51 protein-coding genes and 1 riboswitch (2 of these 52 only partly in view) are annotated in these 57,458 nt (G+C 68.9%); of the genes, 29 read left to right on the top strand and 22 right to left on the bottom strand.

All coding sequences use genetic code 11. From position 1 onward, the window contains the following. Positions 1–65, top strand: partial view of a ribonuclease E inhibitor RraB gene (locus E6C70_RS01495; protein WP_136421552.1) — the 3' portion only. 331 nt of this gene lie to the left of the window's left edge; 65 of the gene's 396 nt are visible here — the last part of the coding sequence; its start codon lies beyond the left edge, outside the window; its stop codon occupies positions 63–65. Between the two features lie 7 nt (positions 66–72). Here E6C70_RS01495 and E6C70_RS01500 read toward each other — a convergent pair whose 3' ends face one another. The 6 genes from E6C70_RS01500 to E6C70_RS01525 form a co-directional block, all read right to left on the bottom strand. Further along, entirely contained in the window at positions 73–1,644 is a 1,572-nt protein-coding gene (locus tag E6C70_RS01500; RefSeq protein ID WP_136421554.1) for a DHA2 family efflux MFS transporter permease subunit, read from the bottom strand. Between the two features lie 265 nt (positions 1,645–1,909). Further along, a complete protein-coding gene (locus tag E6C70_RS01505) occupies positions 1,910–3,052 on the bottom strand; it encodes a cysteine desulfurase family protein (protein WP_136421556.1) in 1,143 nt (380 codons plus the stop codon). Beyond that, positions 3,049–3,906, bottom strand: coding sequence for a carboxylating nicotinate-nucleotide diphosphorylase (gene nadC / locus E6C70_RS01510; RefSeq protein ID WP_136421558.1), 858 nt, complete (start codon positions 3,904–3,906; stop codon positions 3,049–3,051). Before nadC ends, E6C70_RS01505 begins: the two co-directional genes overlap by 4 nt. Beyond that, entirely contained in the window at positions 3,900–5,636 is a 1,737-nt protein-coding gene (locus E6C70_RS01515; RefSeq protein ID WP_136421559.1) for an L-aspartate oxidase, read from the bottom strand. Before E6C70_RS01515 ends, nadC begins: the two co-directional genes overlap by 7 nt. A gap of 2 nt (positions 5,637–5,638) precedes the next feature. Next, a complete protein-coding gene (nadA, locus tag E6C70_RS01520; protein WP_136421562.1) occupies positions 5,639–6,973 on the bottom strand; it encodes a quinolinate synthase NadA in 1,335 nt (444 codons plus the stop codon). Next, positions 6,970–7,716 carry an NUDIX hydrolase gene (locus tag E6C70_RS01525; RefSeq protein ID WP_136421563.1) on the bottom strand — a complete coding sequence of 249 codons (747 nt, stop codon included), beginning with the start codon at positions 7,714–7,716 and terminating at the stop codon, positions 6,970–6,972. The genes nadA and E6C70_RS01525 overlap by 4 nt, the downstream gene beginning before the upstream one ends. A 229-nt stretch (positions 7,717–7,945) precedes the next feature. Beyond that, positions 7,946–8,032: riboswitch (glycine riboswitch) on the top strand. 136 nt (positions 8,033–8,168) lie between these two features. Between E6C70_RS01525 and gcvT the strand changes: the two genes are divergently transcribed. From gcvT to E6C70_RS01545, 4 genes are all read left to right on the top strand, one after another. Beyond that, entirely contained in the window at positions 8,169–9,311 is a 1,143-nt protein-coding gene (gene gcvT, locus E6C70_RS01530) for a glycine cleavage system aminomethyltransferase GcvT (protein WP_235833222.1), read from the top strand. A gap of 18 nt (positions 9,312–9,329) precedes the next feature. Further along, on the top strand, positions 9,330–9,707 hold the full coding sequence (gene gcvH / locus E6C70_RS01535) for a glycine cleavage system protein GcvH (RefSeq protein WP_136421567.1): 378 nt from the start codon (positions 9,330–9,332) through the stop codon (positions 9,705–9,707). Positions 9,708–9,722: 15 nt separating this feature from the next. Beyond that, a complete protein-coding gene (gene gcvP / locus E6C70_RS01540) occupies positions 9,723–12,632 on the top strand; it encodes an aminomethyl-transferring glycine dehydrogenase (RefSeq protein ID WP_136421569.1) in 2,910 nt (969 codons plus the stop codon). A gap of 82 nt (positions 12,633–12,714) precedes the next feature. After that, entirely contained in the window at positions 12,715–13,179 is a 465-nt protein-coding gene (locus E6C70_RS01545; protein WP_136421570.1) for a hypothetical protein, read from the top strand. Here E6C70_RS01545 and E6C70_RS01550 read toward each other — a convergent pair. Continuing rightward, on the bottom strand, positions 13,097–13,882 hold the full coding sequence (locus E6C70_RS01550; RefSeq protein ID WP_136421572.1) for a CPBP family intramembrane glutamic endopeptidase: 786 nt from the start codon (positions 13,880–13,882) through the stop codon (positions 13,097–13,099). The two genes, E6C70_RS01545 and E6C70_RS01550, sit on opposite strands and share 83 nt — an antisense overlap. 237 nt (positions 13,883–14,119) lie before the next feature. Between E6C70_RS01550 and E6C70_RS01555 the strand changes: the two genes are divergently transcribed. The 6 genes from E6C70_RS01555 (at position 14,120) to E6C70_RS01580 (ending at position 22,080) form a co-directional block, all read left to right on the top strand. Continuing rightward, entirely contained in the window at positions 14,120–15,742 is a 1,623-nt protein-coding gene (locus tag E6C70_RS01555; protein ID WP_136421574.1) for a peptide ABC transporter substrate-binding protein, read from the top strand. Between the two features lie 187 nt (positions 15,743–15,929). Then, complete coding sequence (locus E6C70_RS01560) at positions 15,930–16,859, top strand: ABC transporter permease (protein WP_136421575.1); 930 nt, start codon at positions 15,930–15,932, stop codon at positions 16,857–16,859. Continuing rightward, positions 16,849–17,799, top strand: a complete 951-nt coding sequence (locus tag E6C70_RS01565; RefSeq protein ID WP_136421577.1) for an ABC transporter permease — start codon at positions 16,849–16,851, stop codon at positions 17,797–17,799. The genes E6C70_RS01560 and E6C70_RS01565 overlap by 11 nt, the downstream gene beginning before the upstream one ends. After that, the gene (locus tag E6C70_RS01570; RefSeq protein ID WP_136421579.1) at positions 17,796–19,550 is read left to right on the top strand and encodes a dipeptide ABC transporter ATP-binding protein; all 1,755 of its coding nucleotides are present in this window, start codon (positions 17,796–17,798) and stop codon (positions 19,548–19,550) included. Before E6C70_RS01565 ends, E6C70_RS01570 begins: the two co-directional genes overlap by 4 nt. Positions 19,551–19,676: 126 nt before the next feature. Next, entirely contained in the window at positions 19,677–21,587 is a 1,911-nt protein-coding gene (gene typA / locus E6C70_RS01575) for a translational GTPase TypA (RefSeq protein WP_136421581.1), read from the top strand. 64 nt (positions 21,588–21,651) lie between these two features. Beyond that, positions 21,652–22,080: a hypothetical protein gene (locus tag E6C70_RS01580; RefSeq protein ID WP_136421583.1), complete on the top strand. Its 429-nt coding sequence runs from the start codon at positions 21,652–21,654 to the stop codon at positions 22,078–22,080. A gap of 21 nt (positions 22,081–22,101) precedes the next feature. On the opposite strand, the gene efeB is transcribed toward E6C70_RS01580, so the two are convergent. The 3 genes from efeB to efeU are packed head-to-tail and all read right to left on the bottom strand — an operon-like array spanning position 22,102 to position 25,604. Continuing rightward, entirely contained in the window at positions 22,102–23,445 is a 1,344-nt protein-coding gene (gene efeB / locus E6C70_RS01585; protein WP_268895941.1) for an iron uptake transporter deferrochelatase/peroxidase subunit, read from the bottom strand. Positions 23,446–23,452: 7 nt separating this feature from the next. Next, positions 23,453–24,664 (bottom strand): iron uptake system protein EfeO, encoded by a 1,212-nt coding sequence (efeO, locus tag E6C70_RS01590; RefSeq protein ID WP_136421585.1) that lies wholly within the window; start codon positions 24,662–24,664, stop codon positions 23,453–23,455. Between the two features lie 46 nt (positions 24,665–24,710). Then, positions 24,711–25,604: an iron uptake transporter permease EfeU gene (gene efeU, locus E6C70_RS01595; RefSeq protein WP_136421586.1), complete on the bottom strand. Its 894-nt coding sequence runs from the start codon at positions 25,602–25,604 to the stop codon at positions 24,711–24,713. 161 nt (positions 25,605–25,765) lie between these two features. Between efeU and E6C70_RS01600 the strand changes: the two genes are divergently transcribed. From E6C70_RS01600 to E6C70_RS01625, 6 genes are all read left to right on the top strand, one after another. After that, a complete protein-coding gene (locus E6C70_RS01600; RefSeq protein WP_136421589.1) occupies positions 25,766–26,164 on the top strand; it encodes a DUF6113 family protein in 399 nt (132 codons plus the stop codon). Between the two features lie 36 nt (positions 26,165–26,200). Beyond that, positions 26,201–26,521, top strand: a complete 321-nt coding sequence (fdxA, locus tag E6C70_RS01605) for a ferredoxin (protein WP_047406336.1) — start codon at positions 26,201–26,203, stop codon at positions 26,519–26,521. A 6-nt stretch (positions 26,522–26,527) separates the two neighbouring features. Continuing rightward, positions 26,528–27,628 (top strand): succinyldiaminopimelate transaminase, encoded by a 1,101-nt coding sequence (dapC, locus tag E6C70_RS01610; protein ID WP_328590794.1) that lies wholly within the window; start codon positions 26,528–26,530, stop codon positions 27,626–27,628. Between the two features lie 175 nt (positions 27,629–27,803). Further along, positions 27,804–29,105 carry a citrate synthase gene (locus E6C70_RS01615; RefSeq protein ID WP_136421590.1) on the top strand — a complete coding sequence of 434 codons (1,302 nt, stop codon included), beginning with the start codon at positions 27,804–27,806 and terminating at the stop codon, positions 29,103–29,105. Positions 29,106–29,113: 8 nt separating this feature from the next. Then, positions 29,114–29,620, top strand: a complete 507-nt coding sequence (locus E6C70_RS01620; RefSeq protein ID WP_168770835.1) for a GNAT family N-acetyltransferase — start codon at positions 29,114–29,116, stop codon at positions 29,618–29,620. Between the two features lie 26 nt (positions 29,621–29,646). Further along, positions 29,647–30,174: a hypothetical protein gene (locus E6C70_RS01625; RefSeq protein WP_136421594.1), complete on the top strand. Its 528-nt coding sequence runs from the start codon at positions 29,647–29,649 to the stop codon at positions 30,172–30,174. 10 nt (positions 30,175–30,184) lie between these two features. Here E6C70_RS01625 and E6C70_RS01630 read toward each other — a convergent pair whose 3' ends face one another. Continuing rightward, positions 30,185–32,740 (bottom strand): penicillin acylase family protein, encoded by a 2,556-nt coding sequence (locus E6C70_RS01630; RefSeq protein ID WP_136421596.1) that lies wholly within the window; start codon positions 32,738–32,740, stop codon positions 30,185–30,187. 89 nt (positions 32,741–32,829) lie between these two features. Further along, complete coding sequence (gene dapD / locus E6C70_RS01635; protein WP_136421598.1) at positions 32,830–33,798, bottom strand: 2,3,4,5-tetrahydropyridine-2,6-dicarboxylate N-succinyltransferase; 969 nt, start codon at positions 33,796–33,798, stop codon at positions 32,830–32,832. A gap of 66 nt (positions 33,799–33,864) precedes the next feature. On the opposite strand from dapD, the gene dapE reads away from it, so the two are divergent. The 3 genes from dapE to E6C70_RS01650 all read left to right on the top strand — a co-directional run bounded on the left by dapE (position 33,865) and on the right by E6C70_RS01650 (position 36,480). Next, positions 33,865–34,950: a succinyl-diaminopimelate desuccinylase gene (gene dapE / locus E6C70_RS01640; protein WP_136421600.1), complete on the top strand. Its 1,086-nt coding sequence runs from the start codon at positions 33,865–33,867 to the stop codon at positions 34,948–34,950. Continuing rightward, positions 34,932–36,212: a hypothetical protein gene (locus E6C70_RS01645; protein WP_136421602.1), complete on the top strand. Its 1,281-nt coding sequence runs from the start codon at positions 34,932–34,934 to the stop codon at positions 36,210–36,212. The genes dapE and E6C70_RS01645 overlap by 19 nt, the downstream gene beginning before the upstream one ends. 94 nt (positions 36,213–36,306) lie before the next feature. Next, complete coding sequence (locus E6C70_RS01650; protein WP_136421604.1) at positions 36,307–36,480, top strand: DUF3117 domain-containing protein; 174 nt, start codon at positions 36,307–36,309, stop codon at positions 36,478–36,480. Between the two features lie 73 nt (positions 36,481–36,553). Here the strand turns inward: E6C70_RS01650 and E6C70_RS01655 are convergent, their stop codons facing one another. After that, a complete protein-coding gene (locus E6C70_RS01655; RefSeq protein WP_136421606.1) occupies positions 36,554–37,186 on the bottom strand; it encodes an O-methyltransferase in 633 nt (210 codons plus the stop codon). A gap of 86 nt (positions 37,187–37,272) precedes the next feature. Here E6C70_RS01655 and E6C70_RS01660 point away from each other — a divergent pair, with 86 nt between their 5' ends. The 3 genes from E6C70_RS01660 (at position 37,273) to E6C70_RS01670 (ending at position 40,649) form a co-directional block, all read left to right on the top strand. Then, the gene (locus E6C70_RS01660) at positions 37,273–37,728 is read left to right on the top strand and encodes a twin-arginine translocase TatA/TatE family subunit (RefSeq protein ID WP_136421608.1); all 456 of its coding nucleotides are present in this window, start codon (positions 37,273–37,275) and stop codon (positions 37,726–37,728) included. Between the two features lie 69 nt (positions 37,729–37,797). Next, positions 37,798–39,174, top strand: coding sequence for an MFS transporter (locus E6C70_RS01665; protein WP_136421610.1), 1,377 nt, complete (start codon positions 37,798–37,800; stop codon positions 39,172–39,174). Next, positions 39,171–40,649, top strand: a complete 1,479-nt coding sequence (locus tag E6C70_RS01670; RefSeq protein ID WP_136421612.1) for a pyridoxal phosphate-dependent decarboxylase family protein — start codon at positions 39,171–39,173, stop codon at positions 40,647–40,649. The genes E6C70_RS01665 and E6C70_RS01670 overlap by 4 nt, the downstream gene beginning before the upstream one ends. Positions 40,650–40,857: 208 nt before the next feature. Here the strand turns inward: E6C70_RS01670 and E6C70_RS01675 are convergent, their stop codons facing one another. Genes E6C70_RS01675 through E6C70_RS01690 form a run of 4 tightly spaced genes read right to left on the bottom strand, consistent with a single transcriptional unit; the run spans position 40,858 to position 44,736 of the window. Further along, positions 40,858–41,715: a hypothetical protein gene (locus tag E6C70_RS01675; protein WP_136421614.1), complete on the bottom strand. Its 858-nt coding sequence runs from the start codon at positions 41,713–41,715 to the stop codon at positions 40,858–40,860. Positions 41,716–41,719: 4 nt separating this feature from the next. Next, positions 41,720–42,892, bottom strand: coding sequence for a P-loop NTPase (locus E6C70_RS01680; RefSeq protein WP_136421616.1), 1,173 nt, complete (start codon positions 42,890–42,892; stop codon positions 41,720–41,722). After that, positions 42,879–43,409: a DUF1003 domain-containing protein gene (locus E6C70_RS01685; protein WP_136421618.1), complete on the bottom strand. Its 531-nt coding sequence runs from the start codon at positions 43,407–43,409 to the stop codon at positions 42,879–42,881. The genes E6C70_RS01680 and E6C70_RS01685 overlap by 14 nt, the downstream gene beginning before the upstream one ends. Further along, entirely contained in the window at positions 43,387–44,736 is a 1,350-nt protein-coding gene (locus E6C70_RS01690; RefSeq protein WP_136421620.1) for a magnesium transporter MgtE N-terminal domain-containing protein, read from the bottom strand. The genes E6C70_RS01685 and E6C70_RS01690 overlap by 23 nt, the downstream gene beginning before the upstream one ends. Positions 44,737–44,921: 185 nt before the next feature. Here E6C70_RS01690 and E6C70_RS01695 point away from each other — a divergent pair, with 185 nt between their 5' ends. Continuing rightward, positions 44,922–46,757, top strand: a complete 1,836-nt coding sequence (locus E6C70_RS01695) for a thiamine pyrophosphate-requiring protein (protein ID WP_136421622.1) — start codon at positions 44,922–44,924, stop codon at positions 46,755–46,757. A 59-nt stretch (positions 46,758–46,816) separates the two neighbouring features. Beyond that, positions 46,817–47,407 (top strand): general stress protein, encoded by a 591-nt coding sequence (locus E6C70_RS01700; protein ID WP_235833223.1) that lies wholly within the window; start codon positions 46,817–46,819, stop codon positions 47,405–47,407. Positions 47,408–47,413: 6 nt separating this feature from the next. Here the strand turns inward: E6C70_RS01700 and E6C70_RS01705 are convergent, their stop codons facing one another. Together E6C70_RS01705 and E6C70_RS01710 are read right to left on the bottom strand one after the other, a co-directional pair. Continuing rightward, complete coding sequence (locus tag E6C70_RS01705) at positions 47,414–49,006, bottom strand: aminopeptidase P family protein (RefSeq protein WP_136421624.1); 1,593 nt, start codon at positions 49,004–49,006, stop codon at positions 47,414–47,416. Positions 49,007–49,037: 31 nt separating this feature from the next. Next, on the bottom strand, positions 49,038–50,081 hold the full coding sequence (locus E6C70_RS01710; RefSeq protein ID WP_136421626.1) for an endonuclease/exonuclease/phosphatase family protein: 1,044 nt from the start codon (positions 50,079–50,081) through the stop codon (positions 49,038–49,040). A gap of 76 nt (positions 50,082–50,157) precedes the next feature. Here E6C70_RS01710 and E6C70_RS01715 point away from each other — a divergent pair, with 76 nt between their 5' ends. Next, positions 50,158–51,018, top strand: a complete 861-nt coding sequence (locus E6C70_RS01715) for a PHP domain-containing protein (protein ID WP_136421628.1) — start codon at positions 50,158–50,160, stop codon at positions 51,016–51,018. Positions 51,019–51,028: 10 nt separating this feature from the next. On the opposite strand, the gene E6C70_RS01720 is transcribed toward E6C70_RS01715, so the two are convergent. Then, positions 51,029–52,507, bottom strand: a complete 1,479-nt coding sequence (locus tag E6C70_RS01720; RefSeq protein ID WP_235833234.1) for a DEAD/DEAH box helicase — start codon at positions 52,505–52,507, stop codon at positions 51,029–51,031. A 205-nt stretch (positions 52,508–52,712) separates the two neighbouring features. Here E6C70_RS01720 and E6C70_RS01725 point away from each other — a divergent pair, with 205 nt between their 5' ends. Continuing rightward, a complete protein-coding gene (locus tag E6C70_RS01725; RefSeq protein ID WP_235833224.1) occupies positions 52,713–53,426 on the top strand; it encodes a ferritin-like fold-containing protein in 714 nt (237 codons plus the stop codon). A 2-nt stretch (positions 53,427–53,428) separates the two neighbouring features. On the opposite strand, the gene E6C70_RS01730 is transcribed toward E6C70_RS01725, so the two are convergent. Beyond that, positions 53,429–53,731, bottom strand: coding sequence for a hypothetical protein (locus E6C70_RS01730; RefSeq protein ID WP_136421632.1), 303 nt, complete (start codon positions 53,729–53,731; stop codon positions 53,429–53,431). A gap of 1 nt (position 53,732) precedes the next feature. Further along, positions 53,733–53,954 carry a DUF3107 domain-containing protein gene (locus E6C70_RS01735; RefSeq protein ID WP_136421634.1) on the bottom strand — a complete coding sequence of 74 codons (222 nt, stop codon included), beginning with the start codon at positions 53,952–53,954 and terminating at the stop codon, positions 53,733–53,735. Between the two features lie 101 nt (positions 53,955–54,055). On the opposite strand from E6C70_RS01735, the gene E6C70_RS01740 reads away from it, so the two are divergent. Then, on the top strand, positions 54,056–57,175 hold the full coding sequence (locus E6C70_RS01740; protein WP_136421636.1) for an ATP-dependent helicase: 3,120 nt from the start codon (positions 54,056–54,058) through the stop codon (positions 57,173–57,175). After that, positions 57,172–57,458, top strand: the start of a protein-coding gene (locus tag E6C70_RS01745) for an ATP-dependent DNA helicase (protein WP_136421638.1). Its footprint extends 3,010 nt past the window's final position; the window shows 287 of its 3,297 coding nt (coding positions 1–287); it begins with the start codon at positions 57,172–57,174; its stop codon lies beyond the right edge, outside the window. Before E6C70_RS01740 ends, E6C70_RS01745 begins: the two co-directional genes overlap by 4 nt.

Raw genomic sequence — 57,458 nt, forward strand, 5'->3', positions numbered from 1 at the left:
TGGTCGTCGCCCGGCGGCCGATGGTGCACATCCCCGACACGCCGGCTGAGATCAACTGGGGCTGACCCTGCGTTAGTGGGCGGCCGCACCCTCGGGCGCATCGGCTCCTTCCGGCGCGTCCGCCGGTCGCTGCACGAAGAACGCTGCGGCGACACCAAGCACCGAGATGCACGCCCCCACGAGGAAGGCCATGCGGACCCCTCCGGCAGCCGCGACGTCGGCCGCCGCACCACCGGCCGCGAGCTGAGCGGTCTGGGACGCCATCAACGTGATGAACAGCGCGGTGCCCGCGGCTCCTGCCACCTGCTGTACCGTGCCGATCACGGCGCTGCCGTGGGAGTAGAGGTTGGGCTTCACGGAGCCGAGCCCGGCCGTGAACAACGGGGTGAACAGGAATGCCAGTCCGATGCTCAAAGTCACGTGCATCGCCAGGACGAACCACGGCGACGTCGTCTCGGTGACCGTGGTGAGCGCCCACAGCACGCCGCTGACGATCGCGGAGCCGGGCACGAGGAGAACTCGTGGGCCGACCCGGTCGTAGAGTCGCCCGACGAGAGGCGCCAGCAGCCCCATGATCAGGCCGCCGGGCAGCAGGATCAGGCCGATCTGCCAGGTAGGCAGGCCGAGCACCTGCTGCATGTAGATGGGCAGCACGATGATCGTGCCGAAGAGGGCCATCATGCTGACCGCCATCAAGCCGATCGTCACCGAGAAGTTGCCCGAGAGGAAGACGCGCAGGTCGAGCAGGGCGCGGTCCTTGCGCTGAAGCAGCAACTGCCGGGTGATGAAGGCGATGAGCCCCAGTGCGCCGACTCCCAGCGCGATCCACATCGGCATGGCCGCGACCGCAGCGTCCTCACCGCGTCCCGGTGTCTCGCCGATCCGGCTGAGTCCGTATACCAGCCCGCCGAAGCCGAATGCCGACAGGATGACTGAGAAGACGTCGATGGGAGCCCGCCGGGTCTCGCCCACGTTCTGAAGGCGCCGAGCGCCGACGATGAGCATGGTGAGGGCGATCGGAAGGACGATCCAGAACATCCAGCGCCACGAGAGTGCCGAGAGCACGATGCCGGAGATGATCGGGCCGATCGCCGGAGCCACCGAGATGACGATGGAGACGTTGCCCATCGTCCGCCCGCGCTGATTGGGCGGCACCACGGTCATCAGCGTCGTGATGAGCAGCGGGAACATGATGGCGGTACCCGACGCCTGGATGATGCGGGCGGCGAGCAGCACCTCGAACCCCGGAGCCAATGCCGCGGTGAGCGTGCCCAGCGAGAACAGCGACATCGCCGTGATGAACATGGCACGGGTGGTGAAGCGCTGAAGCAGGAACCCGGTGATGGGGATGATGACGGCCATCGTCAGCATGAAGCCGGTCGAGAGCCATTGTGCGGCACGGGCGTCGATGCCGAGATCGACCTGCAACGTCTTGATGGCGACGCTCATGATGGTCTCGTTGAGGATGACGACGAAGGTTGCGACCAAGAGGACCCAGAGCACTCCGCGGTCGCGGGCGTACGCGGCGGCCTGGTCGTCTACCGCCCTGTCGTCTACCGCCCGTTCGTCTGCCGCTGCGCCGTCGGTGGCGCCGACGGAACCCGTCTGGGGTACGCCGAGGTCGTCAGTGGTCTTCTCCGTCACAGGATGTCCTAGCTTCGGGCGCGGAACGAGGGGACTCGTCGTCGAGGGCTGTTGGTGGGGCGGTGGTGGTCGGCCCCTGTCGAAAGGAACCGCCGTGCGCGGAGGGGTATTCCGCGTTGTGCTGCTCGTTCGAAGTTAGCGCGATCCACCGACACGGTCGAGCGGCGAGCGCGGTCAGGCCTGCAGGTTCGCCGTCGGCAGAATCGCGCGCACGGATGGGTGTTCGTCGACGCTGTGGCGACAGCCTCCGGCTTGGCTCGCTCGGTCAGCCGGAGATCCCTGCGACGGCGAGCACCGCCGCCCCGACAGCGACGGCAGCCGCCTTCAGGTCGTCCTCGGTAGCCGCGCCGCCGAAGCTGAAGCGCACCGCCGTCTGCGCCACCTCCGCCGAGAGGCCGAGCGCCAACAGGACGGGCGATGCTTCGTCGCTCCCCGCAGCACAGGCCGATCCGCTCGAGCAGATCAGCCCGCGCCGCTCCAACTCGAGGAGGACCGCCTCTCCACTCGTCCCTGGGAAGACGAACGATGCGGTGCCCGGCAGACGATGATCGGCATCACCGGTGAGGCGGGCGGTCGGCGCCGTGTCGAGCACCGCCGCCACGAAGCGATCGCGAAGGACGCGGACCCGGGCGGCGGTCGCCATCCGTTCGCTCTCCGCCAGGGTGAGCGCGGTGGCGAACGCGACCGCGCCGGCGACGTTCTCGGTTCCACTACGCCGAGCGCGCTCCTGGCCACCGCCGTTGAGCAGCGGCTCCAGAGGAACGCGGCCTCGAACGACGAGCGCGCCGATGCCCTTCGGTGCGCCGACCTTGTGGCCCGCGAGCGAGAGTGCGTCCACGCCGAGCATGTCGATGTGCAACGGCAACCAGCCGGCAGCCTGCACAGCGTCGGTGTGGAAAGGCGCGCCGGCGGCGCGAGCGATCGCCGCGAGTTCGGCGATCGGTTGCACCGTTCCCACCTCGTTGTTGGCGTACTGGATGCTGACGAGCGACGTATCGGGACGGATGACGGTTGCGAGGTCGGCCGGGCTGACGCGCCCCCCGACGTCGACGGGTAGTTCGTCGACGGTGAATCCGTGCAGGCGAAGGAGGTGGTCGATCGACTCGCGCACGGCCTCGTGCTCGATGGGGCTCGTCACGATGTGGCGTCCCCGCGGAGTCGCGAGGCTGATGCCCTTGACGGCGAGGTTGTCGGCCTCGGTTCCTCCCGAGGTGAACACGATGTCGCCCGGGCGGGCTCCGACGACGGCGGCGACGGATGCGCGAGCCGCGGCGAGACCGCGTGCTGCCGCCTCCCCGACGGTGTGGTGGCTCGAGGGGTTGCCGAACTCGCCGGTCAGGTACGGCCACATCGCCTCGATGGCCTCCCGGCGGACGGGGGTGGTCGCAGCGTTGTCGAGGTAGATCACGGCGCCTCGATCACCACGTCGAGACCGAGGTCGAGCGACGGTGCCGAGTGGGTCAGCGCCCCGACCGAGATGACGTCGACGCCCGATTCGGCGATCCGCCGAACGGTGTCGAGGTTGACCCCGCCGCTCGCCTCGACGATCGCGCGGCCCGCGATGAGCGCGACACCGGCCCGGAGGTCATCTGCCGAGAAATTGTCGAGCATGACGGTGTCGACCCCGGCGGCGAGCACGGGCTCGATTTGGTCGATCCGGTCGACCTCCACCTCGAGGTGGGTCGTGTGCGAGAGTCGCGCACGCACGGCGAGCAGGGCATCCGTCACCGAGAGGCCGCCCGCGGTCAGCACCGCGAGGTGGTTGTCCTTGGCCATCACGGTGTCGGAGAGGGAATGCCGGTGGTTGTGCCCGCCTCCGTCGCGCACGGCCTGGCGCTCGAGCGCGCGCAGGCCCGGGGTGGTCTTGCGGGTGTCGACGATGCGGGCGCGGGTGCCCGTGGTCTCGGTGACGTATCGAGCCGTGAGGGTGGCGATGCCCGAGAGCCGCTGTACGAAGTTGAGGCCGATCCGCTCGGCCTGCAGGATGCCGCGTGCCAACCCTGCGACCGTCGCGAGTTCGGCACCGGCGTCGAATCGATCACCGTCCGCAACCAGCAGCCGCACCTCGATGTCGGGGTCGGTCAGCCGGAAGGCTGCGGCGAACGCCCTCGCTCCGCTGAACACGCCGGGCTCCCGGGCACGGAGCACGGCGAGTGCGCGGGCATCCGCCGGGATGAGGGTCGACGAGGTGATGTCACCCCACGGGGCGTCTTCCTCGAGGGCGGCCGCGACGACACGATCGAGGGCGGGGGTGGTCAGCATGCGAGGGCATCCTCTCGGAACGGCGTGCGGGTGGCGAGGGCGTCATCCGTCGTCGGGAAGTCGGACCGGTAGTGCGCGCCGCGAGACTCCTCGCGGGCGAGCGCCGCATCCACGACGAGACGGGCGAGGTCGAGGAGGTTGGCATCCTCGATGTCGAGCCGTGTGGCGGACGGGCTGGAGGTGTCGGGCCGCGAAAGAGTGGCTAGTTCGTGGCGGGCCGCGCGGAGTCCGTCGCCCGATCGCAGCACTCCCGCGTCCCGCCACATGATGCGCTGGATCCGCTGTCGGAGCTGCGCCGACGTGAGCGCAGTCGGCTGTGCTGACGAGAGCGCCGTCGATGGTGCGGGCGAGATCGCTGTCGACGGTGGGATCGAGGCCGCTGTCACCCATACGGACGAGTCGGCGGACGCGGTGGACGACACGCCGACAGGATGGGCGGCTGTTTCGGCGCGGCGTGTCGTCGATCCGCCGAAGGGGCGCGCGCCGGCGGGGCGGCCGCCAACCGGTCGCGCGCCGACGGCGAGGTCCTGCACGACGCGATCGGCGAACACGGCCGCCTCGAGCAGCGAGTTGGATGCCAGTCGATTGGCACCGTGCACGCCCGTGCAGGCGCACTCGCCCGCGGCGTACAGCCCCGGCAGGGAGGTGCGGCCCCAGGCGTCGGTGGCGATGCCGCCCATCCAGTAGTGCGCGGCGGGGGAGACGGGCACGGCGGCGGTCGCCCAGTCGTAGCCGGCCGCCGCGCATGCCGCCGTGATGGTGGGGAAGCGGCGATGAAGCTCTGCGCGTCCGATCGACGTCGCATCGAGCAACACCGGGGCGCCGCCTTGCACCGCCATCTCGACGGCGATCGCGCGCGCGACGACATCGCGGGGAGCGAGCTCCGCGAGCGGATGCACGTCGAGCATGAAGCGCTCGCCGCGGGCGTTGCGCAGCACGGCCCCCTCACCGCGAACGGCCTCGGACACCAGCGGGGTTCCGGCGATCGCGAGCGCCGTCGGATGGAACTGGACGAACTCGAGATCCGCGAGCTCGGCGTCGGCCCGCCACGCCGCAGCGACCCCATCGCCCGTGGCGACATCGGGATTGGTGGTGTGCGCGTACAGCTGCCCCGCCCCTCCCGTCGCGAGCACTACAACATCCCCCAGCACTCTCAGCCTCGAGAACGCAACTTCTGCGGGTGCGGGCCCGGTTGCACCCGCACGAACTGCGTTCTCGACGGATGGCGGCGGCAGGAGGTCGACGCCTACGACCGTGCCGGCATCCAGCACCAGGTCGACGAGCGTGGTGTGCTCCAGGATGCGGACGGCTCGGTGACGCAACGTTGCGATCATCGCGCGCTCGATCGCTGCGCCCGTCGCATCCCCGCCAGCGTGCACGACCCGCGAACGCGAGTGGGCGGCCTCGAGCCCGCGTGCGAGCCCCGAACGGTCGCGATCGAACGCGACGCCGTAGCGGATGAGGTCGCGCACCCGCGCGGGACCTTCCTCCACCAGCACGCGCACGGCATCCGGGTCGCAGAGTCCGGCACCGGCTGCGAGAGTGTCGGCCTCGTGCCTCTCCGCTGAGTCGTCGGGGAACAGGGCCGCCGCGATGCCGCCCTGGGCGTGTTCGGTGTTGCTCTCGGCGAGCGCGCCCTTCGTCACGAGCGTCACCTCGTGGCCGGCATCCACCGCGCGTACGGCGGCGAACAGGCCCGCGAGGCCGCTCCCGACGACGATGACGTGCACGTTCAGGCTTCCGGATGCGCGCCGCGCGGGGCGACGGGAGGCACGGCGGCGAGCATGCGCTCGAGCGCGACACGGGCGGGGTCTGCGACATCCGCGCCCACCGAGATCTGGTTGACGACCTCGCCGGCTACGAGTCGCTCGAGCACCCAGGCGAGGTAGCCCGGGTGGATGCGGTACATCGTCGAGCACGGGCAGATCACCGGGTCGAGGCAGAAGACGGTGTGCTGGGGGTACTGGGCGGCGAGGCGCTGCACGAGGTTGACCTCGGTGCCGATTGCGAAGGTCGTCCCGGCCGGCGCGGCGGCGATCGCCTTGGTGATGTAGTCGGTCGAGCCGTATTCGTCCGCCGCGTCGACGACCTCCATCGGGCACTCGGGATGCACGATCACGCGGACACCGGGGTGCTCCGCGCGGGCTCGATCGATCTGCTCCACCGTGAAGCGCCGGTGCACGCTGCAGAACCCGTGCCAGAGGATCACCTGCGCGTCCGTGAGATCGTCCGAGCTGCTGCCGCCGAGAGGCCGTCGCGGGTTCCACATCGGCATGCGATCCAGCGGCACGCCCATCGCCTTGGCGGTGTTGCGGCCGAGGTGCTGGTCGGGGAAGAACAGCACGCGCTGACCGCGTTCGAACGCCCACTCCAGCACCGTCTCGGCATTCGAGGAGGTGCACACGATGCCGCCGTGCTCGCCGCAGAAGCCCTTGAGCGCGGCCGAGGAGTTCATGTAGGTGACGGGGATCACGGGAACGCGACCGTCGGCATCCGGCGCCGTGCCGTAGAGCTCCTCGAGTTGCTCCCAGCACTCCTGCACGGAGTCGATGTCGGCCATGTCGGCCATCGAGCATCCGGCAGCGAGGTTGGGCAGGATGACGGCCTGCTCGTTCGTGGAGAGCAGGTCGGCCGTCTCGGCCATGAAGTGCACGCCGCAGAAGACGATGGCCTCCGCGTCGGGGCGAGACGTGGCGGCGCCCGCGAGCTGGAACGAGTCGCCGACGAAATCCGCGTGCCGCACGACCTCTTCGCGCTGGTAGAAGTGACCGAGGATGACGACGCGATCGCCGAGGGTCGCCTTCGCGGTACGGATGCGCTCGTCCAGTTCCTCGGCGGTGGCATCGCGGTATGCGCGCGGCAACTCGCCCTGGCGCGGCGATCCGACGGGAATCACGTCGCCCATCGATGATCCGGGGCCGTAGCCGGGGGCGCCATCGAAGTTCCACGGACCGGCGGCGAGCTCGGGGGTGCACGTGCTGCCCGCGCCGGCGCCGGCCGTCACGAGCTGGATGGTGCGGTCGACCGAGGGGTCGATCGCCGGAATCCTCACGTCGGTGATGCTCATGGTCGTGCTCCTGTTCGGGTGGGGACGGATGCCGCCGCGACCGATTCCGGGCCGAGCGGCCCGCGGTCGGCGAGATCGATGGATGAGTCGTAGCGATAGAGGCGCGGGGGACGGTGCGGGCTGCCCGAGAGCACCTCTCCGGTGGCGACCACGTTGCCGGACGACTCGATGGTGCGCCGGAAGTTGGCCGGGTCGAGGGACCGCTGCAGCACGGCCTCGTGCACCTCGCGCAGCTCCGCGAGAGTGAAGGTATCGCCCAGGAAGGCGTGGGCGATACGGGAGTACTCGACCTTGGTGCGCAGCCGCCAGAGCGCGTAGTCGACGATGCGGTTGTGGTCGAAGGCCAGCGCGGGCAGGGCATCGGCGGCGAACCAGCGCACGTTCTCACCCACGGCTGCTCGCTCCGCCTCGGCCGACTGCACGAGCGCCCAGTACACCACCGACACCACGCGACGTCCGGGGGAGCGGCCGAGTTCGCCGAAGGTGTAGAGCTGCTCGAGGTAGGTCGGCGCGAGCCCGGTGGTCTCGCCCAGGGTGCGCGCGGCTGCCGAGACGAGTTCCTCGTCGAGCGGCAGCCATCCGCCCGGCAACGCCCAGAGGTCCTGCTGCGGCTCGCGGATGCGCCGGACGAGCGGCGTCCACAGTGTCGCGCGACCGTCCTCGTCGGGCCGCAGGGCGAAGATCACCGTCGACACGGCGAGCGCGGCGCCGGCTCCCGGCATCCGTTCTCCCGTCGCAACCATGGGCATCCGATCACTAAGAGTCACACTGACTGTAACTATCTGCTGGCAGCTTACAGTCATTGTGACCAGAACCCAACTGCCGCCATCTGAAGGCAATCGAACGTCGATCTAAGGCATCGGGCTGAGGCAGCCCGGAATGGCGCGATCGGCCAGATGGCGAGCCTTCAGACGGTGGGAATTGAGGGCCGATCACCCGGTAGACTGGCCGCACAATCGCACATCGGGCCATCGACGCCTTGCGGGAGAGCCGGTTCACCGGCACCGACGGAGCAAGCCTCCCCGCCAATCTCTCAGGTCACTACACCGCAAGAACGAGGCCACTCTGAAAAGTGGGTGCTCGCACCCCGCCGACGGTGAAAGCGCTTCTGGCGAAGCGTGAAACTCTCAGGCCTATGACAGAGGGGGAGTTCCCACACGGCTTGCCGTGCCCGCTCGCGCACCCCGGAGAACTCGTGACTGAACGCTTCAGCCCCCTGCACCAGACGCACGTCGATTCCGGCGCGAGCTTCACCGACTTCGCCGGATGGCAGATGCCCGTCCGCTACTCGAGCGACCTCGCCGAGCACCACGCGGTGCGCTCGCACGCCGGCATCTTCGACCTCTCGCACATGGGCGAGATCCTGGTCATCGGCCCCGAAGCGGCGGAGGCTCTCGACTACGCGCTCGCCGGCCGGCTGTCGGCCATCGAGCACGGCCAGGCCAAGTACACCCTGCTGCTCGGCCGTGACGGCGGCGTCATCGACGACCTGGTGGTCTACCGGACGGGTGACGACCGCTTCATGGTGGTCGCCAACGCCTCCAACCGCGAGGTCGTGGTCGAGGAACTCCTCCAGCGCACCTCGCCGTTCGACGCCGAGGTCGAGGACGAGAGCGACGACATCGCGCTCGTCGCCGTGCAGGGGCCGGACGCGCTCGAGATCCTCCAGCAGACCCCCGGGTTCGGCGTGCAGGGCCCCGGGCTGGACGGCGACGACTTCGTCTCGGCGGTCGCCGGGCTCAAGTACTACCGCTCCCTGCCGGCCGAGTTCGAGGGCGGCCCCGTGCTCATCGCGCGCACCGGCTACACCGGCGAGGACGGCTTCGAGCTCTACCTCGCACCCGAGCGGGCCGAGGCCCTGTGGTCGGCCCTGCGGGAGACCGGCGGATCGCGCCTCGTCCCGGCGGGCCTCGCCAGCCGCGACACGCTCCGCCTCGAGGCGGGCATGCCGTTGTACGGCCACGAGCTCGGCACCGACACGTTCCCGGCGCAGGCCGGACTCGGACGCGTCGTCGCCCTCGGAAAGGAGGGCGACTTCGTCGGACGCGAGGCGAGCGAGCGCGGCCCCGAGGAGGGCGCGCGCGTTCTCGTGGGCCTCATCGCCGAGGGTCGTCGGGCCGGTCGCGCCGGTTACGCCGTGTTCGCGACGACGGATGCCGGGGAGCCCGTCGGCGAGATCACCAGCGGCGCCCTCTCGCCCACACTCGGCCACCCCATCGCGATGGCCTACGTCGCGCCGGACTCCGCCGAGCCGGGCACCGAGCTCTACATCGACGTGCGCGGAACCCGCGTCGCGGCATCCGTCACCGCCCTTCCCTTCTACAAGCGCCGGAAATGACCGAGAGAGGACGCCATCATGGCTGACAAGACCACCCTGCAGTACACCGCGGAGCACGAGTGGGTGCTCGTCGACGGCGACGTCGCGACCGTCGGCATCACCGCGTACGCGGCCGACAAGCTCGGCGACGTGGTCTTCGTCGACCTGCCCGCCGTCGATGCCGAGGTCGACGGGGGCACCGTCGTGGGCGAGATCGAGTCCACCAAGTCGGTCGGCGAGCTGTTCGCGCCCATCGACGGCACCATCACCGAGGTCAACGAGGCCGTCGTCTCGAGCCCCGAGCTGGTCAACAGCGACCCGTTCGGCGACGGCTGGCTCGTGAAGGTGCGCTTCACTGCCCTGCCAGACGACCTCATGAGCTTCGACGAGTACTCCGCCCTGGTCGGCGGAGAGTAAGGCAGAATCCGCCCGATGGCACGCGATGAATCGACCTCTTCCACCTTCGAGACCGGCGCGTTCGGCCGTCGCCACATCGGCGTCGGACCCGACGCGCAGTCCGCCATGCTCACCGCAGTCGGCTACGACAGCCTCGAGGCGCTGATGCCGGCCGCCATCCCGGCCTCCATCGCTGTCGACGAGCGCCTCGACTCCGTCATTCCCCCGGCGGCGACCGAGCGCGAGGCGATCGCCGAACTGCGCGCGCTCGCCGACGCCAACACGGTGCGCACGCCGCTCATCGGCCTCGGCTACTACGGCACCGAGACCCCGGCGGTCATCAAGCGCAACGTGCTCGAGAATCCGAGTTGGTACACGGCGTACACGCCCTACCAGCCCGAGATCTCGCAGGGTCGCCTCGAGGCGCTCATCAACTTCCAGACCATGGTCACCGACCTCACCGGCCTGGACACCGCCAACGCCTCGATGCTCGACGAGTCGACCGCCGTGGTCGAGGGGATGCTGCTGGCCCGGCGCGCGTCGAAGTCCCGCTCGGCACGGTTCGTCGTCGACACGGATGCCTTTCCCCAGACGCTCGCCCTGCTCACCTCGCGTGCGGAGGCCGTCGGCATCGAGATCGTGCAGGCGCCGCTCGCCACGTTGAGCGAGAACGCCTTCGCCGATCTCGGCGACCACTTCGGAGTGTTCATCCAGTACCCGTCCGCCTCCGGCCGGGTCTGGGATCCCTCCGCCGTCATCGCCGCATCGAAGGCGCAGGGTGGGCTCGCGGTCGTCGCGGCCGACCTGCTGGCCCTCGCCCTCATCACCTCGCCCGGTGAACTCGGGGCGGATGTCGCGGTCGGCACGAGCCAGCGCTTCGGTGTCCCCATGGGCTTCGGCGGACCGCACGCCGGCTACATGGCCGTGCGATCCGGCCTCGAACGGCAGCTGCCCGGCCGACTGGTCGGCGTCTCGCAGGATGCCGACGGCCACCCCGCCTACCGGCTCAGCCTTCAGGCGCGCGAGCAGCACATCCGTCGTGAGAAGGCCACCTCCAACATCTGCACCGCTCAGGTGCTGCTCGCGGTGATGGCCTCGATGTACGCGGTCTACCACGGTCCGCACGGCATCCGCTTCATCGCCACCGAGACCGCCGCCAAGGCGCAGGCGCTCGCCGAGACGCTGTCGGGCTACGGCTTCGTCCTCGCCTCCGACGCCTTCTTCGACACCCTGCGCGTGAGCGTTCCCGGTTCGGCCGCCCTCATCGTCGACCGGGCCCGGGAGGCCGGGTATCACCTGCACCTCGTCGATGACGCGACCATCGGCATCTCGGTCGACGAGACCACGACGGCGACCGACCTCGTCGCCGTCGCGGGCGCGTTCGACATCCCCTCCTCATCCGTCGTCGCCGTCGATCTCACGGTGACGCCGCCGGCCCTGCCCGATGGCCTTCGTCGCACCAGCTCCTACCTCGGCCACCCGGTGTTCAACGCGCACACCTCCGAGACCGCGATGATGCGCTACCTCAAGCAGCTCGCCGACCGCGACTACGCGCTCGACCGCGGCATGATCCCGCTGGGCTCCTGCACGATGAAGCTCAACGCGGCCACCGAGATGGAGGCCGTCACCTGGCCCGCCTTCGCCGGCCTGCACCCGTTCACCCCCGAGGCGGATGTCGTGGGCTCGCTCGCGCTCATCGAGCAGCTCGAGAGCTGGCTGGCCGAGGTGACCGGCTACGACTCGGTCTCACTGCAGCCCAACGCCGGCAGCCAGGGCGAGCTAGCGGGGTTGCTCGCCATCCGCGGCTATCACCGGGCGAACGGCGATGATGCGCGCACGGTGTGCCTCATCCCGTCGAGCGCCCACGGCACCAACGCGGCATCCGCTGTCCTCGCCGGCATGAAGGTCGTCGTCGTCGCGTGCGACGAGCTCGGCAACGTCGACCTCGACGACCTGCGCGCCAAGATCGCGGCGAACGCTGAGACGCTCGCCGCGCTCATGATCACCTACCCGTCCACGCACGGTGTCTACGAGCACGACGTGACCCTCATCACGCAGGCCGTGCACGATGCCGGCGGACAGGTCTACGTCGACGGAGCCAACCTCAACGCGCTGCTCGGGTTCGCCCGGTTCGGAGACTTCGGCGGCGACGTATCGCACCTCAACCTGCACAAGACCTTCTGCATCCCGCACGGTGGCGGCGGACCCGGCGTCGGCCCGGTCGCGGCCAAGGCGCACCTCGCTCCCTACCTGCCGGGGCATCCGATGGCGCAGCGCCGCGACCACGGCGCGTACACGCACGACGGCGGCCCGATCTCGGCCGCTCCGTACGGCAGCCCGTCGATCCTGCCCATCTCGTGGGCTTACGTGCGCATGATGGGCGCCGAGGGTCTCAAGCAGGCCACGGCGGCAGCGGTGCTGAGCGCGAACTACGTCGCCACCCGGCTGCGCGAGCACTATCCCGTGCTCTACACGGGCGAGAACGGCCTCGTCGCGCACGAGTGCATCCTCGACCTGCGCCCGCTCGCCGTCGAGACCGGGGTGAGCGTCGACGACGTCGCCAAGCGCCTCATCGACTACGGCTTCCACGCGCCGACCATGTCGTTCCCCGTCGCGGGAACGCTCATGGTCGAGCCGACCGAGAGCGAGGACCTTCCCGAGATCGAGCGGTTCATCGAGGCGATGATCCAGATCAGGGGTGAGGCGGATGCCGTTGGTCGCGGCGAATGGCCGGCGGATGACAACCCCCTGCGGAACGCCCCGCACACGGCCCGGTCGGTCATCGAGGGGGAGTGGGTGCATCCGTACTCGCGTGAACTCGCTGTCTACCCCGTGCACACGCTCATCCGCAACAAGTACTGGGCACCGGTGCGACGGATCGACCAGGCCTACGGCGACCGCAACCTCGTGTGCGCCTGCCCACCCCCGGAGGCGTTCGAGGCCTGAGCGACGCCGGCTCCGCACCTACTCGACCAGCGGCGGGGACAGGCGTACGGTTGCTCCTGCACGACCACCGCCGGAGGGTGCCATGAATCTCGCAGACCTGTTCTGGAACAGCATCGAATTCCTCTTCCTCGCTGGCGTCGTCGTGCTCGCCGCTGTGGGCAACCGCCTCAGCCTCGATGCTCGCGCATCGGCGATCCAGCGGCGCGACCCCGGCACCGCATCCGCCCTGCGTCAGGCTCAGGCGATGAGCGACTACGCCTACGGCATCGCCGCGTGGATGCCCGAGGTCATCATCGTGTGTACGCCGTCGCGGCGTGCGGCGCTCGCCTCCGACGACGACCTCGCCTTCGCGACCCGCACCCCGGCACCCCCGCAGCGGCCGGCCGGACGACACGAGCCCGCGCCGCGACGCGTGTATGTCATCAGCAATCGCGTCATCAGCAATCGCGTCATCAGCAGCCGTGTCAGCCGAACAGCCCCGGCCACCAGGCTGCGGCGAGCGGATACCCGACGAAGGAGACAACGTCGAGAATCGCGTGCGCGATGACGAGCGGCATCGTCCGACCCCACCGCGTGTAGCACCAGCCGAAGACGACCCCCATCACGGCGTTGCCGACGAACGGCCCCCAGCCCTGGTAGAGGTGGTAGCTTCCGCGCAGCAGCGCGCTGGCGATGATGATGGTCCACGGCCGCCAGCCGAGCTCGCGCAGCCGCGTGAACAGGTAGCCCACGACGATGATCTCCTCGGTCAGCGCCGCGCGCAGGGCCGAGAGAACCAGGATGGCGACGCTCCACCAGTAGGGGAAGCCCGATGACGCCTGCACGTTGAGCGTGATGCCGAGCAAACGGGTCGCCGCGAAGAACGCGAGCCCCGGAACCCCGATCACGGCCGCCAGCGCCACACCGGCGAGGACGTCGCGTCCGGGCCGGCTCAGGTCGAAGCCGATGCGGCGGAAGGGGTTCAGGGGAGGCTGCGCGAGCAGGTAGAGCACGAGGGCGACCGCGAACAACGCGAAAACCACGCCGAGGAACTGGTAGGTGAAATCCAGCCATTCGCGCTCGGCCTGCGGGGGATTCAGCTGCGTCGACTGGTCGGCGAGCGGTGTGCCCTTGGTCGCGTCCGCGATGAGGGACACGATCGAGTAGACGGCGGATGCTCCGAGCGAGAGGCCGAGCACGATGACCACCTCGGTGATGATGCGCGCTCGGGACAGTCGGGGTACGTACGCGCTGTCACCCGGAACCGACATCCGAGTCCTCCTCATCTCTCGCGCTCTTACGGGCGATTTCCATCCAGATGGTCATTTTGGCGCAAGGATCTTGCGATCGGGGGACAAGGGCCGCAGTTTCAGGGAGCCATTGGTTTCTGATGTGTAACGTTTGCGAACTCCGTTTGGATTATCGCCGTCCCCTACCTAGTTTGGATTCATTCGGCGCTCGTGCGCGCTCAAACCCGAGCCGACGGTGCCCATCTCACAGGAGGAAAATTGAGAACCAGGAGAATTGGCGTTGCCGCCATTGCTCTGGCGGCCGCAGGAGCGCTTGCGCTCTCCGGTTGCAGCACCGGAGGCGGAAGCGGCGAAGCCACGTCCAGCGCTTCGTCGGCGATCATCACCACGAACGGCTCTGAGCCCCAGAACCCGTTGATCCCCACCAACACCAATGAGACTGGTGGCGGCAAGGTCACGGACAGCATCTTCGCCGGCCTCGTGTACTACGACGCCAAGGGCAAGCCGGTCAATGACATGGCCGAGTCCATCAAGACGGATGACGCCCAGAACTACACCATCAAGATCAAGAGCGGCGAGAAGTTCACCAACGGTGAGCCCGTCACGGCCGACTCGTTCGTGAAGGCGTGGAACTACGGCGCAGCGCTCGACAACGCTCAGCTCAACAGCTACTTCTTCGAGGGCATCAAGGGCTTCAGCTACGACGAGAACGTTGCAGAGCTGCCCGGCCTGAAGGTCGTCGACAAGACCACCTTCACCGTCGAGCTGTCGCAGCCCGAGTCCGACTTCCCGCTGCGTCTGGGCTACACGGCCTTCATGCCGCTGCCCGAGGCCGCGTTCAAGGACCTCAAGGCCTTCGGCGAGAACCCCATCGGCAACGGCCCCTACAAGCTGGCCTCGAAGGGCGCCTGGGAGCACAACGTCAAGATCTCCCTGGTCAAGAACAAGGACTACAAGGGTGGACGTACGCCGAAGAACGGCGGACTGGACATCATCTTCTACGCCTCGCAGGATGCGTCGTACGCCGACCTCCAGGGCGGCAACCTCGACGTGGTCGACCAGATCCCTGAGAGCGCGCTCGGCACGTACCAGAAGGACTTCCCCGACCACTCGGTGAACCAGGCCTCGGCCATCTTCCAGTCCTTCACCATCCCGGCTCGCCTCCCGCACTTCGGCGGCGAAGAGGGCAACCTGCGTCGTCAGGCGATCTCCGAGGCGATCAACCGCTCCGAGATCACCGACAAGATCTTCTCGGGAACCCGCACCCCGGCCCACGACTTCACGTCGCCGGTCATCGACGGGTACTCGGAGGACCTCAAGGGTTCCGACGTGCTGAAGTACAACGAGTCCAACGCCAAGAAGCTGTGGGCTCAGGCAGACGCCATCTCCCCGTGGAGCGGCACCTTCCAGATCGCCTACAACGCTGACGGCGGCCACCAGGGCTGGGTCGACGCGGTGACCAACAACATCAAGAACGTGCTCGGCATCGACGCGTCGGGCGCTCCGTTCCCGACCTTCAAGCAGGTTCGCGACCAGATCACCAACCGCACCATCCAGACCGCGTTCCGTACCGGTTGGCAGGCCGACTACCCGGCCCTGTACAACTTCCTCGGACCGATCTACGGCACCGGTGCAGGCTCCAACGACGGCGACTACTCGAACCCCGACGTCGACAAGCTGCTGAAGGAAGGCCTCGCAGAGACCGACACCGCAGCAGCCAACAAGAAGTTCCAGGACGCTCAGGTGATCCTCTTCAAGGATCTCCCCGCCATCCCGCTGTGGTACTCCACGGTCAACGGCGCATGGGGCGACCAGGTTCAGAACGTGCAGTTCGGCTGGAACTCCGTGCCGCTGTACTACAACATCACCAAGGCCGAGTAATTCACTCGAGCTGAGCCGACGGGGTTAGACTCCTGAGGCGCTCCAGTGGGGCGGCGGCTATCAGCCGCCGCCCCACTCCCACGCTCGACCGCCACCGGGCCGCTACAGCGGTACTCTGGTTCGGTCGAGCTTGATAGACAGTTAGGTTCCATTCATGTCACCTACCCCCTTAAGCGGGGCCTGATCCATGGCCGGCTACATCGTCCGCCGCATTCTTCAGGCGGTCCCCGTCTTCCTGGGAACAACGTTCCTCATCTATTTCATGGTCTTCGCCATGCCGGGCGATCCGATCATCGCCCTGTTCGGAGACAAGACCCCCAACCCGGCCGTCGTCGCCCAGCTGCGTGAGCGGTATCACCTCGACCAGCCGTTCATCGTCCAGTACTTCATCTTCCTCGGCGGCATCTTCCGCGGCGATCTCGGCGTCTCGTTCTCGGGCCAGCCGGTAGCGGAAATCCTCGCCAAGACCTTCCCGGTCACCCTGCGCCTGGCCGCACTGGCGATCTTCTTCGAGATGGTCGCCGGCATCACCGTCGGCCTCATCAGCGGTCTCCGCAAGGGCAAGCTGTTCGACTCGAGCGCGCTCCTGGTCAGCCTGGTGCTCATCTCGCTGCCGATCTTCGTGATCGCCTTCGTCTTCCAACTCGTCTTCGGCGTTCAGCTGGGGTGGTTCCGAACGACGGTCGGCTTCGGAGCGCCCATCCAGGACCTGATCATGCCAGCGCTGGTGCTGGCGACCATCTCGTTCGCCCAGATCTCGAGACTGACACGGTCGTCCGTCATCGACACGAGCGGACAGGACTTCGTGCGCACCGCTGCCTCGAAGGGTCTCAGCCGTCGCCGAATCGTTCCGGTGCACATCCTGCGCAACTCGCTGATCCCCGTGGTCACCTACCTCGCCGTCGACTTCGGGACCCTGATGGTCGGTGCCACGATCACCGAGGGAATCTTCAACGTGCCGGGCGTCGGTCGCACCCTCTACCAGGCCATCATCCGCGGTGAGGGACCGACCGTCGTGTCGTTCGTCACCGTCATGGTCCTGATCTACCTCGTGGTGAACATTCTGGTGGATCTGTTCTACGCCGTTCTCGACCCGAGGATCCGCTATGCCAAGTAAGACAACGAACCTGCCCCACTTCGTCGCGCCTGTCGAGGAGACCCCTCTCGTCGCGATCGACTCGGTCAAGGTCGACGAGAAGCCGTCGAATCTCTGGATCGACGCGTGGCGCGACATGCGCAAGCGTCCGATGTTCTGGATCTCGGCCGTCCTGATCGTGCTCGTGGTCCTGGTCGCGATCTTCCCGTCCCTGTTCACCGCGGCAGCCCCCAACAACAACTGCTACCTGCAGAACAGCAACGGCGGCCCGACGGCCGGCCATCCTCTGGGATTCACCAAGCAGGGTTGCGACGTTTTCGCTCGCATCGTCTACGGCACGTCGACGTCGCTGTCGGTGGGCATCCTCGTGACGATCCTCGTGGCCGTGCTCGGAATCGTCTTCGGTGCATTCGCGGGGTTCTACGGCGGATGGATCGACAGCGTGCTCTCGCGCCTCGGCGACATCTTCTTCTCGATCCCCTACATCCTCGCCGCCGTCGTCATCATGAGCGTCCTGTCCCAGTACCGGAACGTGATCGTCCTCGCCCTGGCGATCGGCATCTTCGCATGGCCATCCACGGCGCGCGTGCTTCGAGCCGAGATACTCCGGGTGAAGAACTCCGACTTCGTGATGGCGTCCACGGCTCTCGGTGTCTCACGGTTCCGCATCCTGGTGCGTCACGTGCTGCCCAACTCGATCGCGCCGGTCATCGTCGTCACGACGATCTCGCTCGCCGCCGCGATCGTCGCCGAGGCCTCGCTCTCGTTCCTCGGGGTGGGTCTGCCGTCTTCCGTCATGTCGTGGGGTAACGACATCAGCCAGGCGCAGACCGATCTCCGTACCAACCCGATGACGCTCATCTACCCGTCGATCGCCCTGTCGATCACGGTTCTGAGCTTCATCATGATGGGCGAGGTCATCCGCGACGCCCTCGACCCGAAGGCGAGGGCACAGCGTTGAGCACCCCCACCGTGACCATCGGACGCACCGCAGACGATGAGCGTCCCATCCTCGAGGTCAAAGACCTGCAGGTCGGCTTCACCACCCAGAACGGCGTGGTCAAGGCCGTCGACGGCGTCAACATCACCCTCTACCGCGGGCAGTCGCTCGCGATCGTGGGCGAGTCGGGCTCCGGCAAGTCGACAACGGCCCACGCCATCATCAAGCTGCTTCCCGGCAGCGGAAAGATCACCGGTGGGCAGATCCTGCTCGACGGCGTCGACCTGACCGCCAAGTCCGAGAGGGAGATGGAGGAGGTTCGCGGCACCGGAATCGGTTTCGTGCCCCAGGACCCGATGTCCAACCTCAACCCGGTCTGGTCGATCGGGTTCCAGGTCGAGGAGGCCATCAAGGCCAACGGGATCGCGTCGGGTCGCAAGGCCGTGAAGGCTCGCGCCATCGAGGTGCTCAAGGAGGCGGGCCTCGGCGACGCCGACCGCCGCATGAAGCAGTTCCCGCACCAGTTCTCGGGCGGTATGCGCCAGCGCGTGCTCATCGGCATGGGTCTCGCGGCCAACCCGAAGCTGCTCATCGCCGACGAGCCCACCTCGGCGCTCGACGTGACCGTGCAGCGGGTGATCCTCGACCACCTCGAGTCGCTCACGCGGGACCTCGGCACCACGCTGCTGTTCATCACGCACGACCTCGGCCTCGCGGCGGAGCGCGCCGAGCAGCTCGTGGTGATGTACAAGGGCCGGGTCGTCGAATCCGGCTCGTCGGTGGAGATCCTGCAGAACCCGCAGCATCCCTACACGCAGCGACTCGTGGCGGCCGCGCCGAGCCTGGCCTCGCGCCGCATCCAGGCATCCGTCCACAACGAGCAGCAGGAGATCGAGGTCGATCACGCCGACGACTCCGCCGCCGAGGTCATCGACCTGCTGTCCACGGCGGAGGCTCGCGCTGAGGCGGTCGAGGCCGCGTCGCACAAGGAGCCCGCCATCGTGGTGGAGGACCTCACCAAGGTCTTCAAGATCCGCGGATCAGGCAACTTCACCGCCGTCGACAGCATCAGCTTCCAGATCGCCCGGGGCACGACGACCGCGCTGGTCGGCGAGTCCGGATCCGGCAAGTCGACCGTGGCCAAGATGCTGCTGAAGCTCGAGGACGTCACGAGCGGCAAGATCCTCGTCGGAGGCAAGGATCTCGCCTCCACGACCGGTAAGGAGCTGTTCAACCTGCGCAGCAGGATGCAGCCCGTCTTCCAGGACCCGTACGGTTCGCTCAACCCGTTGCGCAACATCGGCAACACCATCGGGGAGCCGCTGCAGGTCCACGGAGTGGGAACCCGGGCGACCCGTCGTGCCCGTGTACTCGAGCTGCTCGACCAGGTCTCGCTCCCCAGCACCCTTGTCACGCGGTACCCCAACGAGTTGTCGGGTGGCCAGCGTCAGCGCATCGCCATTGCGCGGGCGCTCGCGCTCAAGCCGGAGATCGTCATCCTCGACGAGGCCGTGTCGGCTCTCGACGTGCTCGTGCAGGCCCAGATCCTGCGCCTGCTCGCCGACCTGCAGGCCGAGCTCGATCTCACCTACCTGTTCATCACGCACGACCTCGCGGTCGTCCGGGTGATCGCGGACAACGTCTGCGTCATGCAGAAGGGCAAGATCGTCGAGGCGGCGCCGACCGACGAGGTGTTCGACAACCCCAAGGAGCAGTACACGCGCGACCTGCTCGACGCCATCCCCGGGGCGAGCATCGAGCTCGCCAGCTGACGGACGCGGTACACTGGGTGGTCGGGTGCGTTCTGCACCCGGCCACCCTTCTTTCGCGCCGCCCATGATGCCTGCGCGTTCGGGCATCACACGGATGCCGTAGCCACAGCAAAGGAACTCAGATCCATGGCCATCGCCACGCGCGCAGACCTCCGCAACGTCGCCATCGTGGCGCACGTCGACCACGGCAAGACCACCCTCGTCGACGCCATGCTCACCCAGACCCACTCGTTCGGCGAGCACGCACACGTCGACGAGCGCGCCATGGACTCCAACGAGCTCGAGCGCGAGAAGGGCATCACGATCCTCGCCAAGAACACGGCGATCACGTACGCCGGCGAGCACGCCACGAGCGGCCCCATCACGATCAACGTCATCGACACCCCCGGCCACGCCGACTTCGGTGGAGAGGTCGAGCGCGGCCTGTCCATGGTCGACGGCGTCGTGCTTCTCGTGGACGCATCCGAGGGCCCGCTGCCGCAGACGCGCTTCGTGCTCCGTAAGGCACTCGAGGCCAAGCTGCCCGTCATCCTGCTGGTCAACAAAACAGACCGCCCGGACGCCCGCATCGACGAGGTCGTCGGCGAGAGCCAGGACCTCCTGCTCGGCCTCGCATCCGACCTCCACGACGACGTCCCCGACCTCGACATCGACGCCCTGCTCGACGTGCCCGTCGTGTACGCCTCCGGTCGCAATGGAGCCGCGAGCCTCAACAAGCCCGCCAACGGAACCCTGCCGGACAACGCCGACCTCGAGCCGCTCTTCGGTGCCATCCTCGAGCACATCCCCGCACCGCAGTACGACGACGACGCGCCCCTCCAGGCCTGGGTCACGAACCTCGACGCGTCGCCGTTCCTCGGCCGTCTCGCCCTGCTGCGCGTCTTCAACGGCACGCTCAAGAAGGGCGAGACCGTCGCTTGGGTCCGGCACGACGGCCAGGTCAAGAACGTCCGCATCACCGAGCTGCTGAAGACCCGCGCACTCGAGCGTTACCCCGCCGAGAGCGCCGGCCCCGGTGACATCGTCGCCGTCGCCGGATTCGAGGACATCACCATCGGCGAGACCCTCGCCGACCCCGAGGACGTGCGGCCGCTGCCGCAGATCCATGTCGACGACCCCGCGATCTCGATGACCATCGGCACCAACACCTCGCCGCTGGTCGGCAAGGTCAAGGGCCACAAGCTGACCGCCCGCATGGTCAAGGACCGTCTGGACCGCGAGCTGGTCGGAAACGTCTCTCTCAAGATCGTCGACATCGGACGCCCCGACGCCTGGGAGGTGCAGGGCCGCGGCGAGTTGGCCCTCGCCATCCTGGTCGAGCAGATGCGTCGCGAGGGCTACGAGCTCACCGTCGGCAAGCCGCAGGTGGTCACCAAGCGCATCGACGGCAAGCTGCAGGAGCCTTTCGAGCACCTCACCATCGACGCTCCCGAGGAGTACCTCGGTGCCATCACGCAGCTGATGGCCTCGCGCAAGGGCCGCATGGAGAACATGGCCAACCACGGCACCGGATGGGTCCGCATGGAGTTCATCGTCCCGTCGCGCGGCCTCATCGGCTTCCGAACCGACTTCCTCACCATCACGCGCGGCACTGGCATCGCCAACGCCATCTCGCACGGCTACGACGACTGGGCGGGCGAGATCGTCACCCGCACCAACGGCTCGATCGTCGCCGACCGCTCCGGCGTGGTGACGCCGTTCGCCATCATCGCGCTCCAGGAGCGCATGACCTTCTTCGTGCAGCCGACCGAGGAGGTGTACGAGGGCATGGTCATCGGCGAGAATTCCCGCGCCGACGACATGGACGTCAACATCACCAAGGAGAAGAAGCTGACCAACATGCGTCAGTCGACCGCAGACAACTTCGAGTCGATGACGCCCTCTCGTCAGCTGACCCTCGAGGAGTGCCTCGAGTTCGCCCGCGAGGACGAGTGCGTCGAGGTGACGCCGACCGCCGTGCGCATCCGCAAGGTCGACCTCGACCAGCAGTCGCGCGCGCGTTCCACCTCGCGTCTGAAGAAGCAGAACCAGTCCTGACGTCTCCGCGCTCCGGCGAGAGCACGGCAGCGTACGCTGGACCCATTCGATCGGGGAGGCGAGCATGAACACGATCCGGCGACGGATGGCGGTGCCCGCACTGGTGGTCGCGCTCGCGCTGACGCCGGTGCTGGCCGGGTGCTCCGTGCAGGACCTCGTCGACAAGGCATCGGGCGGCCATGTCAGCGTCGGCGGATCACTGCCGAAGGGCTGGCCGAGCGACGTGCCGGTGATCGATGGCAAGATCCTCTTCGGCGCCGGCGGTCAGGGCGATGAGGGCAAGGCCTGGGTCGTGACGATCGACGCGACGGCGGACGATCCGCTCGCCGCCGCCAAGGACTCCCTCGAGAAGGCGGGCTTCGTCACAGCAGACGCCGCGTCGGGGCAGGCGGGTGACGTGGGCGCGCTCGCGATGAAGAACGCGAATTACGCGGTCGTCGTGGCCGGCACCAAGGACGGAGTGATCTACACGGTCACCCCCGTCACGCGCTAGGACCTCAGGCGAACCTAGGGCTCAGGCGAACAGCTGCTGCCCGATGAAACCGCCCGCCTTCGCTCCCGGCGGCACGGCGAACACGGCTGACCCGACGTGACGGATGTACTCCTTCAGGGCATCCGTCGCCAGCGAGCGCTGGATGTCGATGAACTGTTGCGGATCGCGCTGGTAGGAGATGAAGAACAGGCCCGCGTCCAGGCGGCCGAGCTGGTCGTTTCCGTCGACGTAGTTGTAGCCGCGTCGCAGCAGTTGCGTTCCCTTGTTCTGGTCGGGATGCGCGAGGCGCACGTGCGCGGCCTTGTCGATCAGCGGCTTGCCGGTCGCGCCGGTGGCCGAGAAGTCGGGGGCGGTGAACTCCGCGCCGCCGGACAGCGGTGCCCCGGCGCCCTTGTTTCGTCCGATCACCCGCTCCTGCTCCTGAAGCTGGGCGCGGTCCCACGTCTCGATGATCATGCGAATCTTGCGGGTCACGAGATAGCTGCCACCGGCCATCCACGACGGATCACCGTCGGCCCAGACCTGCGCGTCGACGACCTTCGGATCCTCCGCCTTGATGTTGGCCGTGCCGTCCTTGAACCCCATCAGGTTGCGGGCGGTCAACTGCGACGTCGACGTGGACGAGGTGCGCCCGAAGCCCAGTTGCGACCAGCGGATGGACGCGCGCCCGAAGGCGATGCGGCTCAGGTTGCGGATGGCGTGCACCGCGACCTGCGGGTCGTCGGCGCAGGCCTGGATGGCGATGTCGCCTCCACTGATCTCGGGGCTCAGGTTGTCGCCCGAGAAGCGGGGGAGCACCGCCAGGGCCGCAGGGCGTCGAGAGGCCAGGCCGAATCGGTCGCGGCCATCCGTCGTCTGGAACAGCGTGGGACCGAACCCGAAGGTGATGGTGAGGCCTGCGGCCGGGAGGTCGAGCGCTTCGCCGGTGTCCTCGGGGGGAGCGACCTCGGGACCGTCGACGGCGCCCGTCTCGCCCACGGGCTGGCCGGCGGTCATCTTGGCCGCTGCCGCAGTCCAGTCCTTGAGGAGCTGGACGAGGTCATCGCGCGTCAGGCTGTCCGCGAGATCGAAGGACGCGAAGTGCAGCCTGTCCTGGACCGGCGTCGTGATGCCCGCCTGGTGCGCGCCGTGAAACGGATAGACGGCATTGCGCTGGGAGGAGGCCGATGCCGCGTTCGCGCCGATCGCCGCGCCCGTGCCTCCGCCGACGGCGAGACCGGCCGCGCCCGCACCGATGAGTCCGAGCAAGCCTCGTCGCGACACCCCGTGCGGCGCCTTCGCGTCCTCGGCCGCCGTCGCGGTCGCGCCCGACGGATCAGTCGGGGGGATACCCGGCTGATCCGTCGAGGCTGGATCGGTTCTCACCCTTCGATCATGCCCCGAGAACGAGCGCGGTCAGCTGTGAGAGCGGCTCCGAGAGTGCGTTGACCTGGTCGGAGAGCGCCTTCTTCTGGGCGTCGGTGACCTGGCCGTAGTCGGTGAATCCGGCGTCGATGCTGCCGTACTGTGCGAGCAGGCCGTTCAGTGCTGAGAACTCGGCGTCGATGCTCGCGGTGAGCTTCTTGCCCTTCTCACCCTTCGTGAGCGCGATGTCGCGGACGTTGCCGTAGGCGACATCCGCGCCCTGCACATTGGCCGCGAAGTCGGTGAGGTCGGTGCCCGACCACCAGTCCTCCTCCCCGCTGATCTTGCCGGACGCCACCTCGTCGAGCAGCCCGATCGAACCGTTCGAGATGTCGGCGAGGCTGACGGTGAAGTCCTTGGCACTCACGAGTTCCTGAAGCTTCGCGGTGTCGCCCACGAGGCCGGCCGCGAAGCTCTGGCGCTGCGCGGGTGTGGACGGCGCCCAGTCCAGGAAGGCACTCGTTCCGTCTGAGTTGAGGGCGCCGGGAGCCGGCGGCCACAGGTCCTTCTCGATGCGGTGGAACCCGGTCCAGTCCAGGCCCTCGGCCACGGCGTCGACCTCGCGGTAGTCCAGCTTCGGGTCGAGATCGCCGAAGGCCTCGGCGGTCGGCTCGATGCGCTCGTAGAAGGCGCGGGTCGAGGCGAACAGCGAACGGGCCTTCTCGTCGTCACCAGCGGCGTACGCGGCCGAGAATGCGGCGACGGCGGGCACCAATTCGCCGACCTGCGACTTGATGTAGGAGATGTAGTTCGTGACGGCGACATCGCTGAGCTTCTTCGCGTCGCTGGTGAGCTCGGTCGCAGCGCCGGTGACCTGGAATGCGGCCAGACCGACGGGGCCGCCCACCTGCTGGAACTTGCAGGCCGTGTAGTAGCTCCCCGGCTCGAGCTGGGCGACGTACGTCACCGTCTGCCCGGGCGTGATGTTCTCCTTCTCGCCGACGATGCGGAGCTTGTCCGATGCATAGATCTCGAATTCGTTGGTGTCACTGCCCTTGTTGGTGATGCTGAACGACACCGCGCCCGTCGCAGTCGTCTTCTCGGCCACCGCGCAGGTGTCATCGGTGATCGCGACGTTCACGGCGCCGGCGCCGGCGCCGGCCTTGTTCGGCACGCAGCCGGTGAGGGCGACGGCTACGACTCCGGCTGCGATGAAACCGGTGACGAGTCTGCGGGGCATGCGGGTACTCCTGGGGGTGCTGTGTTGGAAGGTGGGCGGAACGGTTTCAGGCCGAGTGCTGGACGAGAGGGGGTGCCTTGGTGACCGAAGGCGACGGCACGGATGCGGCAGGCGCGGTGGGGCCGGCCTTCGCGGGCGCCTTGCCGATCACCTGGCGGAGGAACAGTGTTCCGACCACGATCAGGTAAGCGAACCATGCCCCCACCTGAGCCCACGTGGGCTCCGCCGTGAAGTTGAACACGCCGCCGAGCACAGCGCCGTACCAGCTCGTGGGAGGGATGGCCCCCGCCAGGCTGTACGCGGCGTGACCCAGCCCGGGGATGACGCCGCCCTCCTGCAGGTCGCCGATGCCGTAGGCGAACACGCCGGCCGCGACGAGGATGAGGAACGCGCCGGTCCAGGTGAAGAACCGGGAGAGGTTGATGCGCACGAATCCGCGGTAGATGAGGAAGGAGATCACCACGGAGGTCAGGATGCCCAGCAGTGCGCCGAGCGAACCGGTGAGCGCGTTGCCGCTGGATGCGACGGTGGCCCAGACGAACAGCGCCGTCTCGATACCCTCCCGACCCACGCTGAGCAGGCCGAGCAGCACGATTCCCGATGCGGCGCCGGCAAGGGCGGCGTCGAGCTTGGAGTGCAGGTCGTGCTTGAGGCTGCGGGCGTTGCGTGCCATCCAGAAGATCATCCACGTGACCATGGCCACCGCGACGATCGAGAGCGAGCCGCCAAGGATCTCCTGAGCCTGGAAGCTCAAGCCGTAGGGGCCCCACGTGAGGATGGCGCCGACTCCCAGCGAGACGAGGATGGCCGCGCCGATGCCGATCCACAGGCGGGGGAGCACGTCGCGACGATCCACCTTGCGGAGGTAGGCGACGAGGATGCCGACCACGAGGCCGGCTTCGAGGCCTTCGCGCAGGCCGATCAGGTAGTTGGCGAGCATGGGTCTTTCCGATGGAGCGGCGTGAATTGGTAAGGCTAACCTAAGCGAATTCGACTCTAACCCGCGCTTGTCGCAGTGTCCAGTCGCGCCGCGACGGTTCACGGCGAAGACCTAGACTTCCTCTCAGGCGAGGCGATCCCTCGGTCCGGGGAGGGGGGATCATGGCGGAGCAGTCGAGTTTCGGTTCGCGCGTCGGCCGCATCGCGCTCGGGTTCGTGATCGGCGCCGCGTATGGAGCGGTCGGGACCGTCGCGCACCAGTCGACCGTTGCCGTCGGGGGCGTGGACCTGCCGTGGGGGCTCATCGTCGCCCTGATCGGCGCAACAGCCCTTCTCGTCGGGCTGCGTCTGGTGGTCGACGACCGCCTGGTCGTGGGAGCATGCGCCGTCGGACTTCTCGGCGTCATCGTCCTCCTCTCACTCAGGAGCGTCGGCGGATCGGTCCTGGTGCCCAACGGCGTCTCGGGGCTGGTCTGGATCATCGGCACGGCCGCCGTGGCTGCTCTCACCATCGCCTGGCCGAGGTTGCCGCAGCAGCACCCGGCCCGGCAGCACGCGTAAACTGGCCGACAGGCCTCCGGAAGGGAATCGTCAACTGTGACCTATGTCATCGCTCTGCCGTGCGTGGACGTGAAGGACCGTGCGTGCATCGACGAGTGCCCCGTCGACTGCATCTACGAAGGGGAGCGATCGCTCTACATCCACCCCGACGAGTGCGTCGACTGCGGCGCCTGCGAGCCGGTCTGCCCCGTCGAGGCGATCTACTACGAGGACGACCTGCCCGAGCAGTGGGCCGACTACTACAAGGCCAACGTCGAGTTCTTCGACGACATCGGCTCCCCGGGGGGCGCGGCCAAGGTCGGCGTCATCGCCAAGGACCACCCCGTCATCTCCGTCCTGCCTCCCCAGGCTCATTAGGGCGTCGTGCTGAAGCCGCTTCCGGACTACCCCTGGGACCGGATGGAGCCGTACATCGAGCGTGCTCGTCGGCACCCGGGCGGCATCGTCGACCTGTCGATCGGCTCTCCGGTCGACGCGACTCCCGACATCATCCGTGAAGCGCTGTCGGAGGCGACGGATGCGCATGCCTACCCGGCGACCATCGGCACGCCGGCGCTGCGGCAGGCCATCATCGACTGGTTCCAGAGACGCCGAGGCGTCACGGGGCTGACGGAGGCGAACGTGCTGCCGACCATTGGCTCCAAGGAGCTGGTGGCTCTGCTGCCGTTCATGCTCGGCCTCGGCGAGGGCGATGTGGTCGTTCATCCGCTGGCCGCCTATCCGACCTACGCCATCGGCGCCGCCCTGGCCGGTGCCACCGCGTTCGGCTCCGACGAGCCGGCGGCCTGGCCGGAGCGCACCCGGCTGATCTGGCTGAACAGTCCGGGTAACCCCGATGGTCGGGTGCTATCGATCGACGAGTTGCGCGCCGCGCGAGCCCGCGCGCTGCAGCTCGGGGCGACCATCGTGAGCGACGAGTGCTACGCCGAACTGGGCTGGGACGAGCCGTGGAACACCGAGCAGATCCCGAGCATCCTCGATCCGCGCGTGATCGAGGGCGATCGCTCGAACACGCTGGCGGTCTACTCGCTCAGCAAGCAGTCCAACATGGCCGGGTATCGAGCGGCCTTCGTCGCCGGATGCGCCACCCTCATCGGCCGCATCACCACCGTGCGCAAGCACGCCGGTCTCATGCTCCCCGCCCCGCTGCAGGCGGCCATGGTCGTCGCCCTCGGAGACGACGTGCACGTGGCCGAACAGAAGGAGCTCTACCGAGTGCGACGCGACATCCTGCTCCCGGCCGTCGAGGCCGCCGGATTCCGCATCGACCAGAGCCGGGCGGGCCTTTACATCTGGGCGACCGAGGGCCGCGACGCCTGGGACAGCATCGACCGGCTGGCCAGCCTCGGCATCGTCGCCGGGCCGGGTCACTTCTACGGGGACGCCTACCCCGAGCACGTCCGGTTCTCGCTCACCGCGACGGACGAGCGCATCGCGGCGGCGGCCGAGCGACTCACCGCGTGACCGCATCCGTGCCTGATCTCCGTCGATGTTGGGCGCTTCCGACAACCGAAGGTGCGAAGCGTTGGCCGATGCGGCGGTTGGCCACCCTGCCGATTAGGCTGTATCGGGGGATCTCCCAGACTCGTCACAGCGAGCTGTGGTCGGCCCCATCCACCGACACAGCTCAGGAGGCGTAGTGGGCAACGAGGATCAGGCCGCAGGACAGAAGGCGCAGCTCGAGTTTCCGGGCGGCCGGGCCGAATTCCCCATCCTCCCGAGTGTGGACGGAGCGTCGAGCCTCGATCTGTCGAGCCTGACCAAGCAGACCGGTCTCACCGGGCTGGACTACGGATTCGTCAACACCTCGGCCACGCGATCGGCGATCACCTACATCGACGGCGACGCCGGCATCCTGCGCTACCGCGGCTACCCCATCGAGCAGGTCGCGGCCAACGCCAGCTACCTCGAGACGGCCTGGCTCCTGATCTACGGCGAGCTGCCGACGGCCGATGAGCTCGCCGAGTTCGACGAGAAGATCCGTCGCCACACGCTGCTGCACGAGGACCTCAAGCGATTCTTCTCGGCGTTGCCGCACACCGCGCACCCCATGTCGGTGCTCTCGAGCGCGGTGTCGGCGTTGTCGACGTACTATGAGGACTCATCCGACCCGAAGGATGCCGAACAGGTCGAGCTCACGACCATCCGTCTGCTGGCGAAGCTGCCGGTCATCGCGGCGTACGCCCACAAGAAGTCGGTCGGCCAGGCATTCCTCTACCCCGACAACTCGCTGTCGTTCGTCGACAACTTCCTGAAGCTCAACTTCGGGAACCTCGCGGAGATCTACCAGATCGACCCGGTGCTCTCGAAGGCTCTCGAGCGCCTGCTCATCCTGCACGAGGACCACGAGCAGAACGCCTCCACGTCCACCGTGCGGCTGGTCGGCTCGACGGGGGCGAACCTGTACGCCTCCATCTCCGCCGGCATCAACGCTCTGTATGGCCCGCTGCACGGCGGGGCGAACGAGGCCGTGCTCGAGATGCTCGCCGGCATCCGCGACTCGGGTGAGGGCGTCGCCCGCTTCGTCGAGCGCGTCAAGAACAAGGAGGACGGTGTGAAGCTCATGGGCTTCGGGCACCGCGTCTACAAGAACTACGACCCGCGCGCCAAGCTCGTCAAGGAGAGCGCCGACGAGGTGCTGGAGCTGCTGGGCGTGCACGACCCGCTGCTCGATCTGGCGAAGGAGCTCGAGCAGATCGCGCTCGAGGACGACTACTTCAAGGAGCGCAGGCTGTACCCGAACGTCGACTTCTACACCGGCGTCATCTACAAGGCGATGGGCTTCCCGACGCGCATGTTCACGGTGCTGTTCGCGATCGGCCGGCTGCCCGGCTGGATCGCCCACTGGCGCGAGATGAACAACGACCCGCAGACCAAGATCGGCCGCCCGCAGCAGCTGTACGTCGGCTCGCCGCAGCGCGACTGGCCCGCCGACCGCTAGTCGCCTCCGTGGACGTCGAGATCCGGCCGCTCGGTGGTGACGACGTCGACGCCCTCCAGAGGTTGCTGGAGCTCGACCCGGGCTACTCGGAGCGGGTCACGGGATATCCGCCCGGCCCGTCCGACGCCCTGAGCGCACTCATCTCGCGGCCGGAGACCGTGACCGAGGACCACAAGCATGGTCATGGGTTGTGGCTGGACGGCGCTCTGACGGCGTTCATCGACACGGTCGAGGGCTACCCCGACGACCTCACGGCCACGATCGGCCTGGTCATGGTGGCTCCCGCTGCGCGACGTGAGGGATTCGGCACCCGTCTGCACGACGCCGTCATGCGTGAGATGCATCAGCGCGGGATCCGGACGATGCGCATGCCGATCGTCGCCACAGTCGCAACGGATGCGGAGCCTTTCGCGCGTTCGGCCGGGTATCGGCCGACCGGCGAGGTGAAGGAGCATCGCTACTCCCAGCTGGAGAGCACGGTCGCGATCTGGAGCAGGTCGTGCGGCGCGGACTGACGCCCGGCCACCGATAACATCTCGTCATGGCCGAACGAATTCTGCGCCCGGTTCGACTCACGAGCATCCCTCGGGAGCGGTTCACGGTCACCCGCGATGTTCCGCGCACTGTCCGCGTCGCCGTCTGGGTGCTCGTCGCCCTTGCGGCCGTCGCCGGCATCCGCATTCTCTTCGACGTCCTGACAGTGGACTGGAACGCCTACCTCGCCACGGCGGTGCACTCCTTCGTCCACAACGGGCGCACGCTCCACGTCACAACCGCGGAGGCGATCGGCGGCCGGGTGGCGGCGTGGGCCTTGGGCCTCGTCGTGGTGGGCGTGCAGATCGTCCTGAGTCTCCTACTGTGGCGCGGGCTCAACTGGGTGCGCGTGCTCCTGAGCGTGTTCGCCGTCTTGGGCCTCCTGACGATGTTCTTCCAGCAGAACCCGTTCATCTACCTCGAGGACCTCATCACCGCTGCCGCCGTCGGGTCGACCTGGTTGCCTGAGTCGAACGCCTTCTTTCGACAGCTCACGGAAGATCGGCGGAAGCACCGCTCTCGACAGTTCCGCTGACGTCAGCTGATCAGTCGTGGTTCGCCTTCAGCACGAGGGTGTCCTTCGCCGCCTTCTGGTAGGCCTTCGGCGTGAAGGGCCACGGGCGCGTCTGGTTCTGCTGCCAGAGCGTGGTCTGGTCGGCGTAGTTCGGGTGGAATGCGTGCCCCGACTCGCCGGAGAGGTTGATCCAGGTCGACTGGTCGAAGTCGGCCAGGCTGATCACCTGGCGCATCGACGGAACCCAGTGCACGTCGTAGCTGTCCTCGGTGGCGTCCCATCCGAGGGCGTCGACCACCGACGTACTGCCGGGCAGTTCGTACGGTCCCCGGTTGAACAGCCACTCCAGCGGCGGGACGCCCGACTCGCCGAAGCTGGCATTGGTCAGCTCGAGGGTGTGCAGCGAGCCCCACCGCCACTTGGATGGATCGCCGCCCATGGCATCCGTGCCCTCTTCCCAGGCCTTCTTCGCGGCGTAGGCGAGCATCTCGTCACGACCGCTGACGCCGATCTTCTTGTTGGTCCACCACGGCGAATCGGGCTGGCCGAGCAGGGTGCCGACGACACTGAACCAGCGATCGCCTCCGGCCGGTCGAGTGCCGTCGGGCAGCTTGTCGCCGAACATCGCCACCAGCAATTGCCGCCACGTCATCTGGAAGTAGGCGGCCGCGGCGCTGTCGACGCCGTCGCGATCGTCCCACTTCTTCAGGAGCGCAACCCCTTTTGCCGCGTCCCCGCTGAGTTTCAGATCGGCCAGCACGGGTGCCAGCTGGGCCGCGTTGGCGTCGACGTCGTCGGCCTGGATGGATGCCATCGTCTTCACCGTGAACTTCTCACCCGAGGCGATCTGGGCCTGGATGCGGGTGGTGATCTGCTGCGCCCGGTAGCCGAGGTCCCAGTCCCTCGTGATGAATGCAGGGAAGTCCGCGGGCGCCGCCGCGTTGTTGGCCGTGACGATGTAGCCGCTCGGCGGGTTGAACACCGAGGGAAGCGCGCTGAAGGGGACGTAGCCCGACCAGCCCGACGCCGACGTCCATCCCGGGTTCACGGCGGTGCCATCGCCCGAGCGTCGGATGGGGATGAGGCCGGGCGCCTGGTAGCCGATGTTGCCGTCGACGTCGGAATAGAGCAGGTTTTGCGACGGGACCTCGAAGAGCGAGGCGGCCGCGCGGAACTGATCCCAGTTCGTCGCCCTGTCCATGGCGAAGATGGCGGATGCCGTTCGGCCCGGCGTCAGCGCCGTCCACTGCAGGCTGAGCGCGTAGTCGCCATCCGGATAGCCGGCCTTGGTCGGATAGTCGTGCGTGATGGTGCCGAACGCGTCGCTGATGTCGCTCACGATCGGCCCGTGCTCGGTCGCCCGGATGGTGATGGTGACGGGTGCACCCCCTGCGACCTTGATCTTCTCCGTATGGGAGGTCAGCGGCACCTGCACGCCATCCATCTCGTAGGAGGTGCCTTTCACCTTCTCGAGGTAGAGGTCGGCGACGTCGGGCCCCAGGTTGGTGAAGCCCCACGCGACGCGGTCGTTGTGCCCGATGATCACGCCCGGCAGACCCGAGAAGGTGTAGCCACTCACGTCGAACGGGCACTCTGCGGTGACCTTCAGGCAGTGCAGGCCCGCTTGGTACCAGATGGAGGGCATCACCGCCCCGAGGTGCGGGTCGTTGGCGAGGAGAGGTTTTCCGGTGTCGGTGAGCGAGCCCGACACGACCCAGGAGTTGGATCCGATGTCGCTGCCCGCCGGTCCCATGAGCGCCGGTACGTCGTCGAGGGCCGCCTTCAGTCGTGTCAGTGGCGCGGCAGCGGCGACGGATGCGGCTTCGCCGAGCGGCTCGACGGAGGTGGCAGCGGTCGCGGCCGGCGCCGGGCCGCCGATGATGGTGGGGTGCGAGGCGAAGGGATAGTCGGGGTGGAGTTGCGCGACCTGCTCCGGCGTGAGCTTCGTGGAGAGCAGCGCCCGGTCGATCTCGTCGTCGAGGTTGCTGCGGAGGTCCCACGCCATCGCCTTCAACCACGCGACCGAGTCGGCCGGCGTCCACTTCTCGGGCTTGTAACCGGGCGTCTGGATGCCCAGGACGGCGTACTCGAGCGACAGGTCGGCGCCCTGATGGGCGGCGAGGTAGGCGTTCACACCGTCGGCGTACGCCTGGTAGAACGACAGGGTCTCGGGGTCGAGGAGCTTGACCTCCTTCTCGGCGACGGCTCGCCAGCCGAGCGTGCGGATGAAGGTGTCGGTCGGAACCTGGCTGGCGCCGAAGAGCTCCGACAGCCGGCCCGCCGTCACATGCCGACGGAAGTCCATCTCCCAGAACCGGTCCTGTGCGTGCACGTACCCCTGGGCCATGAAGAGGTCCTTGGGATTGTCCGCGACGATCTGGGGGATGCCGGCCGAATCCCGGTAGACGCTGACGTCGTGGTGGAGACCGGCGATCACGACCCGGCCGGAGAGCGTCGGGAACGAGCGCTGGACGGTCCAGACGCCGAGTCCTGCCGCCACGACACCGAGGACGAGCACGGTGACCAGCGCCCCGATGAGGAACCTGATGCCGCGATGCCTGCTCGTACGAGGGGTGTCGGTTCCCACGTCACTCCTTCGTGAATGCGGCTGTGCTGTGGACTTGTGAATCAGCTGTCCGGTCTCGGCAGGCTACCGGACGCGGCGCCGCTCCGCGCTCAGGCGTGCAGGGCGGTGTTGAGCGCGATGCCGTGACCGGAACGCTCCAGCACCTCGACGGCGCCCGTGACGGAGTTACGCCGGAAGAGGAGACCCGGCACGCCGGAAAGGGCGGCGGCCTTGACGCTCGCTCCGGCATCCGCTCCGCCGACGATGAGCACCTTGGTGCCCGCCGTCACGTAGAGACCGGCCTCGACGACGGAGTCGTCACCGATCGAGATGCCGATTCCCGAGTTGGCGCCGAGCAGCGCGCGCGCGCCGATGCTCACGCGCTGCGTTCCGCCGCCCGAGAGGGTGCCCATGATGGACGCTCCGCCGCCGATGTCGGAGCCGTCACCCACCACGACGCCCTGCGAGATGCGGCCCTCGACCATCGACGTGCCCAGCGTGCCGGCGTTGTAGTTCACGAATCCCTCGTGCATCACGGTCGTTCCCGGTGCCAGGTGGGCGCCGAGTCGCACGCGTGACGCGTCGGCGATGCGCACTCGATCCGGCACGACGTAGTCGATCAGGCGGGGGAACTTGTCCAGTCCCGTCGCGGAGATGCCGGCGCGCTGAAGGCGGATACGGAGCCGGGCGTAGTCGTCGGGGTGCATCGCGCCGGCTGTGGTCCACACCACGGCCGGGAGGTGGGCGAAGATGCCGTCGAGGTTGAGGGTGTTGGGAGCGACGAGGAGGTGCGAGAGCAGGTGCAGGCGCAGGTAGACATCCGCCGTGCTGGCCGGTGCGGCATCGAGGTCGACCGTCACGGTGACGACCTCGAGGTCGACCTCCCTGCGCTGGTCGGGCACGGCGGATGCGGCCAGCTCGTCCGGAACGGATGCCTCGGCGGGGACTGGTCCCAGTGTCGGAGCCGGGAACCAGACGTCGAGCACCGTTCCGTCGGCCGCGCGAGTGGCGAGACCGTGGCCCCAGGCCGAGCGGTCAGCCGTCGTGGGTTCAGCGGTCGTGGGTGCAGGCGAGGGCATTCTGCAAGGGTAGCGGCGGCCGCCGCGCGTGACGGCGATGCCGGACGCGCTGAATAGAATGGCCCAATGCCCGTGCCGCCCGCGCTCGACCTCTCCGCCGGTTCCGTCGCGCTCACCCGGAGCCTCTGCGACCTCCCCTCGGTCTCGGGTGATGAGGCGGTGCTCGCCGACGCGATCGAGACGGTGCTGCTTCGCCACCCGCATCTCGACGTCACGCGGGACGGCGACGCCATCGTGGCCCGCACGATGCTCGGCCGGGCTCAGCGCGTGATCATCGCCGGGCACATCGACACCGTTCCCATCAACGACAACCTGCCCACCCGCGTCGAGGACGTCGAGGGTGACGAGTACCTCTGGGGGCGCGGCACCGTCGACATGAAGGCCGGAGTCGCGGTCGCCCTCGTGCTCGCCGCCGAGTTGGATGACCCGCCCGTCGACGTGACGTGGATCTTCTATGACAACGAGGAGGTCGACGCCGAGCTCAACGGCCTCGGCCGCCTCGCTCGGAACCACCCGGACCTGCTGGCTGGCGACTTCGCCATCCTGGGGGAGCCGTCGAACGGGGGAGTCGAGGGCGGCTGCAACGGCACGATGCGGCTCGAACTGCGCACGAGCGGGCTGCGGGCGCATTCCGCGCGCTCCTGGGTGGGCGAGAACGCGATCCACAAGCTCGGTGATGCGCTCACCCGGCTCGCTGCGTACGAGCCGCGGACGGTGGAAGTCGATGGGCTGGCCTATCGGGAGGGGCTGAACGCCGTCACCGTATCTGGCGGAGTGGCCGGCAACGTCGTTCCGGATGCGGCGACACTCGTGCTCAATTACCGGTTCGCTCCCGACCAGAGCGCCGCCGAGGCCGCCGATCGGGTTCGCGCGCTCTTCTCCGACTACGATGTCGTCGTCGTGGACCAGGCAGAGGGTGCCCGCCCGGGTCTCGACGCCCCGCTCGCGCAGGCATTCGTCGCGGCCGTCGGCGCTGAGGCCAAGCCGAAGTACGGCTGGACGGATGTCGCCCGCTTCAGCGCCCTGGGCATCCCCGCCGTCAACTTCGGGCCCGGCGACCCGCTGAAGGCCCACGCGGATGACGAGCGCGTGCTCGTGAGCCAGATCACCGATGTCGAGCGTGCGCTGCGGGCATGGCTGACGACCTCCTGACCGCGCCGCCCCTGCGCCGGCGACGGGATGCGCGTCTGGTGCCGGTGCGGATGGCCGCCCGCTGGCGGCTGCTGCCGCGGTGGTTGCGCATCGTCATCGTCTTCGCCGTCTCCCGGGTGGTCACCACTGCGTTGATGCTGGTGCTGGCGAGCGTTCAGGGCGCCAATCCCTGGACCGGCGACCACCCGGCCTACCTCGACTTCGCGAGCATCTGGGACGGGCGCTGGTACGACATCGTCGCCGTCGCCGGGTACCCAGCCCAGCTGCCCATGACCGCCGATGGCCACGTGGGCGAGAACGCTTGGGCGTTCATGCCCGGCTACCCGTTCCTGGTGCGCGTGCTCATGCTCGTCTCGAACCAGCCGTGGTCGCCCGTCGCCGTGTTCGTCTCAATCGCGTTCGGGCTCGGAACAGCCCTGCTGTTCTATCGACTGCTCATCCGGCACATCGACACGTCGTCGGCGCTGTTCGCGGTGACGCTGTTCTGCTTCGCGCCGCTCTCGCCGATGATGCAGGTCGCCTACGCGGAGTCGATGTACCTGTTCCTGCTGACGCTCGCCCTCCTCTTGCTCGACGAGCACCGCTACGTGCTGCTGCTACCCGTGATCGGGCTGATGGCGTTCACGCGCCCGAGCGGGCTGGCGTTCGCGCTCGCGATCGGGTTGCACGTGCTCTACCGCTGGGTCCGGCGTCGGCGTCATCCGTTCCCTCCCCGGCAGATGCTCGAGGCCGCCGGCGCAATGGTGTTCAGCCTGCTGGCGGGGCTGGCCTGGCCGCTCATCGCCTGGGTCGCGACGGGCGACATGAGTGCCTACACCGATACCGAGCTGGCATGGCGGATGCCCTACATCGGCTACGTCGACCTGGTTCCGTTCACCGCCTGGTTCCAGGGCGCGCACTGGTGGATCGTGTTCGCGTTGGCTCCCGGCGCTCCCGAGACCGGCAAGTGGGTCGCGGCGATCATCATCGTGGTGCTGCTGATCGTCGCGTTCGTCGCGGTGCTCTTCCTTCCGGCGGTTCGGCGACTGGGGGTCGACATCCGCTTCTGGCTGGCCTCCTACGGGCTCTACCTGCTCGCCGTCTTCTTCCCGCAGTCCAGCACCTTCCGGCTGCTGATGCCGATGTTCCCCATGCTCGGCGCGTTGGCGCAACCGCGTTCACGGGTGTACCGGATCGCCCTGGTGGTTCTCGCGGTCGCCCTGCAGTGGGGATGGCTGCTCATCGCCTGGGGCGTCGACGGAGCGGACTGGAGCCCGCCGTGACGCGTGATCGCGCCGGTGCGCGGTCGCTCGATTTCGGGAATGACCGGGCAGCGGGAGATAATGGGAACGCGAAAAGCCACGAAAGGGGAACTCAATGGCGGCGATGAAGCCACGGACCGGTGACGGGCCTATGGAGGCTGTGAAGGAGGGTCGGCTCATCATCGTGCGGGTTCCGCTCGAAGGTGGCGGACGCCTCGTCGTCTCGGTCAACGACGCTGAAGCCAAGGAGCTCCACGACGCGCTGGCGAAGGTCGTCGCGCCGGCCTAGCGCACGAGCGCCACCGATGCCCGGGGTCGAGAGATTCCGGGCATCGTCGTCTGTGAACCGCCGAGCAGCGTGGCTAACCGCGCAGTTTGGCGATCTGCAGCAGGCCGTCTCCGGCCGGCGAGATCGCAGACACCACAGCGGGCGATGATGCGATCTCGGTGACGAGGGAGCGGAAGTCGCTGGCAACGTCGTCGCGCTGCGCCGGGTCCGCCACGCGTCCCCGCCAGAGTGCGTGCGGGACGAGCACGGTGCCGCCCGGTCGCACGAGACGGAGGCCGTGCTCGACGTATTCGATGACGGATGCGGGGTCGGCGTCGACCAGGACGATGTCGTACGAGTCCTCGTTCATGCGCGGCAGGACGTCACCCGCGCCGCCGGCGATGAGGCGGACGCGGTTGGGCGCGATCCCGGCCTCGGTGAAGAGCGTGCGGGCGTGCTGCTGGTGATCGACCTCCGAGTCGATCGACGTGAGCGTCGCGCCGGTCGCGCCCGCTAGCAGCCACAGACCCGACACCCCCACGCCGGTGCCGATCTCGACGATCGACGCCGCGCCGCTCGCGGCAGCGACCACGGCGATCTGCGCACCAACCGCCGGGGAGACGGGCTCGATGCCGAGTTCGAGCGACTGCTGACGCGCCTTGACGATCGATTCGGGCTCGACGACCGCGTCGTCAACGTATTTCCAGTTCAGATCTCTGTCAGACACTCGGGCTCCTGTGTGGATGGGCGTCTTCAGCCTAGAGGCGTCCCTGAGCGGGAGGTCGCCGCCTCGCCGCGGGTTATCCTGATGGCATGTTCGGCCTGACCTTCGAGAAGCTCCTCATCATCGGGGTCATCGCCGTCTTCCTGCTCGGGCCGGAGCGACTGCCGCACTATGCGGCGCAACTCGGCCGCCTCGTACGTCAACTGCGGGACATGGCCAACGGCGCCAAGGATCGCATGCGCGACGAGATGGGGCCGGACTTCGACGACGTCGACTGGAAGAAGCTCGACCCCCGGCAGTACGACCCGCGGCGGATCATCCGTGAGGCCCTGCTCGATGACGAGCCCGCCGCCCCGACCATCTCGCGGTCGGGGTCGGCGGTCGCCGGTGCGGCCGCGACCGCATCCGTGAGCCGTGCGGACCCGGCGGGTACGGCCGGCGCGTCGACCGCTGCGTCGTCACCCGCTGCGCCGCCGTCCGCCACGTCTTCACCCGCCGCGGCACCGGCGTCTGCGACGACGCCGTTCGACACCGAGGCGACCTGACCGAGCAAGAGCGGGTCATCTGACCCACTCGATTCGAGACGGCGTCCACCGGGTGGTTACACTCCACTCATGATCGCAACGACGCGAACGGGCCTGCCTCGTCGTACCATCGCCGGCTATGCCGCCGGTTCGCTGGGCACCGGCGGGTTCGCAACCCTCCCGGGCCTGGTCCTGGTCTTCTACCTGACCGACACCCTGGGCGTGGCCGCGCTGTTCGCGGGCGCCCTGGTCACCCTCGCGAAGATCTGGGACGTGCTCATCGACCCGCTCATCGGAGCGTTGAGCGACCGCTGGCTGCGCCGCACCGGGAGCCGCCGAGCGCTCATGCTTCTCGGGGCATGCACCATCCCCCTCTTTTTCGTGCTGACGTTCGCGGTGCCGCGCGGACTCGCGCCGGCCTGGGCAGGCGTATGGGTACTCGTGGCGTTCCTCCTGACAGCCACCTCGTTCAGCCTGTTCCAAGTGCCCTATATCGCCTTGCCCGCCGAGATCGCCGGCAGCTACGACGAGCGCACCAGGCTGCTCACGTGGCGGGTCGTCGTGCTGACCCTCGCCATCCTCCTCTTCGGTGCCGGAGGTCCCGCCCTCCGGCATCTGGTGAAGGACGAATACGTCGGCTATGTCGTGATGGCCGTCGTGGCCGGCGTGCTGATCGGGTTCGGCATGCTCGTCGCAGTCTTCACGGCAGTGCCCCGGCACGAGGCGCGAGTCGAGGAGACGGATGCGCCGCCCTCGCTGCGGGCCGGCTATTCCGAGGGCCTGGCCGCGCTGCGGCGCAGTGCCCCCTTCCGTGCCCTGCTGTCCACGTTTCTGCTGCAGGGCCTCGCGACCGGCCTCATGCTCGCGTCGGCCAACTACGTCGCGGTATGGGTGCTGCACTCCGATGACGCGTTGACGTTCCTGTTCGTCGCCCTGATCGCCCCCGCGCTCGTCTGCGCCCCCCTCTGGGGCCTCATCGCCCGCCGCATCGGCAAGGAGCGCGGGTACGCCATGGCGAGCGCGCTGTTCGGCCTTGCGGCGCTCTCGTTGACGGGGATGCTGTTCTCAGCCGGGCCATGGGTCTACCTGCCCGTGGCCGTGGCGGGCGCGGGCTACGCCGGCATGCAGTCGCTGCCGATGGCCATGCTGCCCGACGTGATCGCCCACGACGCGCTCTCGCAGGGTCCGGGTCGCGCCGGCACGTTCGGCGGCATGTGGACAGCCGGCGAGACCACCGGAATGGCTCTCGGCGCCACGGCACTGGCGGTCGTCCTGGCGGTCAGCGGCTACACCGAGTCCGTCGGCTCGGCGGCTGTCACGCAGAGCCCGGCAGCCGTCGTCGGCATCGTCCTGAGCTTCAGCCTCGTGCCGACCATCATCATCGCCATCAGCCTCGTCACCCTGCGTCGTTATCGACTCCGCCGGAGCGACATCGAGGCGCTTGAAACACCAGAGGTCATCGCATGAACGAGTGGAAAATCGCGCCGCAGGACGTGCTGGAGCGGCTGAACGGTCTCCGGCAGTTGGACGCCCCCACGCACGGCGGCCGCGTCCTCTCCTACGTGTACGACTCCGGCCGTGCAGAACTCGACGAACTGGCCGCTGCGGCCATCCGGGCGGTGCAGCCGCTCAACGGGCTCGACCCCACGACCTTCCGCTCCGTCGCGGTGATGGAGCGCGAGCTCGTCGGATTCTCCCGGACGCTGTTCCACGGTGACGACGACGTGGTCGGATCGATCACCTCGGGTGGCACCGAGAGCTGCTTGCTGGCTGTCAAGACCGCGCGCGATGCGTGGCGGGCCGATGGTCGATCGGGTCGTCCGCAGTTGCTGGTCGCTTCGACCGTGCACGCTGCCTTCCAGAAAGCCGCTCACTATTTCGAACTCGATCTCGTCGTCGTTCCGGTGTCGCCCGTGACGGGCGCACCGTCGGCCGAGGCCATCATCGAGCGGCTGGCGGCCGATGTCGCGCTCGTCGTCGTGAGCGCGCCGTCCTACCCCACGGCGACGCTCGACCCGGTAACCGAGGTCGCGGCGGCTGCGGCATCCGTCGGCGTTCCCGTGCACGTCGACGCCTGCATCGGCGGGTTCGCGTTGCCCTGGTGGCCAGACCTCCCTGCATGGGACTTCGCCGTGCCGGGGGTGACCAGCCTGTCGGCCGACCTGCACAAGTACGGCTACTCGCCGAAGGGCGCGTCCGTCCTGCTGCAGCGCGGACGCGACCGCCAGCGGCTGCAGTATTTCGCCACCACGCGCTGGCCCGGCTATCCTGTGGTCAATTCGACCATGCTCGGCTCCAAGTCGGCGGGCCCGCTGGCCGCGTCGTGGGCGATGGTTCAGGCCCTCGGAGCGGGCGGCCTGGCCGAACTCGCCGGGGCGGCCCGGCGCGCGACGATCGCCTTAGTCGAGGTGGTCGAGGCCATCGACGGTCTTCGCGTCGTCGGCGGCCCGGTCGGTCCTCTCTTCGCCGTCACGAGCGATGACGACGTGGACGAGGCGCGTCGGGTGGACCCGCACCGTTTGGCCGATGCGATGCGTCGCTACGGCTTCATCGTGCAGCTTCAGCCGGGTCTCGCGCAGGGCGACGGAACGCGGATGCCGCCGACCGCGCACCTCACCGTCACCCCGGTGACGGAGCGCATCCTTCCGGAACTCTCCGACGCACTCCGCCGGGCCGCGGACGACGTGCGGGGCGTGCCGGCTGCCCGTGCGGACGAGGTGCTGCAGGCCCTCGCCGGCTCCGGGCTCCTGGCCGAGGGTGTCATGCCGGATTCGGATGCCGCCGCCGCCCTGCTCGGCGCCGTGGGCATCTCCGATGGCAGCGTGCCCGAGGAGATGGCTCCGCTACTGGCGCTCGTGGAAGCACTGCCTGCGCCGTTGGCTGAGCGCCTCCTGACCGAGCTTCTCGCGCGGCTGGTCGAGCCCGAGGCTCAGCGGGCCTGAGCGTCAGCCGGTCTGGACCTCAGCGCGCCTGAGCGGCGTCGGAACGCACTACGACCGGGCGACCGTGAAGCGCAACCTCACGGCGGATTCCGGTGTCGGATGATGACCGACGTCGTGCTGGACGGACACCAGGGCCCCATCCGCCAGCCGCACCGTCGTGCCCTCCGTCGCCGACCTACGGGTCCCCGCTCGGTGACCGGGAGCCTCCTCAGTCGCCGCAGACCGCGGTGATGTAGAAGTAGACCTGCGCCTTCACGGCGGGCGGCAGCGGCAGCAGGTAGCGGCCATCGCGCCCTGTCGAGGTGCTCACGTCGATGACCAGGATGGTGCCGACCTTGTCGTCGGCGAGAGCATGCGGATCGCAGCGGGTCGGCCGCATGTCCAGGGTGAGGGTTCTGGGAGATGACGACGCGTCGAGGTCGAGCCCGAGCGGCCAGTTCGGTGCTCCGTCGACCGGCGACATGAGCGTCGTGGAGCGCACGTCGGTGACGGTGACCCGCCCGTCGGCGCCGGTCGGATCGAGCGCCAGGTCGATGTGCGCGACGGCCGCCGCTCCCACGCCATCGACGCGCAGCGCCGCGGGGGGAGTGACCGTCATCACCGCGTCCACGTCGTGGACGATGCAGCCCTCGCGAACGAGCCGCGAGACCACCGCGTTCGGGTCGGTCGGCACCGCTTGGATGCGCCGTCCGTCCGCGAGCACGACGGTCACCGTTCCGAGCCTCGCCGTGCCGTCGCAGCTGACGGCGGGGATGGGGACGCGCAGGTCGACCGTACTGCCCGGCGAGAGCGGCACGGCGCCGTTCTCGTAACTCGCGACGGTGGCGAAGCTCGGCGATGCGTATCGCGCGCTGGCCACCGTGATCGGCGCGTCCGACCCGTTGGTCACCTCGATCGCGAACACGTTGCGGGAGTAGTCCGTGCGTCCCTGCACGATGGCAACGGATGCCGGGGATGTCGACGGGGTGGGAGCTGGGGATCCGGAACAGGCGCTGAGCGTCAGCACCGATACGAGCGCGAGACTCAGCGCACCGGTAGCGGCGGCGAGAACTCGGCGGGGGCGCATCGGCTCACCGGGGCGAGACCGGCAGGGGCCGGCCGGCCAGGTCGCGTGCACGGGTGGAGAGGCGCTCGGCCACCGAACGGATGGCGCGGCTGGCCGCATCGTCGGGATCGGCCAGCACGACGGGCTCTCCGACATCCCCTCCGGCTCGCAGCGCGACGCTGAGGGGAACCTGCGCCAGCAGCGGGACCGGTGCATCAGGAGTCGAGACGCGCCGGGCAACCTCTGCCCCGCCGCCGGTGCCGAAGAGATCGATGACGGTGCCGTCGGGCTGGGGGAGCCCCGCCATGTTCTCGATCACACCGTAGACGCGCTGGCCGCTCTGCCGCGCGAGGATGGCGCTGCGTTCGGCGACATCCGCCGCGGCCGCCTGCGGTGTCGTGACGACGATGACCTCGGCGTGGGGGAGGAGTTGACCGATGGAGATGGCGACGTCGCCGGTTCCGGGCGGCAGGTCGAGCAGCAGCACGTCGAGGTCGCCGAAGTAGACGTCGGTGAGGAACTGGGCGATCGTGCGGTGCAGCATCGGGCCGCGCCACGACACCGCGACACCGCCACCGTCCGCTCCGGGCTCGACGAACATGCCGATCGAGATCACCTTCACGCCGAACGCGACCGGCGGGAGGATCATGTCGCCGACCTGCGTCGGGCGGGTCGCCCGCACGGCTCCGGTGTCGGCATCCGTCTCCATCAGGCCGAGGATGCCGGGGATGGAGAAGCCGTGCACGTCGGCGTCGACGATGCCGACCCGCAGGCCGGCCTCCGCCAGGGCGACCCCGAGGTTGGCGGTGATGGTCGACTTGCCCACTCCGCCCTTGCCGCTCGTGACGGCGTAGACGCGCGTGAGCGAATCGGCCGTGAACGGGATGCTGCGGGCGGCCTTGCCTCCCCGCAGGCGTTCGGTGAGGGCCTTGCGCTCCGCCACGCTCATCACGCCGACCGCCACCGAAGCGCGACCGTCGCCGACTACGAACTCCGCGGCGGCCCGGACGTCGCGCTCGATGCGCTCCGCTGCCGGACAACCGACGATGGTGAGCTTGATGGCGACGTCGACGCCGCCGTCCGCTCGTTCCGCGACGGACTCGACCATGTCGAGTTCGGTGATCGGCCGGCGGATCTCGGGGTCGATGACGCCGGAGAGGGCCGACAGGACGCGGGACTCGAGCTCAGACGACGGCATCGGTTTCGTCGTCCCGCCGGTCGGGCTCGTTCTGCTGGTCGAGCTGCTCGAGCAGACTGCGCAACTCGGCACGGATGAAGTCCTTCGACGCCATGTCGCGCATGGCGATGCGGAGGGCGACCACCTCGCGAGCGAGGTACTCGGTGTCGGCGAGGTTGCGCTCGGCGCGCTGGCGATCCTGTTCGATCTGCACGCGGTCGCGGTCGTCCTGCCGATTCTGGGCGAGCAGGATGAGGGGTGCGGCATAGGAGGCCTGCAGACTGAGCACGAGGGTCAGAGCGATGAACCCGAGGTCGCGCGAGTCGAATCGCCAGTCAGCGGGCGCCAACGTGTTCCACCCCATCCAGAGGATGACGAAGAGCGAGAGCCCCAACAGGAACCACGGGGTCCCCATCGCCCGGGCGATCCACTCGGTGAAGCGTCCGAAGCGGTCGTTCGACGACCGCGATCGGCCACGCGTGTTCCGCAGGCCCTTGGGAGCGTCGAGCCGCTGCTCAGTTCTCGTTACGCGTGCCACGGGCGCTCCTCCTTCCGTTCTGGATGCTCTGCACGGGAATGGACCCGGTCTTCAGCTGTGATCGAGCGGCCGCGCGTTTGCCGTGATGGTCGTCATCGGTGTGACTTCGCCAGTCGTCGGGAAGCAGGTAGTCGAGGATGTCGTCAATGGTCACCACCCCGACGAGACGGTGGTTGTCGTCCACGACGGGCACGGACACCAGGTTGTAGCTCGCCAGGATGCGGGACACCTCAGCGGCGGAGGCATCCGTCGTCACCGGCTCGAGGCCTTGGTCGAGCAGGGTGCCCAGACGCTCATGCGGCGGGTAGCGCAGCATGCGCTGGAAATGCACCATCCCGAGGAACCGTCCGGTGGGCGGCTCGTAGGGCGGGAGGGTGACGCAGACGGCCGCGCCGAGTGCTGGAGCGAGCTCGTGACGACGGATGAGGGCGAGCCCTTCAGCCACCGTCGCGTCGGCCGACACGATGATGGGCTCCGTGGTCATCAGGCCGCCGGCGGTGTCGGGGCCGTAGCTGAGCAGCATGCGGACGTCGTCGGCCTCTTCGGGCTCCATGAGCTCGAGAAGGTGCTCGCCTCGCGCCTCGGGCAGCTGGGCGATCAGGTCGGCCGCGTCGTCGGGCTGCATCTGGTCGAGCACGTCGGCCGCCCGGTCGTCGTCGAGGCGCCCGATGATCTCGACCTGGTCGCTCTCGGGCATCTCCTCGAGCACGTCGGCGAGACGGTCGTCGGAGAGCTCCTCGGCGACCTCGTGCCTGCGCTCCTCCGGCAGGTCGAGCAGGGTGTTGGCGAGGTCGGCGGGCTTCATCTCGGAGTACGTGGCGATCAGCTGTTCGGCCGACTGCGCCTCGCCGACGGCGGCGCTCTCGCGCACCTCGTTCCAGGTCACGAACGCGGTGGCGCCCTTGGCGAACGGGGAGGCACCGGTGCGGGGCCTGCGGACGAACAGCTGGGTGACCTGCCAGTCGCCCGACGCGTCCTCGCCGATCGCGACGTCCTCGACGATGGCCTCGCCGGAGCGGTCGGCGAAGAGCACGCGACGGCCAAGCATCTCAGCGATCACGCGCACCTCTCCGCCGCGCTGCTCGAAGCGTCGCACGTTGATGAGGCCCGTCGTGATGACCTGCCCGGCGCTGACCGAGGTGACCCGCCCGATCGAGACGAACACGCGGCGCTTGCCCGGGATCTCGACGATCAGCCCGACGACGCGCGGCGCATCCGCGTTCCGATAGACCACCAGCACGTCCCGCACCTTGCCGACCCGGTCGCCCGCGGGGTCGAAGACGGCGCACCCGGCCAGGCGCGCGACGAAGACTCTGGTGGCACTCACGACAGACATCGTATGCCGTGCCGCTCACGCCGAGGTGAACGCGGGGATCGGCTCGGCGCACCCGGTGCGGGGCGCGTCCGCATCCGTCTAGCACCTCGACGTCCGCGACGTAACCCGGATGACGGCGACGGAGCGCGCGCGTAACGTCGCCCCCGTCAGCACGCGATCACCGGAAGGAAGCCGCCATGCCCACCGTCAGCGATTTCATCATCGAGCGCATCCGCGAATGGGGAGTCACCCGCGTGTTCGGGTTTCCGGGAGACGGGATCGGAGCATTCGACGGAGCCCTGGGGCGCGCCGAGCGCCACGACGGCGGACTGGAGTACATCCGCCCGACGCACGAGGAGATCTGCGCCTTGATGGCGACCGCTCACGCGAAGTTCACGGGCGAGGTCGGCGTCTGCATCGCGACGTCGAGTCCCGGAGCGTTCCACCTGCTGAACGGCCTCTACGACGCGCAGATGGACAACCAGCCCGTCGTCGCGATCGTCGGGCAGCAGGGACTCGCGTCGGTCGGCACCTTCAACCAGCAGGAGAGCAACCTCGAGCGAGTCTTCGCCGACGTGGCAGCCTACGTGCAGACCATCACCACCCCCGAGCAGGCCGAGGCTGTCATCGACATCGCCTTCCGCACGGCCATCGCACGGCACCAGCCGACCGTGGTGATCCTCCCGCACGACGTCCAGGCGATGGATGCGGTGACGCCCGGTGCCGAGCACTGGGTATCGCGTTCGAGCGTGGCGGCGGCGTCCGCGGCCATCACGCCGCCCACGGAGGCCATCGCGCACGCCGCCGAGATCATCAACGCGGGCGAGAAGGTGACCTTCCTCGTCGGTGCCGGCGCGACCGGAGCCACCGACGAGGTGCTCGAGGCGGCGAGGCTCGCCGGGGCCGGCATCATCACCGCGCTGCGCGGCAAGGACGTCGTCCCGTCCGACATCCCGTACCACACCCAGCAACTCGGCCTGCTGGGCTCGCTGCCGAGCCTTCACCAGATCAAGCGCTGCGACACCATCGTCCTGCTCGGCACCAACTACCCCTACGGCGAGTTCCTCCCCGCCACGGGGCAGGCGCGCGGCATCCAGGTCGACATCATCCCCGAGCACCTCGGGGTGCGCTACCCGACCGAGCTGAACCTGTGGGGCGACGTGAAGGCCACGCTCACGGCGCTCATCCCGCTGCTCCGGGCCAAGGAGGACCTCGGCTGGCAGGAGAAGATCGCCGAGGAGATGCGGGGCTGGGAGCGCGAGATGCTCGCCCAGACCGAAGTGACCTTCGAGACGGGGGCCAACCCCCGGAAGGTCATCCACGAGCTCAACCAGCGGCTGCCCGAGAACGCGATCGTGACGGCGGATGCGGGGACGACGGCCGACTGGTTCGGCCACCACATCCGTCTGCGTCGGGGCATGCGGGGGGACCTCTCCGGTCGGCTCGCGACGATGCTCGCGGCGATGCCGTACGCCGTCGCCGCGAAGTTCGCCTACTCCGACCGGACGGTCGTGTGCACGATCGGCGACGGTGCGTTCCAGATGCTCGGCATGAACGAGCTCATCACCGTGAAGAAGTATCTCGACCGGTGGGAGAACGGCCGGTTCATCGTCGTGGTGATGCACAACGACGACCTCGCCCAGGTGTCATGGGAGATGCGGACGGAAGACGGCAATCCGCTGTGGGAGGGCTCGCAGGACGTGCAGTCGGTCGACTATGCCGGATGGGCGGAGTTGCTCGGCTTCCGGGGCATCCGCCTGCATGACGACGCCTCCGTCGGGGCGGCGATGGATGAGGCCTTCGCGCACGACGGCGTCACCCTCATCGACGCGTACGTCAGCAAGAACGTGCCGCCGCTGCCTCCGCACATCACGGTCGAGTACGCCAAGAACACCGCAAAGGCACTGCTGCGCGGCGACCCGTCGGAGTTGGCCGTCATCCGCGATTCCGCGGCGGCGCTCGTCACCGAGCAGGTCGAGCGGGTCAAGGGCGCGCTCCACCTCGGCGGGCGCGACGACGACGGGCCGCGCTGACGCCAGGACCGGTGGTCGATGACCGCCGGGCCGACGGGGGCGCGTGGAAGAATGGCGCCATGAGCAATCAGAGTCCGTTCGGCACCCGTGGTCCCGTGCTGTTCCCGGTGCTGCCCAAGGGCGAGATCGTCGCGAGCTACGAGACCTACGGCGAAGCGCAGCAGGCCGTCGATCGACTCGCGCACGCCGACTTCCCCGTCACGCAGGTCTCGATCGTCGGCAGCGACCTCAAGACCGTCGAGCGGGTGACCGGAAAGCTCTCGTACGCGCGCGTCGCGCTCGCGGGGGCGGCATCCGGAGCATGGCTCGGCATCTTCCTCGGCCTGCTGATGCTGATCTTCCTGGGTGGCAGCGTCGGGTTCCTGCTCGCAGCAGTGCTCATCGGCGCCGGCTTCGGGGTGCTGTTCGGCGTGGTCAGCTACAGCATCAACCGGCGCCGCAAGGACTTCACCTCCACCATGCAGGTCATCGCGTCGTCCTACGCCGTCGTCGTCGAACCCGACCTGCTCAATCGGGCACGCAACACGCTCGCTGGTGCCGAAGAGGCCGAACCGGTCGCGGTCGCCACGACGACGCCCGTGACGGAGCCGGCACCGGCTCCGACACCGTCGCCCGAGGATCCGGAGCCGACCAATCCCCAGCGCGCCTGATCGCGCTCAGCCGACGCGGGCCGAACGCACCCAGGCCTCGACCTCGTCGGCGGTGCGGGGGATGGCAGCCGAGAGGTTCTCAGCACCGTCGGCCGTGACGAGGATGTCGTCCTCGATGCGCACGCCGATGCCGCGGTACTCCTCGGGGACGGTGAGGTCGTCGCTCTGGAAGTAGAGGCCCGGCTCGATCGTGAACACCATGCCCTCCTCGACGACGCCGTCCTTGTACATCTCCCGTCGGGCCTGGGCGCAGTCGTGCACGTCGATGCCGAGGTGGTGGCTCGTTCCGTGCACCATGTAGCGGCGGTGGTGCTCGTTGTCGGGCAGGAGAGCCTCCTCGGCGCTCACCGGGAGGAAGCCCCACTCGGCGGTGCGGCGGGCGATGACCTCCATCGCGGCCGCGTGCACGTCGCGGAAGATGATGCCGGGGCGCACGATGGCGAACGCCGCGTCTGCAGCCTCGCGCACGGCCTCGTAGACCCGCCGTTGCACGTCGGTGAAGGTGCCGTCGATGGGCAGCGTCCGGGTGATGTCGGCCGTGTACAGGCTGTCGACCTCGACGCCGGCATCGATCAGGATCAGCTCGCCCGGTCGCACCGCGCCGTCGTTGCGCGTCCAGTGCAGGATGGTCGCGTGCGGGCCGGATGCGGCGATGGTGTCGTAACCGACGGAGTTGCCGTCCAGCCGCGCCCGGGTGTTGAACACTCCCTCGACGATGCGCTCGCCGCGCTGCGCATCCGTCGCCCGTGCGAACTCGCCGATGACATCGTCGAACCCGCGGCGGGTGGCGTCGACGGCCGCGCGCATCTGCGCGATCTCGAAGTCGTCCTTCACCAGTCGCATCTCGCTGAGAACCTCGGCGAGCAGCGCATCCTGGTCGTGCTCCGACCCGACCTCGAGGCTGAAAGCGTCATCGGAAGCGTTGGTGGTGAGCGCCCTCTCGGCTGAGAAGCGGATGCGCGCGCTGTCGAGCCTCGCCGCGATCCCGGCATCGGCATCGCGCACGAGCCTGGTCTCGCTTCCGGTGGAGGAGAGCACGCCATCGAAGTCGGCGATTCCGCGGGTGGCGATACCGATATCACCGGCCACCTGGGCGAGCGAGGGGCGCGGACCGATCCAGAACTCGCCGATCTCGGGGTTCGCGTAGAACTCGTCGGAGTCGCGACCGGCCCGCTCGCGGAAGTAGAGCGTTGCGTCGTGACCGTCATCCGTCGGCTCGAGCACGAGCACCGCACCCGGCTCGGAATCCGACCCCCATCCGGTCAGGTACGAGAATGCGGAGTGGGCGCGGAAGGCGAAATCGGTGTCGTTGGAGCGCTGCTTGGGGCTGCCCGCCGGCACGATGAGACGTTGGCCCGGGAAGCGGGCCGAGAGTCCGGCGCGGCGCGTTGACGCGAACGCGGCCTGCTCGCGCGCCTCGGGGACGCTCTCGTCGCGCTCGGCCCAGCCGCTGCTGATGTAGTCGCGGAAACCCGCCGAGCCGGGGGTGGTGGAACGGTTCGAGGTGGCCCGCGGAGCCTCAGTGGTGGGCTCGGGCGTTCCGCCCTGCTCCGACTCGGCGGCGGACAGGGTGTTCACGGAGGTGTCGGTGCTGGCCATGCCTCCATTGTCCCACCGCACCGGACGAGGGCTACCGTCGTTTCAGGGTCGCGACGATCGGCCGGTGATCGCTGCCCAGCGCGTCGAGCGAACTGACCACGCGAAAGCTCGTGGTCTGCCACGTCGGCGTCGCCATCACGTGGTCGATGGGGGCGCCGAGCAGGAGCGGCATGTCGCTCGGCCAGGTGCCGACGGCCGCCGAGCCGACCGCGAGGGCGGCGTCATGGCAGCGCCCGACGACTCCGCCATCCGTTCCCCGGCCGGCCAGGTGGTCGAGCGTCGCGTTGAAGTCGCCCGCCATGATGACGTCGTCTCCGGCGCACTGGTCGGAGAGCCAGGAGAGGTCGCTGCGCCAGTTCGTCATCTCACCCTGGATCGGGGAGACCGCGTGGACCGCAACGATGGTCGGTCCCTCTCCGTCGTCGGGCTTGGCGACGACGGTGGGTGAGACGTTGGTGTTGCCGGGAGGGCCGGTTCCGCCGGCCGACTGCACGGTGTAGTCGCCGAGCGCCGGGCTGATGAGCAGCGCGGTGGACCGGGCCTTGTAGATCTCGCTGAACGAGAGGCCCAGCGCCCACATCGGCTGCCCGTCCGCCCGCATCTTCTCGGCGACCTGTGTGGCGAAGGCATCCGTCGTCTCGGGTAGCGAGACGATGTCGGCCTTGCTGTCGAGGGCCAGCTTCGCGACGGCTGCCGAGCCGGGGTGGCCGCCGAGCGTGTTCCAGCTGAGCACGGTGATGCTGTCGCCGGATGCCGTGCCTACGGTCCCCGTTCGAGCGGACGCCGTACTGGCCTGTGTGAGGCCTCGCGACACGAGGATGCCGGCATTGGCTGCGCCGAACAGCACGGCGATGACCGCGAGGGCCGCCATGAGGGGCCGGAGCGGTCGCGCGAACATGAGAAGGAGGAGGATGATGGTCGCCCCCGCCGCACCGACGATGAGCCACGCGCGGAACGCGATCAGCTGGGCGATCCCGAGCTGGTCCTGCAGGCCGACGAGCTGCGGCCACGCCAGCAGCACACCGGCGGCGAGGGCCGCCAGGACGACGAGGGAGGCGAGGAGGCGGCTGAACATCGCCAGTCAGCCTAGGCGGCGATTCTGCGTGAATGCCGCTCGGGGCATCCCTTCGGCGCGTCGGTAGCATGAACAGATGCCCGTCTTCATCGGTCCGATCGACCTGCACACGCACTCGAGCGTGTCCGACGGCACCGAGACCCCGGCCCAGCTGATGCGATCGGCCGCCGCGGCCGGCATGGGAACCGTCGCGCTGACCGACCACGACTCGACGGCGGGCTGGTCGGAGGCCGCCGGCGTCGTGGCCGAGACGGGCGTCGCGCTCATCCCCGGCATGGAGCTCTCGACACGCGTGCAGTTCGCGAGCGTCCACATGCTGGCCTACCTCGTCGATCCGACCGAGGCCGCCCTGCTGGCCGAGACGGAACGAATCCGGGCTGGCCGGCTGAGCCGCGCGGAGGAGATCGTGCGGCGGATCGCCCGCGATTACGACCTCACCTGGGACGACGTTCTCGCCCAGACCACGCCCGACGCGACCGTTGGACGGCCGCACATCGCCGACGCGCTCGTGGCACGCGGACTCGCGACCGACCGTTCAGCGGCGTTCGCGGGCATCCTGCACTGGCGGGCCGGCTACTATCAGCCGCATTACGCTCCCGACCCACTCACCGGGGTGCGCCTCATCCGCGGCGCCGGCGGAGTGCCCGTGCTGGCGCACCCGGGCACCCGCGGTGCGGAGTCGGTCATTCCCGTGCAACGTCTGAAAGCGTTGGTGGATGCCGGACTGTTCGGCCTGGAGATCGATCACCGGGAGAACACGCCCGACGCCCGCGAGCGACTGCACGTCCTCGCCCGTCGGTTCGACCTCGTGGTGACCGGATCGAGCGACTATCACGGCGAGGGCAAGCCCAACCGGTTCGGCGAACACACCACCGACCCGGCTGTGCTGGAACGGATCGTCGCCGAAGCCACCGGGGCGACCCCGGTCATGCCATGACGAGTGGTGCTCAGGCGCTGGGAGCCGCGGTTCCCGCGCCCTGACCGCGGCCGCCGCGACGACGACGACGACGCGGAGCGCTGTTGCCGTCGTGGTGCTGGTGGCCCTGGCCGTCGTGGGTGCCCGCTGCGACCTTCGCTTCGGCATCCGTCGTGGAGGTCGACGTGGCGTCGCCGGTCGCCGAGACGGTCTCGCTCGCGACGGATGCCGCGCCCGAACCGCCGCGGGTGCGACGGCGCGTGCGCGATGCCCCGTCGGAGGACCCGGTGGCCGGCCCGCGGCCATCGCCACGGCCTTCGCCGCGACTGGACGTGCGAGGAGCGGCATCCTTGATCGGCGTCGCCTTGAGGCGGCCCTTCGACCCGGCGGGGATGTCGAGGTCGCTGAACAGGTGCGGCGACGACGAGTAGGTCTCGACCGGCTCCGGCTGGTTCATCTCGAGCGCCCGGTTGATGAGCGCCCACTTGTGCAGGTCGTCCCAGTCGACGAAGGTCACGGCGATGCCGGTCTTGCCGGCACGGCCGGTACGTCCGGCGCGGTGCAGGTAGGTGTCGTGGTCGTCGGGGACGGTGTGGTTGATCACGTGCGTCACATCGTTGACGTCGATGCCGCGTGCGGCGACATCCGTGGCGATGAGCACGTCCTTCTTACCGGCCTTGAACGCGGCCATGGCGCGCTCGCGCTGGTCCTGGTTGAGGTCGCCGTGGACGGCTGCGGCGTTGAAGCCGCGGTCGTTCAGCTCCTCGACGAGCTTGGCCGCCGCGCGCTTGGTGCGCGTGAAGATGACGGTCTTGCCGCGGCCCTCGGCCTGCAGGATGCGGGCGACGACCTCGTCCTTGTCCAGCGAGTGCGCGCGGTACACGACGTGCTTGATGTTCGCCTGCGTGAGCCCCTCGTCGGGATTGTTGGCGCGGATGTGGATCGGGCGCGTCATGAACCGGCGCGCCAGTGCCACGATCGGGCCGGGCATGGTGGCCGAGAACAGCATGGTATGGCGCACAGCCGGCACCTTGGTGAACAGCTTCTCGATGTCGGAGAGGAAGCCGAGGTCGAGCATCTTGTCGGCCTCGTCGAGCACGATCTCGCTCACGTGCGAGAGGTCGAGCAGGCGTTGCTGGGAGAGGTCGAGCAGTCGCCCGGGGGTTCCGACGACGATCTGAGCGCCCGCCTTGAGCTGCTCCACCTGGCCCTCGTAGGCCTTGCCGCCGTAGATGGCGACAACGCTCGTCGAGCGGTTGCTGGTGGCCAGCTCGAGGTCCTCGGCCACCTGGACGCACAGCTCGCGCGTCGGGACGACGACGAGAACCTTGACGCCCGGCTCCGGGTTCAGGCCGATGCGCTGGATGATGGGCAGGCCGAACCCGAGGGTCTTGCCCGTTCCGGTCTTCGCCTGGCCGATGATGTCCTGGCCGCTGAGGCCGAGGGGGATGGTCTGCTCCTGGATGGGGAAGGGATCGATGATGCCCTTGGAGGCCAGTGCCTCGACCATGTCGTTGTCGATGGAGAGATCTGCGAAAGTCAATTTTGCCTGTCTGAGAAAGAGGTGATGCGCCCTTCTTCGACGAGGCGCACGTCCGCGCATCCGATGTGCGCGGTCATCACAGTCTATCGGCCCGGCCTGAACGCTCTCCGGATGCCGCGCGCGGCATCAGTCGGCGCCTGCCCCCGGATCCCGGTGATCTAGGCTGGGTGCCGTGGCAGCGAGGTGGGGTGCGAGCGGGCGCCGCGGTGAGTTCCCGCGGTTGCGTCCGCGAGCCGTGCTGCCGGCGGTCCGGGTGGAGTTCGGTGAGCTCACCCCCGAGACGGTCCCGTTCATCGGGCAGGCCGCCTACATCCAGCTCGAGTTGTTCGAGAACCTCGCACGCGCCGTCACGACGGCACCGAACCTGGCCGACAAGGAGGGCGTCTCGGTGATGGCGAGGGTCACCCTCAAGAAGCATCACCGGCTGATCGCCGAACTGCGCTCACTCGATCAGGAACCCGCGTCGGTGATGGCGCCGTTCGCACCCGCGATCGACGCCTTCCGGATCGCGACCCAGGGCTCCGACTGGTACGAGCTGCTGCTCACCAGCCACATCACCGCCGGTATCCTCGATGAGTTCTTCATCAGCGTGTCCGGCTCGCTGCCGGTGAACGTCGGGCCACGGCTGGCCGCCATCATCGGCAAGAACGCAGGAGCCGACGCGGTGGTCGACGCGCTGCGCACCGCCATCGCGGAGGATCCCACGCGGGCGTCGCGCCTGGCGATGTGGGGGCGGCGTCTCGTGGGCGACACGCTCCTGGTCGCGCGATCGGCGCTGCGTGAGTCCAACGCGCACGCTCCCGTGGAGGAGCGGATCGAGCCGGTGTTCACCGAGCTCATCGCCGCGCACACGCGACGGATGGATCAGCTCGGCCTCACGGCCTGAGCTCAGGCCGTCGCGCCGCGCTTCGTGAGCCGCTGCAGCATCTCGGTGTCGGCATGCACACGCGTTCGGCCGACGACGATGTCGACGGCCGCGGCCACGAGACCGGCGATGACGAGGCTCGCCACCCAGATCCAGCCGCCGTCCCACTTCCACCCGAGCCAGGTCAGTCCGACCCACACGACCGCCGCAGCGAGCGCGCCGACGGTGGGGATGAGCACGGAACCGTGCTCGGAACGGTGGGGAAGCGCGTAGCGGGCCGCGGCGCCCAGGATCGCGCCGCCGAGGACCACGAACAGGAGTTCCATCTCAGGCGAAGAATCCGACGCGACGGCTCTCTTCCGAGCCCACCTCGACGTATGCCAGCGTGGCGCTCGGAACCAGGTAGAGGTTCCCCTTGTCGTCGCCGAGCTTGAGGTAGCCCTCGCCCGAGATCGCCGACGCGACCAGCTTCTCGACGTCGGCAGCCGACTGGCTGGTCTCGAAGCTGATCTCACGGGGGGAATTCTGGATGCCGATGCGGATTTCCACAGTGCGCCTTTCACCTTGGGGTCTTCGCTCAGGTTACGACAGATCGACACCGGCCCGGCGCCGGTTCACTGTCGGCAGAACGGTTTAGCGTGGGCAGCGTGATGAGTCGGGGATTCGTGGGTGTGCAGGCCGCCGCCGCGACGGATGTCGAGCTCGACCCCTCGCAACGCGTCGTCCTCGGATTGCCCGACGGTGCATCCGCCGCCGTCCTGGGGGCGCCCGGTTCGGGAAAGACCACCACGATCGTCGAGCTGGTGCGCGAGCGCATCCGTGAGCGCGGAGACGCTCCAGGCTCGATCCTCGTCCTCGCCGCCACTCGAGCATCGGCGAGCACCCTCCGCGACCGGCTCTCCGTGCGCGTCGGGGTGCCGACGAACGGCCCGCTCGCCCGAACCGTCAACTCGCTCGCCTTCCAACTCGTCCGGGCGGCGAGCGGCGACCTCGAGCCTCCCGTCCTGCTCACCGGAGCCGAGCAGGACCAGATCATGGCCGAGCTTCTGCAGGGCCACATCGACGACGACGCCGGTCCGCGCTGGCCAGAGTTGCTCGGGCCCGACGTGCGCAGGCTCCGGGCATTCCGCACCGAGCTGCGCGAGCTGCACGCGCGCTGCGTCGAGTACGGCGTCGCGCCGCAGCGACTCCGCGCCATCGGGCGCTCGACCGATCGGGCCGAGTGGGTGGCGGCAGCGGACTTCCTGCAGGAGTACGCGGACGTCACCGACGCCTTCCGCTCACGGTCGTTCGGCTCGGCGGAACTCGTGCAGGAGGCGGTCGCGCTGGTGAGGGAGGCGGAACCCGGCCAGGCGGGTACGGCCACCCTCGGCGCGCTCGCGGGCCTGCGCACCATCGTCGTCGACGATGCCCAGGAGGTCACCCGCTCCACCCTGGCGTTGCTGCGCCAGTTCGCCACGCGCGGGGTCGCTGTCATCGCGGTCGGCGACCCCGACCTCAGCACCGGTGCATTCCATGGCGCCCATGCCGACGCCCTCGGCCGGCTGGGGCACTACCTCGACGTCCCCGTGCGCACCGTCGTGCTCGACACGGTCCACCGCCACGGCGCAGGTGTCCGCACGCTCGTCTCAGCGGTCGCGGCACGCATCGGCGCCGCAGCGGCGGGTCGGCAGCGGGCGGCGGCCGCGGCGACGGATGGCGAGCCGGGGAGCGTGCGAGCCATCGTCGCGCCGGGCAGTGCTGCGCAGGTGGAGGTCATCGCCAGGACGCTCCGCGAACGGCACGTGTTCGACGGCGTGCCGTGGAACCGCATGAGCGTGATCGTCCGCAGCGGCGGGCTGGTGCAGCCGCTCTCCCGCGGCCTGGCTGCGCTCGAGGTCCCGACCACAGTGACGACCGCCGGGTCGGCGCTGCGCGACGAGAACGCCGTCCGTGCTTTCGTGCTCGCCCTCGAGGTCGCGCTCGGCCGCCGGGTGGCGACAGCAGCCGATGTCGTCGAGTTGCTGACCGGACCGCTCGGCGGGCTCGACGCCATCACCCTGCGTCGACTGCGCGCGGCCCTCCGACGAGAGGAGCTCGCGGCGGGCGGAGTGCGCGGAGCCGACGAGCTCATCGTCGAGGCGCTCGCCGCACCCACGAGCCTGCTCGGCATCGACACCTCGACAGCACGCCGCGCCGCCCGACTGGCCGAAAGCCTGCGCACCGCATCGGCGGAGGCAGCGGCGGGAGCGAGCATCGAGGAGCTCCTGTGGGGCCTGTGGCAGCGCAGTGGACTGGAACGGCGCTGGAGCACCCAGGCGCGCGAGACGGGAATCGCCGCCGACGAGGCGAACCGCCACCTCGACGCCGTCGTCGCCCTGTTCGCGGCCGCCCAGCGCTTCGTGGAGCGAGCCCCGCTCGACCCGGCCGGGCTGTTCCTGGATGAGCTCGTCGGCCGCGACGTCGCCGAGGACACGCTCGCGCCGCGAGCCATGGCCGAGGCCGTCACCGTCAGCACCTCGAGCGGCGTCATCGGGCGCGAGTTCGATGTCGTCGTCCTCGCCGGGGTGCAGGAGAACGTCTGGCCCGACATGCGCATCCGGGGCTCGCTGCTCGGTGCCGGCCAGCTGATTCAGGCGATCGGCGACGGAATCGACGATGCGACCGACGAGCGGGCGGCCGTGCTCCACGACGAGCTGCGCCTGTTCGCGCAGGCGGCGTCGCGTACGCGGGGAGAGCTCCTCGTGACCGCCGTACGCGACGAGGATCAGGCGCCGTCCGCCTTCTTCTCTCTGCTCCCCGCCCCCGACGAGGCGGGGACCGACCGGCATCCGCTGTCCCTGCGCGGCATCACCGGGCGCCTGCGCCGCACGCTCACGACCGATCGCGACCCGCAGCGCACCCGACAGGCGGCATCCGCCCTAGCCCGCCTGGCACGTGAGGAGGTGCCCGGCGCGCACCCGTTGCAGTGGTACGGGCTCGCCGCCGCCAGCACGGATCGCGCCATCCACGAAGCCGACGAGGCCCCGGTCCGCGTGTCACCCTCGCGGATGGAGGCCTTCGAGACCTGCGAGCTGCACTGGCTCATCGATCGTGTCGGCGGTGCGACCCGCAACACCGCATCGAGCCTCGGCAGCATCATCCATGCCGTCGCGGAGCACGCGGTGGACCTCGATGACATCTCGCCCACAGCTCTGCTCGATCAGGTCGACGAGCACTGGAGCCAGCTGGCCTTCGAGTCGTCCTGGCAGTCGGGAATCGAGCGCGGCCGTGCCGAGGAGCTCACCCGGCGGCTGTCCGCCTACCTCCGCGACTTCCGTGCGAGTGGCGGTGAACTGCTCGCCGCCGAGGGAGCCTTCTCGCTCACCGTCGGAGACGCCGTGCTGAATGGAACCGTCGACCGGGTCGAGCTGCGCGCGGGCGAGGTGTTCATCGTCGACCTCAAGACCGGTCGCAGCGAGCCCATCACCGACGACGCCGTGCGCGATCACGCCCAGCTCGGCGCCTACCAACTCGCCTTCGCGGACGGGGCGATCGACGCACCGGACGGCGCGGAACTGGGCGGAGCACGTCTGGTGATCGTGTCGAGCGGCACCACCAAGCAGGACTGGCGATCGCCCACCCAGGCACGCCTCGATGCCGAGGAGCTCGCCGCGTTCCGCGAGCGGGTCGAGCACGACGCAGGACGGATGGGCGGCACGACGTTCATGGCGAGCGTCGGGGCGCACTGCCTCGACCCCTTCTCGTTCGGAAGCTGCCGCATCCACGTCGTCGGACAGGTGTCGGCATGAGTCCCGAGCAGCTCGCGCGGGCGATCGGCGACGACTTCGAACCCACGGCCGAGCAGGCTGCCGTCATCAGCGCACCGATGGCACCCGCGCTCGTGGTCGCCGGAGCGGGGAGCGGCAAGACCGAGACCATGGCCAATCGGGTCATCTGGTTGCTCGCCACCGGCCGGGTGCTGCCCGAGCAGGTGCTGGGCCTCACCTTCACCCGGAAGGCCGCCGGTGAGCTCGCCGAGCGCATCGACCGGCGGATCGCGCGTTTGCGGGACGCCGGGCTGCTGCCCGAGGG

This window comes from Orlajensenia flava (assembly GCF_004801905.1).
Classification (GTDB): domain Bacteria; phylum Actinomycetota; class Actinomycetes; order Actinomycetales; family Microbacteriaceae; genus Orlajensenia; species Orlajensenia flava.

What these genes read in the sequence shown, in the direction of transcription:
- gcvP (WP_136421569.1), top strand. Translation starts at nt 9,723, where the DNA reads ATGGCACGCGATGAATCGACCTCTTCCACCTTCGAGACCGGCGCGTTC.
- E6C70_RS01625 (WP_136421594.1), top strand. Translation starts at nt 29,647, where the DNA reads ATGGCCGAACGAATTCTGCGCCCGGTTCGACTCACGAGCATCCCTCGG.
- E6C70_RS01525 (WP_136421563.1), bottom strand. Translation starts at nt 7,716, where the DNA reads ATGGTTGCGACGGGAGAACGGATGCCGGGAGCCGGCGCCGCGCTCGCC.
- E6C70_RS01600 (WP_136421589.1), top strand. Translation starts at nt 25,766, where the DNA reads ATGGCGGAGCAGTCGAGTTTCGGTTCGCGCGTCGGCCGCATCGCGCTC.
- nadA (WP_136421562.1), bottom strand. Translation starts at nt 6,973, where the DNA reads ATGAGCATCACCGACGTGAGGATTCCGGCGATCGACCCCTCGGTCGAC.
- E6C70_RS01565 (WP_136421577.1), top strand. Translation starts at nt 16,849, where the DNA reads ATGCCAAGTAAGACAACGAACCTGCCCCACTTCGTCGCGCCTGTCGAG.
- gcvH (WP_136421567.1), top strand. Translation starts at nt 9,330, where the DNA reads ATGGCTGACAAGACCACCCTGCAGTACACCGCGGAGCACGAGTGGGTG.
- E6C70_RS01710 (WP_136421626.1), bottom strand. Translation starts at nt 50,081, where the DNA reads ATGTTCAGCCGCCTCCTCGCCTCCCTCGTCGTCCTGGCGGCCCTCGCC.
- E6C70_RS01695 (WP_136421622.1), top strand. Translation starts at nt 44,922, where the DNA reads ATGCCCACCGTCAGCGATTTCATCATCGAGCGCATCCGCGAATGGGGA.
- E6C70_RS01550 (WP_136421572.1), bottom strand. Translation starts at nt 13,882, where the DNA reads ATGTCGGTTCCGGGTGACAGCGCGTACGTACCCCGACTGTCCCGAGCG.
- E6C70_RS01675 (WP_136421614.1), bottom strand. Translation starts at nt 41,715, where the DNA reads ATGCGCCCCCGCCGAGTTCTCGCCGCCGCTACCGGTGCGCTGAGTCTC.
- E6C70_RS01645 (WP_136421602.1), top strand. Translation starts at nt 34,932, where the DNA reads ATGGCTGACGACCTCCTGACCGCGCCGCCCCTGCGCCGGCGACGGGAT.
- efeO (WP_136421585.1), bottom strand. Translation starts at nt 24,664, where the DNA reads ATGCCCCGCAGACTCGTCACCGGTTTCATCGCAGCCGGAGTCGTAGCC.
- E6C70_RS01740 (WP_136421636.1), top strand. Translation starts at nt 54,056, where the DNA reads ATGAGTCGGGGATTCGTGGGTGTGCAGGCCGCCGCCGCGACGGATGTC.
- dapD (WP_136421598.1), bottom strand. Translation starts at nt 33,798, where the DNA reads ATGCCCTCGCCTGCACCCACGACCGCTGAACCCACGACGGCTGACCGC.
- E6C70_RS01730 (WP_136421632.1), bottom strand. Translation starts at nt 53,731, where the DNA reads ATGGAACTCCTGTTCGTGGTCCTCGGCGGCGCGATCCTGGGCGCCGCG.
- E6C70_RS01700 (WP_235833223.1), top strand. Translation starts at nt 46,817, where the DNA reads ATGAGCAATCAGAGTCCGTTCGGCACCCGTGGTCCCGTGCTGTTCCCG.
- typA (WP_136421581.1), top strand. Translation starts at nt 19,677, where the DNA reads ATGGCCATCGCCACGCGCGCAGACCTCCGCAACGTCGCCATCGTGGCG.
- E6C70_RS01705 (WP_136421624.1), bottom strand. Translation starts at nt 49,006, where the DNA reads ATGGCCAGCACCGACACCTCCGTGAACACCCTGTCCGCCGCCGAGTCG.
- nadC (WP_136421558.1), bottom strand. Translation starts at nt 3,906, where the DNA reads ATGCTGACCACCCCCGCCCTCGATCGTGTCGTCGCGGCCGCCCTCGAG.
- dapE (WP_136421600.1), top strand. Translation starts at nt 33,865, where the DNA reads ATGCCCGTGCCGCCCGCGCTCGACCTCTCCGCCGGTTCCGTCGCGCTC.
- E6C70_RS01680 (WP_136421616.1), bottom strand. Translation starts at nt 42,892, where the DNA reads ATGCCGTCGTCTGAGCTCGAGTCCCGCGTCCTGTCGGCCCTCTCCGGC.
- E6C70_RS01580 (WP_136421583.1), top strand. Translation starts at nt 21,652, where the DNA reads ATGAACACGATCCGGCGACGGATGGCGGTGCCCGCACTGGTGGTCGCG.
- E6C70_RS01670 (WP_136421612.1), top strand. Translation starts at nt 39,171, where the DNA reads ATGAACGAGTGGAAAATCGCGCCGCAGGACGTGCTGGAGCGGCTGAAC.
- E6C70_RS01665 (WP_136421610.1), top strand. Translation starts at nt 37,798, where the DNA reads ATGATCGCAACGACGCGAACGGGCCTGCCTCGTCGTACCATCGCCGGC.
- E6C70_RS01715 (WP_136421628.1), top strand. Translation starts at nt 50,158, where the DNA reads ATGCCCGTCTTCATCGGTCCGATCGACCTGCACACGCACTCGAGCGTG.
- efeU (WP_136421586.1), bottom strand. Translation starts at nt 25,604, where the DNA reads ATGCTCGCCAACTACCTGATCGGCCTGCGCGAAGGCCTCGAAGCCGGC.
- E6C70_RS01545 (WP_136421570.1), top strand. Translation starts at nt 12,715, where the DNA reads ATGAATCTCGCAGACCTGTTCTGGAACAGCATCGAATTCCTCTTCCTC.
- E6C70_RS01650 (WP_136421604.1), top strand. Translation starts at nt 36,307, where the DNA reads ATGGCGGCGATGAAGCCACGGACCGGTGACGGGCCTATGGAGGCTGTG.
- E6C70_RS01660 (WP_136421608.1), top strand. Translation starts at nt 37,273, where the DNA reads ATGTTCGGCCTGACCTTCGAGAAGCTCCTCATCATCGGGGTCATCGCC.
- E6C70_RS01720 (WP_235833234.1), bottom strand. Translation starts at nt 52,507, where the DNA reads ATGGTCGAGGCACTGGCCTCCAAGGGCATCATCGATCCCTTCCCCATC.
- E6C70_RS01560 (WP_136421575.1), top strand. Translation starts at nt 15,930, where the DNA reads ATGGCCGGCTACATCGTCCGCCGCATTCTTCAGGCGGTCCCCGTCTTC.